The 56,570-nt window shown below is 28.1% G+C and carries 66 protein-coding genes and 1 tRNA gene (2 of these 67 running past the window's edge); 41 read left to right on the plus strand and 26 right to left on the minus strand.

What is annotated here, in order from left to right; translation table 11 throughout:
- Positions 1-731: the 5' portion of a branched-chain amino acid aminotransferase gene (locus ACTTA6_RS05095; RefSeq protein WP_075506379.1), read on the minus strand. Its footprint begins 151 nt before the window's first position; only the first 731 of its 882 coding nucleotides appear in the window; the start codon lies at positions 729-731; its stop codon lies off the left edge, out of view.
- Between the two features lie 72 nt (positions 732-803).
- Between ACTTA6_RS05095 and ACTTA6_RS05100 the strand changes: the two genes are divergently transcribed.
- From ACTTA6_RS05100 to ACTTA6_RS05110, 3 genes are read left to right on the plus strand one after another with little or no spacing between them, the layout of a single operon-like run.
- Positions 804-1,241 (plus strand): MarR family winged helix-turn-helix transcriptional regulator, encoded by a 438-nt coding sequence (locus ACTTA6_RS05100; protein WP_428080895.1) that lies wholly within the window; start codon positions 804-806, stop codon positions 1,239-1,241.
- Positions 1,234-1,911, plus strand: coding sequence for a response regulator (locus ACTTA6_RS05105; RefSeq protein WP_440613806.1), 678 nt, complete (start codon positions 1,234-1,236; stop codon positions 1,909-1,911). Before ACTTA6_RS05100 ends, ACTTA6_RS05105 begins: the two co-directional genes overlap by 8 nt.
- On the plus strand, positions 1,892-3,211 hold the full coding sequence (locus ACTTA6_RS05110; protein WP_440613805.1) for an ATP-binding protein: 1,320 nt from the start codon (positions 1,892-1,894) through the stop codon (positions 3,209-3,211). Before ACTTA6_RS05105 ends, ACTTA6_RS05110 begins: the two co-directional genes overlap by 20 nt.
- Here ACTTA6_RS05110 and ACTTA6_RS05115 read toward each other — a convergent pair.
- Positions 3,189-3,440 (minus strand): hypothetical protein, encoded by a 252-nt coding sequence (locus ACTTA6_RS05115; protein WP_262589755.1) that lies wholly within the window; start codon positions 3,438-3,440, stop codon positions 3,189-3,191. The two genes, ACTTA6_RS05110 and ACTTA6_RS05115, sit on opposite strands and share 23 nt — an antisense overlap.
- Before the next feature lie 32 nt (positions 3,441-3,472).
- Between ACTTA6_RS05115 and lgt the strand changes: the two genes are divergently transcribed.
- The 7 genes from lgt to ychF are packed head-to-tail and all read left to right on the plus strand — an operon-like array spanning position 3,473 to position 9,387.
- Positions 3,473-4,252, plus strand: a complete 780-nt coding sequence (gene lgt / locus ACTTA6_RS05120; RefSeq protein ID WP_440613804.1) for a prolipoprotein diacylglyceryl transferase — start codon at positions 3,473-3,475, stop codon at positions 4,250-4,252.
- A complete protein-coding gene (locus ACTTA6_RS05125; RefSeq protein ID WP_440613803.1) occupies positions 4,236-5,285 on the plus strand; it encodes an SAM-dependent methyltransferase in 1,050 nt (349 codons plus the stop codon). Before lgt ends, ACTTA6_RS05125 begins: the two co-directional genes overlap by 17 nt.
- On the plus strand, positions 5,278-6,036 hold the full coding sequence (pgeF, locus tag ACTTA6_RS05130) for a peptidoglycan editing factor PgeF (RefSeq protein ID WP_440613802.1): 759 nt from the start codon (positions 5,278-5,280) through the stop codon (positions 6,034-6,036). The genes ACTTA6_RS05125 and pgeF overlap by 8 nt, the downstream gene beginning before the upstream one ends.
- Before the next feature lie 9 nt (positions 6,037-6,045).
- Positions 6,046-6,978 carry a ribose-phosphate pyrophosphokinase gene (locus ACTTA6_RS05135; RefSeq protein WP_440613801.1) on the plus strand — a complete coding sequence of 311 codons (933 nt, stop codon included), beginning with the start codon at positions 6,046-6,048 and terminating at the stop codon, positions 6,976-6,978.
- Between the two features lie 45 nt (positions 6,979-7,023).
- Positions 7,024-7,713 (plus strand): 50S ribosomal protein L25/general stress protein Ctc, encoded by a 690-nt coding sequence (locus ACTTA6_RS05140; RefSeq protein WP_440613800.1) that lies wholly within the window; start codon positions 7,024-7,026, stop codon positions 7,711-7,713.
- 40 nt (positions 7,714-7,753) lie between these two features.
- Entirely contained in the window at positions 7,754-8,314 is a 561-nt protein-coding gene (pth, locus tag ACTTA6_RS05145; RefSeq protein WP_075506389.1) for an aminoacyl-tRNA hydrolase, read from the plus strand.
- Positions 8,314-9,387: a redox-regulated ATPase YchF gene (gene ychF, locus ACTTA6_RS05150; protein WP_440613799.1), complete on the plus strand. Its 1,074-nt coding sequence runs from the start codon at positions 8,314-8,316 to the stop codon at positions 9,385-9,387. Before pth ends, ychF begins: the two co-directional genes overlap by 1 nt.
- Here ychF and ACTTA6_RS05155 read toward each other — a convergent pair.
- The 3 genes from ACTTA6_RS05155 to petA are packed head-to-tail and all read right to left on the minus strand — an operon-like array spanning position 9,364 to position 11,929.
- Positions 9,364-10,122: a cytochrome c1 gene (locus ACTTA6_RS05155; protein WP_440613915.1), complete on the minus strand. Its 759-nt coding sequence runs from the start codon at positions 10,120-10,122 to the stop codon at positions 9,364-9,366. The two genes, ychF and ACTTA6_RS05155, sit on opposite strands and share 24 nt — an antisense overlap.
- Positions 10,123-10,143: 21 nt before the next feature.
- A complete protein-coding gene (locus tag ACTTA6_RS05160) occupies positions 10,144-11,406 on the minus strand; it encodes a cytochrome b (protein WP_440613798.1) in 1,263 nt (420 codons plus the stop codon).
- Positions 11,407-11,416: 10 nt separating this feature from the next.
- A complete protein-coding gene (gene petA / locus ACTTA6_RS05165; protein ID WP_075506393.1) occupies positions 11,417-11,929 on the minus strand; it encodes a ubiquinol-cytochrome c reductase iron-sulfur subunit in 513 nt (170 codons plus the stop codon).
- 91 nt (positions 11,930-12,020) lie between these two features.
- Between petA and ACTTA6_RS05170 the strand changes: the two genes are divergently transcribed.
- The 3 genes from ACTTA6_RS05170 to greA are packed head-to-tail and all read left to right on the plus strand — an operon-like array spanning position 12,021 to position 13,789.
- Positions 12,021-12,479 (plus strand): tRNA (cytidine(34)-2'-O)-methyltransferase, encoded by a 459-nt coding sequence (locus ACTTA6_RS05170; protein WP_075506394.1) that lies wholly within the window; start codon positions 12,021-12,023, stop codon positions 12,477-12,479.
- 1 nt (position 12,480) lies between these two features.
- Positions 12,481-13,308, plus strand: coding sequence for an oxygen-dependent coproporphyrinogen oxidase (hemF, locus tag ACTTA6_RS05175; protein ID WP_440613797.1), 828 nt, complete (start codon positions 12,481-12,483; stop codon positions 13,306-13,308).
- Between the two features lie 4 nt (positions 13,309-13,312).
- Positions 13,313-13,789 carry a transcription elongation factor GreA gene (gene greA / locus ACTTA6_RS05180; RefSeq protein ID WP_440613796.1) on the plus strand — a complete coding sequence of 159 codons (477 nt, stop codon included), beginning with the start codon at positions 13,313-13,315 and terminating at the stop codon, positions 13,787-13,789.
- Here greA and ACTTA6_RS05185 read toward each other — a convergent pair.
- From ACTTA6_RS05185 to ACTTA6_RS05200, 4 genes are all read right to left on the minus strand, one after another.
- Positions 13,786-15,060, minus strand: coding sequence for a CCA tRNA nucleotidyltransferase (locus ACTTA6_RS05185; protein WP_440613795.1), 1,275 nt, complete (start codon positions 15,058-15,060; stop codon positions 13,786-13,788). The two genes, greA and ACTTA6_RS05185, sit on opposite strands and share 4 nt — an antisense overlap.
- 5 nt (positions 15,061-15,065) lie before the next feature.
- Positions 15,066-15,139, minus strand: a tRNA-Gln gene (locus ACTTA6_RS05190).
- Between the two features lie 34 nt (positions 15,140-15,173).
- Positions 15,174-16,016: a 4-(cytidine 5'-diphospho)-2-C-methyl-D-erythritol kinase gene (locus ACTTA6_RS05195; protein ID WP_075506398.1), complete on the minus strand. Its 843-nt coding sequence runs from the start codon at positions 16,014-16,016 to the stop codon at positions 15,174-15,176.
- Positions 16,013-17,701 (minus strand): tetratricopeptide repeat protein, encoded by a 1,689-nt coding sequence (locus tag ACTTA6_RS05200; RefSeq protein WP_440677706.1) that lies wholly within the window; start codon positions 17,699-17,701, stop codon positions 16,013-16,015. The genes ACTTA6_RS05195 and ACTTA6_RS05200 overlap by 4 nt, the downstream gene beginning before the upstream one ends.
- A gap of 14 nt (positions 17,702-17,715) precedes the next feature.
- Between ACTTA6_RS05200 and ACTTA6_RS05205 the strand changes: the two genes are divergently transcribed.
- The 3 genes from ACTTA6_RS05205 to ACTTA6_RS05215 all read left to right on the plus strand — a co-directional run bounded on the left by ACTTA6_RS05205 (position 17,716) and on the right by ACTTA6_RS05215 (position 20,167).
- Positions 17,716-18,432: a uracil-DNA glycosylase gene (locus ACTTA6_RS05205; RefSeq protein WP_440613793.1), complete on the plus strand. Its 717-nt coding sequence runs from the start codon at positions 17,716-17,718 to the stop codon at positions 18,430-18,432.
- On the plus strand, positions 18,432-18,992 hold the full coding sequence (locus ACTTA6_RS05210; RefSeq protein ID WP_440613792.1) for a ribonuclease HII: 561 nt from the start codon (positions 18,432-18,434) through the stop codon (positions 18,990-18,992). Before ACTTA6_RS05205 ends, ACTTA6_RS05210 begins: the two co-directional genes overlap by 1 nt.
- A gap of 104 nt (positions 18,993-19,096) precedes the next feature.
- Positions 19,097-20,167: a site-specific DNA-methyltransferase gene (locus tag ACTTA6_RS05215; RefSeq protein WP_075506402.1), complete on the plus strand. Its 1,071-nt coding sequence runs from the start codon at positions 19,097-19,099 to the stop codon at positions 20,165-20,167.
- On the opposite strand, the gene ACTTA6_RS05220 is transcribed toward ACTTA6_RS05215, so the two are convergent.
- Together ACTTA6_RS05220 and ACTTA6_RS05225 are read right to left on the minus strand one after the other, a co-directional pair.
- On the minus strand, positions 20,164-21,309 hold the full coding sequence (locus ACTTA6_RS05220; protein WP_440613791.1) for a salicylate 1-monooxygenase: 1,146 nt from the start codon (positions 21,307-21,309) through the stop codon (positions 20,164-20,166). The two genes, ACTTA6_RS05215 and ACTTA6_RS05220, sit on opposite strands and share 4 nt — an antisense overlap.
- Positions 21,306-22,292 carry an A/G-specific adenine glycosylase gene (locus tag ACTTA6_RS05225; RefSeq protein WP_440613790.1) on the minus strand — a complete coding sequence of 329 codons (987 nt, stop codon included), beginning with the start codon at positions 22,290-22,292 and terminating at the stop codon, positions 21,306-21,308. The genes ACTTA6_RS05220 and ACTTA6_RS05225 overlap by 4 nt, the downstream gene beginning before the upstream one ends.
- Between ACTTA6_RS05225 and ACTTA6_RS05230 the strand changes: the two genes are divergently transcribed.
- Genes ACTTA6_RS05230 through rnhA form a run of 15 tightly spaced genes read left to right on the plus strand, consistent with a single transcriptional unit; the run spans position 22,293 to position 34,962 of the window.
- Positions 22,293-22,781: a DUF721 domain-containing protein gene (locus ACTTA6_RS05230; RefSeq protein ID WP_440613789.1), complete on the plus strand. Its 489-nt coding sequence runs from the start codon at positions 22,293-22,295 to the stop codon at positions 22,779-22,781.
- Positions 22,778-23,356 carry a DsbA family protein gene (locus tag ACTTA6_RS05235; RefSeq protein ID WP_262589778.1) on the plus strand — a complete coding sequence of 193 codons (579 nt, stop codon included), beginning with the start codon at positions 22,778-22,780 and terminating at the stop codon, positions 23,354-23,356. Before ACTTA6_RS05230 ends, ACTTA6_RS05235 begins: the two co-directional genes overlap by 4 nt.
- An 8-nt stretch (positions 23,357-23,364) precedes the next feature.
- A complete protein-coding gene (locus tag ACTTA6_RS05240; protein ID WP_440613788.1) occupies positions 23,365-25,938 on the plus strand; it encodes a chromosome segregation SMC family protein in 2,574 nt (857 codons plus the stop codon).
- Between the two features lie 9 nt (positions 25,939-25,947).
- Complete coding sequence (locus tag ACTTA6_RS05245) at positions 25,948-26,223, plus strand: AtpZ/AtpI family protein (RefSeq protein WP_075506407.1); 276 nt, start codon at positions 25,948-25,950, stop codon at positions 26,221-26,223.
- Positions 26,224-26,232: 9 nt separating this feature from the next.
- The gene (locus ACTTA6_RS05250) at positions 26,233-26,967 is read left to right on the plus strand and encodes a F0F1 ATP synthase subunit A (RefSeq protein ID WP_075506408.1); all 735 of its coding nucleotides are present in this window, start codon (positions 26,233-26,235) and stop codon (positions 26,965-26,967) included.
- A gap of 17 nt (positions 26,968-26,984) precedes the next feature.
- The gene (locus tag ACTTA6_RS05255) at positions 26,985-27,212 is read left to right on the plus strand and encodes a F0F1 ATP synthase subunit C (RefSeq protein ID WP_006997791.1); all 228 of its coding nucleotides are present in this window, start codon (positions 26,985-26,987) and stop codon (positions 27,210-27,212) included.
- A 4-nt stretch (positions 27,213-27,216) separates the two neighbouring features.
- Positions 27,217-27,807, plus strand: a complete 591-nt coding sequence (locus ACTTA6_RS05260; RefSeq protein WP_440613787.1) for a F0F1 ATP synthase subunit B family protein — start codon at positions 27,217-27,219, stop codon at positions 27,805-27,807.
- A complete protein-coding gene (locus ACTTA6_RS05265; protein WP_428080956.1) occupies positions 27,782-28,294 on the plus strand; it encodes a F0F1 ATP synthase subunit B family protein in 513 nt (170 codons plus the stop codon). Before ACTTA6_RS05260 ends, ACTTA6_RS05265 begins: the two co-directional genes overlap by 26 nt.
- 39 nt (positions 28,295-28,333) lie before the next feature.
- Positions 28,334-29,794 carry a phytoene desaturase family protein gene (gene crtI, locus ACTTA6_RS05270; RefSeq protein WP_440613786.1) on the plus strand — a complete coding sequence of 487 codons (1,461 nt, stop codon included), beginning with the start codon at positions 28,334-28,336 and terminating at the stop codon, positions 29,792-29,794.
- Between the two features lies 1 nt (position 29,795).
- Positions 29,796-30,647 carry a phytoene/squalene synthase family protein gene (locus ACTTA6_RS05275; RefSeq protein WP_440613785.1) on the plus strand — a complete coding sequence of 284 codons (852 nt, stop codon included), beginning with the start codon at positions 29,796-29,798 and terminating at the stop codon, positions 30,645-30,647.
- A complete protein-coding gene (locus tag ACTTA6_RS05280; protein ID WP_440613784.1) occupies positions 30,634-31,698 on the plus strand; it encodes a lycopene cyclase family protein in 1,065 nt (354 codons plus the stop codon). The genes ACTTA6_RS05275 and ACTTA6_RS05280 overlap by 14 nt, the downstream gene beginning before the upstream one ends.
- Positions 31,699-32,646 (plus strand): Brp/Blh family beta-carotene 15,15'-dioxygenase, encoded by a 948-nt coding sequence (locus ACTTA6_RS05285; RefSeq protein WP_440613783.1) that lies wholly within the window; start codon positions 31,699-31,701, stop codon positions 32,644-32,646.
- Complete coding sequence (gene ispH, locus ACTTA6_RS05290) at positions 32,627-33,571, plus strand: 4-hydroxy-3-methylbut-2-enyl diphosphate reductase (RefSeq protein WP_440613782.1); 945 nt, start codon at positions 32,627-32,629, stop codon at positions 33,569-33,571. The genes ACTTA6_RS05285 and ispH overlap by 20 nt, the downstream gene beginning before the upstream one ends.
- Positions 33,572-34,537, plus strand: a complete 966-nt coding sequence (locus ACTTA6_RS05295) for a homoserine kinase (protein WP_440613781.1) — start codon at positions 33,572-33,574, stop codon at positions 34,535-34,537. It begins immediately after the preceding gene.
- Positions 34,537-34,962, plus strand: coding sequence for a ribonuclease HI (gene rnhA, locus ACTTA6_RS05300; protein ID WP_075506416.1), 426 nt, complete (start codon positions 34,537-34,539; stop codon positions 34,960-34,962). The genes ACTTA6_RS05295 and rnhA overlap by 1 nt, the downstream gene beginning before the upstream one ends.
- Here the strand turns inward: rnhA and ACTTA6_RS05305 are convergent.
- From ACTTA6_RS05305 to ACTTA6_RS05345, 9 genes are all read right to left on the minus strand, one after another.
- On the minus strand, positions 34,954-35,439 hold the full coding sequence (locus ACTTA6_RS05305; RefSeq protein WP_440613780.1) for a peroxiredoxin: 486 nt from the start codon (positions 35,437-35,439) through the stop codon (positions 34,954-34,956). The two genes, rnhA and ACTTA6_RS05305, sit on opposite strands and share 9 nt — an antisense overlap.
- Positions 35,436-36,818, minus strand: a complete 1,383-nt coding sequence (gene thrC, locus ACTTA6_RS05310; RefSeq protein WP_440613779.1) for a threonine synthase — start codon at positions 36,816-36,818, stop codon at positions 35,436-35,438. The genes ACTTA6_RS05305 and thrC overlap by 4 nt, the downstream gene beginning before the upstream one ends.
- Complete coding sequence (locus ACTTA6_RS05315) at positions 36,818-37,471, minus strand: SURF1 family protein (protein ID WP_440613778.1); 654 nt, start codon at positions 37,469-37,471, stop codon at positions 36,818-36,820. Before ACTTA6_RS05315 ends, thrC begins: the two co-directional genes overlap by 1 nt.
- Before the next feature lie 10 nt (positions 37,472-37,481).
- Complete coding sequence (locus tag ACTTA6_RS05320; RefSeq protein WP_440613777.1) at positions 37,482-38,270, minus strand: cytochrome c oxidase subunit 3; 789 nt, start codon at positions 38,268-38,270, stop codon at positions 37,482-37,484.
- Positions 38,271-38,280: 10 nt separating this feature from the next.
- Positions 38,281-38,811 (minus strand): cytochrome c oxidase assembly protein, encoded by a 531-nt coding sequence (locus ACTTA6_RS05325; protein WP_440613914.1) that lies wholly within the window; start codon positions 38,809-38,811, stop codon positions 38,281-38,283.
- A gap of 121 nt (positions 38,812-38,932) precedes the next feature.
- The gene (gene cyoE, locus ACTTA6_RS05330; protein WP_440613776.1) at positions 38,933-39,844 is read right to left on the minus strand and encodes a heme o synthase; all 912 of its coding nucleotides are present in this window, start codon (positions 39,842-39,844) and stop codon (positions 38,933-38,935) included.
- Positions 39,845-39,874: 30 nt separating this feature from the next.
- Positions 39,875-41,509: a cytochrome c oxidase subunit I gene (gene ctaD, locus ACTTA6_RS05335; protein WP_440613775.1), complete on the minus strand. Its 1,635-nt coding sequence runs from the start codon at positions 41,507-41,509 to the stop codon at positions 39,875-39,877.
- Between the two features lies 1 nt (position 41,510).
- Positions 41,511-42,326 (minus strand): cytochrome c oxidase subunit II, encoded by an 816-nt coding sequence (gene coxB / locus ACTTA6_RS05340; protein WP_428080982.1) that lies wholly within the window; start codon positions 42,324-42,326, stop codon positions 41,511-41,513.
- A 60-nt stretch (positions 42,327-42,386) separates the two neighbouring features.
- A complete protein-coding gene (locus ACTTA6_RS05345; RefSeq protein ID WP_440613774.1) occupies positions 42,387-43,088 on the minus strand; it encodes an RsmE family RNA methyltransferase in 702 nt (233 codons plus the stop codon).
- Positions 43,089-43,104: 16 nt separating this feature from the next.
- Here ACTTA6_RS05345 and ACTTA6_RS05350 point away from each other — a divergent pair, with 16 nt between their 5' ends.
- From ACTTA6_RS05350 to ACTTA6_RS05360, 3 genes are read left to right on the plus strand one after another with little or no spacing between them, the layout of a single operon-like run.
- Entirely contained in the window at positions 43,105-43,770 is a 666-nt protein-coding gene (locus tag ACTTA6_RS05350) for a haloacid dehalogenase type II (protein ID WP_440613773.1), read from the plus strand.
- A gap of 18 nt (positions 43,771-43,788) precedes the next feature.
- Positions 43,789-44,625 (plus strand): pirin family protein, encoded by an 837-nt coding sequence (locus tag ACTTA6_RS05355; protein WP_440613772.1) that lies wholly within the window; start codon positions 43,789-43,791, stop codon positions 44,623-44,625.
- A 3-nt stretch (positions 44,626-44,628) separates the two neighbouring features.
- Positions 44,629-45,600, plus strand: coding sequence for a quinone oxidoreductase family protein (locus ACTTA6_RS05360; protein ID WP_440613771.1), 972 nt, complete (start codon positions 44,629-44,631; stop codon positions 45,598-45,600).
- Here ACTTA6_RS05360 and ACTTA6_RS05365 read toward each other — a convergent pair.
- On the minus strand, positions 45,597-46,001 hold the full coding sequence (locus tag ACTTA6_RS05365; RefSeq protein WP_075506429.1) for a DUF2721 domain-containing protein: 405 nt from the start codon (positions 45,999-46,001) through the stop codon (positions 45,597-45,599). The two genes, ACTTA6_RS05360 and ACTTA6_RS05365, sit on opposite strands and share 4 nt — an antisense overlap.
- Before the next feature lie 52 nt (positions 46,002-46,053).
- Between ACTTA6_RS05365 and ubiA the strand changes: the two genes are divergently transcribed.
- The 5 genes from ubiA to ACTTA6_RS05390 are packed head-to-tail and all read left to right on the plus strand — an operon-like array spanning position 46,054 to position 51,680.
- Positions 46,054-46,920 (plus strand): 4-hydroxybenzoate octaprenyltransferase, encoded by an 867-nt coding sequence (gene ubiA, locus ACTTA6_RS05370; protein WP_440613770.1) that lies wholly within the window; start codon positions 46,054-46,056, stop codon positions 46,918-46,920.
- Positions 46,920-48,656: an ABC transporter ATP-binding protein gene (locus tag ACTTA6_RS05375; RefSeq protein WP_440613769.1), complete on the plus strand. Its 1,737-nt coding sequence runs from the start codon at positions 46,920-46,922 to the stop codon at positions 48,654-48,656. The genes ubiA and ACTTA6_RS05375 overlap by 1 nt, the downstream gene beginning before the upstream one ends.
- Before the next feature lie 2 nt (positions 48,657-48,658).
- Positions 48,659-49,909, plus strand: coding sequence for a 3-deoxy-D-manno-octulosonic acid transferase (locus tag ACTTA6_RS05380; RefSeq protein WP_440613768.1), 1,251 nt, complete (start codon positions 48,659-48,661; stop codon positions 49,907-49,909).
- Positions 49,890-50,816 (plus strand): tetraacyldisaccharide 4'-kinase, encoded by a 927-nt coding sequence (gene lpxK / locus ACTTA6_RS05385; RefSeq protein ID WP_440613767.1) that lies wholly within the window; start codon positions 49,890-49,892, stop codon positions 50,814-50,816. Before ACTTA6_RS05380 ends, lpxK begins: the two co-directional genes overlap by 20 nt.
- A gap of 3 nt (positions 50,817-50,819) precedes the next feature.
- Positions 50,820-51,680: a lysophospholipid acyltransferase family protein gene (locus ACTTA6_RS05390; RefSeq protein WP_440613766.1), complete on the plus strand. Its 861-nt coding sequence runs from the start codon at positions 50,820-50,822 to the stop codon at positions 51,678-51,680.
- Positions 51,681-51,688: 8 nt separating this feature from the next.
- Here the strand turns inward: ACTTA6_RS05390 and ACTTA6_RS05395 are convergent, their stop codons facing one another.
- Entirely contained in the window at positions 51,689-51,880 is a 192-nt protein-coding gene (locus tag ACTTA6_RS05395) for a DUF2093 domain-containing protein (RefSeq protein WP_440613765.1), read from the minus strand.
- A gap of 21 nt (positions 51,881-51,901) precedes the next feature.
- Between ACTTA6_RS05395 and purD the strand changes: the two genes are divergently transcribed.
- Both purD and rsmD read left to right on the plus strand, forming a co-directional pair.
- Entirely contained in the window at positions 51,902-53,167 is a 1,266-nt protein-coding gene (purD, locus tag ACTTA6_RS05400; RefSeq protein ID WP_440613764.1) for a phosphoribosylamine--glycine ligase, read from the plus strand.
- Complete coding sequence (rsmD, locus tag ACTTA6_RS05405; protein WP_440613763.1) at positions 53,164-53,727, plus strand: 16S rRNA (guanine(966)-N(2))-methyltransferase RsmD; 564 nt, start codon at positions 53,164-53,166, stop codon at positions 53,725-53,727. The genes purD and rsmD overlap by 4 nt, the downstream gene beginning before the upstream one ends.
- On the opposite strand, the gene ACTTA6_RS05410 is transcribed toward rsmD, so the two are convergent.
- The 4 genes from ACTTA6_RS05410 to ileS form a co-directional block, all read right to left on the minus strand.
- On the minus strand, positions 53,719-54,756 hold the full coding sequence (locus tag ACTTA6_RS05410) for a glucose-6-phosphate isomerase (protein ID WP_440680391.1): 1,038 nt from the start codon (positions 54,754-54,756) through the stop codon (positions 53,719-53,721). The two genes, rsmD and ACTTA6_RS05410, sit on opposite strands and share 9 nt — an antisense overlap.
- A 110-nt stretch (positions 54,757-54,866) precedes the next feature.
- A complete protein-coding gene (locus ACTTA6_RS05415) occupies positions 54,867-55,136 on the minus strand; it encodes a DUF3035 domain-containing protein (protein ID WP_440680392.1) in 270 nt (89 codons plus the stop codon).
- 34 nt (positions 55,137-55,170) lie between these two features.
- Positions 55,171-55,668 (minus strand): signal peptidase II, encoded by a 498-nt coding sequence (gene lspA / locus ACTTA6_RS05420; protein WP_440613760.1) that lies wholly within the window; start codon positions 55,666-55,668, stop codon positions 55,171-55,173.
- A protein-coding gene (gene ileS, locus ACTTA6_RS05425; protein WP_440613759.1) for an isoleucine--tRNA ligase crosses the window boundary here: on the minus strand, positions 55,668-56,570 show its 3' portion. The gene runs 1,827 nt beyond the window's last position; 903 of the gene's 2,730 nt are visible here — the last part of the coding sequence; its start codon lies beyond the right edge, outside the window — the gene reads right to left on this strand; it ends in the stop codon at positions 55,668-55,670. Before ileS ends, lspA begins: the two co-directional genes overlap by 1 nt.

A 56,570-nucleotide genomic window follows, 5' to 3' on the forward strand; every position in this document is an offset into this window, starting at 1 on the left:
AGTTCTGTTGGACTAATTTTTCTTTCATGTACTTTTATATTTTTTGATTTTGCAATTCCAATCACAGTTCTTCTAGTAATTCCATCTAAGAATGAATCTGGAATTGGTGTGTGAATTTCTCCATTTTTATCTTTGAAAAATACATTGGCCCCTGTTGCTTCAGCAATATTTCCTTCATGATCTAACATTAAAGAATCGGTGTAACCTTGTTTTTCAGCTTCATGTTTTGATAATGTGCAAATCATATACAAACCTGATGCTTTAGTATCCCAAGGTATGGTATTAGGAGCTGGTCTTCTCCAGTTTGAAATATTTAATTTAATGCCTTCAACTTTTAGTTTTGGATCAAAGTAAGATCCCCACTCCCAAGTTGCAATCGCAACATGAATTTTTGTTTGTTGTGCTGATATAGCCATCATTTCAGTGCCTCTCCAAGCTACCGGTCTTACATATCCGTTTTCTACATTTTGAGTTGCAATAATTTTATTTGAAGCGGTATTTATTTGCTCTTCAGTATAAGGAATTTCAAAACCCATTCTTCTAGCAGAATGAAAAAATCTTGAGGTATGTTCCTCTAATTTAAAAATAGAACCATCATAAACTCTTTCACCTTCAAAAACACAACTCGCATAATGTAAACCATGACTTAACACATGGAGTTTTACATCTCCCCAATCAACAAGTTCATCGTTGTACCAAATTTTTCCAGATCTTTTATCGTACGGTATCATTAGTGAAAATATTTTAAAATATCAGTGAAAAATATCTTTGTATCTTTGATATGTCAATATAACTTACCCATTATGAAAGAACTTTTATATCTTAAAGACGATCAACTTAAGGGTTTAATTGAAAAATTATTTGTTAGTTACAGAGAGACATTTTCTGACTCTAAAAAAATTTTAGATAAATATTCAATTGGTGTGGCCCACCATAAGGTTATTCACCTAATTTCATCTTACGAAGGTATCTCTATCTCAGATCTTCTTAAAAAATTAAAAGTAACTAAGCAGAGCCTTAATAGAGTTTTAAAAGATTTAATAAAGTTAGACATCGTCATATTTAAGAAAAATGATCAGGATACAAGGGTTAAACATGTGTTTTTAAACGAAAAAGGAAAGAAAATATTTGAAGAAATTTTTAATTTACAAAAAAAAAGAATTTATTCAGCTCTTTTAAATTCAACTTCAGAAGAGGTTGTTAATTTTGACAATGTATTAAATAAAATAATTAATGGATAATTTTTTAGCACATATTTTAGTAGTTGATGACGACGATGGTATTAGATCATTGGTCAAAAAATTTTTAAACGAAAATAATTATTTAGTAACTACAGCTGACAGTGCTGAAGATGCCTCTGATAAAATAAAAATAATAAAGTTTGATCTAATTGTGCTCGATATAATGATGCCCGGAAAGAATGGATTGGAATTTGTAGAAGAAAATAAAAAAAATCTAGATACTCCAATTATACTTCTTACAGCAAAAGGAGAAGCCAAGGAAAGAATAGAAGGTCTTGAAGTAGGTGCGGATGATTATTTGCCCAAACCATTTGAACCTAAAGAATTAATTCTAAGAATAAAAAACATTTTAGATAAGACAAAAAAAACTGAACAAAAAAGAATTATTGAATTTGAAAATGTCAAAATCGACTTAAATAAACTTTTAATTATTAGAGATCAAAAAGAATTTAAAATTAATAATACCGAAAAGACAATTTTAGAAAAAATGATTAATAGTCCTGGAAAAACATTTTCAAGAGAAGATATAGGAAAATTGATTAATTTGGATAAAGAAAGATCCATTGATGTTATTATTACTAGATTGAGAAAAAAAATTGAAATAGACCAAAAAAGTCCTAAGTTTTTGCAAACAATTAGAGGTGCAGGATATGTTCTCTGGATTGAGTAATTTCTTAAAAAAAGTTTTACCAAAAAGATTATTTTATAGAGCACTCTTAATTGTTGCCATCCCTGTAATTACTATCCAATTAATAATCACAATTGTTTTTTTTGATAGTTTGTGGATTAAAACTAATAAAGGTATGACCAGAACTCTGGTTAATGAGATTAGTGCTTTTATAGAAGCTTATCAAAATGAGGAAAATGATAAGCAAGAAGTGAATAATCTTTTTTCATTGTTTCTAGATTTAAATATTGAATTGGTAGTTAATGAAAAACTAAGTGATCAAAATAAAGAAAGATGGTTTAGTCCAATTGATCGAACTTTAAGAAGAGAATTGAAGTCTAAATTTTCTCCTGAGATCTTCTGGTTTAATACTACAAACTATAAAGAACTAGTTGATTTAAGAATAAAATATGAAGATGGATATTTTAAATTTTTAGTTCCAAAAGATCGAGTCACTAGTACCTCTGCAAGAATATTTGCATTATGGATTACAGTTCCTGCAATTATAATGGTTATTATTTCACTAATATTTTTAAAGAACCAAACGAGGCCAATTACAAATTTAGCTCGCGCTGCTGAAAGATTTGGAAAAGGAGAAGACATAGAAGAATTTAAACCCTCTGGAGCACTCGAGATACGTCAAGCAGGTCATGAATTTGACAAAATGAGAAAGAGAATTGAAAGACATCTTAATCAGAGAACTGAAATGTTATCAGGTATTAGTCATGATTTAAGAACTCCTTTAACAAGAATGAAGCTACAATTAGCTTTTCTTAAAGATAAAGATGCAGTTGATAAGTTAACAGATGATATCAACGAAATGGAAAAAATGCTTAATGAGTATCTGCAATTTACAAGTTCATCATATGTTGAAAAAGATGAAATGTTCAATCTTTCCGAGCTAATAGAAGAGATAATAAAAAAATATAATAACAAAAACATTTCTCACAATTTAATTCCTAGAATTTACGTTAATGGCAGAAAGAATCTTATCAATAGATCTTTAAATAACTTGATAGATAACGGATTAAAATATGCAAACAAAGTTGAAATAAACCTAACTAAAAAAAATTCAAATCTATTTATAATTATTGATGATGACGGTCCTGGGATACCTAAAAAAGAATATGAAAACGTATTTAAACCTTTTTATAAGATGGACAAAGGAAGAAATGATTCAAAATCTAGTGTTGGATTAGGACTATCAATTGCTTCTGATATTATCAAATCCCATGGCGGAAACATTATGTTGGAAAAATCAAAATTTAATGGGCTAAGAGTTAAGATCTTTTTGCCAGTCTAGTTTTCTTCTTTTTTTTTGTTTCTAATTTTGAAATTTTATTTTCTAAATTTTCTACTCTCTTTGAAAGAATATCAAATTCATCCTTACTAGTAAGTTTCATTTTAAAAACAAATTCATCTCTCTTTGATTTAAATATATTTAAGATTTCAGATGATAAATCTTTTGAAGTTATTAATCCCTGTTCTAGTAGTTTTGCAAATTTATCAATTATAAATTTAGAATTTTTCATATTTGAGATATACAATATAGATATAATTTAAAATGTTCATCAATAATTTTGACCCAGTTGCAATAGAAATATTTTCTTTAGAAATTAGATGGTATTCGCTAGCTTATATTGCTGGTATTTTATTTGGATGGTTAATAGCAAAAAAACTATTCTTAAAGAATTCTGAAATAAATAAAAACTTTGATGACTATATAACTTACTTAATTATTGGAATTATTTTAGGAGGAAGAATTGGTTATGTATTATTTTATAATTTTGAATTCTATATCAATAATCTATTAGATATTTTAAAAGTATGGGAAGGTGGCATGTCTTTTCATGGAGGAGTAATTGGTATTGTTATCGCAACTTTATTGTTTGCAAAAAAAAATAATCAAGATGCGTTTTTATATTTAGACGTCGTCGCTGTAGTTGCGCCTATTGGAATATTTTTTGGAAGAATTGCAAATTTTATAAATTCTGAACTTTATGGAACTATAACTAATTTACCCTGGGCAGTTACATTCATACAAATAGATAATCAACCAAGACATCCCTCACAAATTTATGAGGCATTATTAGAAGGTTTAATTCTATTTTTAATTTTACTTTATTTTAGAAGTAGAGGAAATTTTGAAAAAGCTGGATTGATTTCTGGATTGTTTTTAATTTTCTATTCAATCTTTAGATTTATTGTTGAATTTTTTAGAGTTCCAGATGATCAATTGGGATACCTAATATTCAATTTAACTATGGGTCAGTTAATAAGTTTTATCTTTTTAATAATTGGATTAATTATTTTCTTTTTGAAAAAAAATGAACAAGTCGACTAATTTACCTCTAGATCAATTTATAAATCACGCTCTTTACGATAAAGAAAATGGTTATTATATGAAAAAAAATCCCTTTGGAAAAGAAGGTGATTTTATTACGTCTCCCAACATCACAAGACTATTTTCAGAAATAATTGCGATTTGGGTAATAACTTTTTGGAAAAGCATCGGTTCACCTAAAAATTTTAACTTAATTGAACTTGGCGCTGGTAATGGAGAAATGATGAAAGTTGTGTCTGAAACATTAAAGAATTTTCCAGATTGTTTTAACTCCTGTAATTTAATGATTCATGAAAAAAGCTCATATTTAATTGATGAACAAAAAAAAAATTTAAATTCTGAAAAAATAATCTGGGTAAATGAAGTTGAAATCGACAACACATTTCCTTGCATTTATCTTGCAAACGAATTTTTTGATGCACTTCCAATAAAGCAATTTTTTAAAAAGGAGAATAATTGGTTTGAAAGATATGTTAATTTAAAAACTTACAAAAGGGCTGAGTTCAATGATAAAGAAGTTGATATTAAAACAATAGAGCAAGAACTTAAATTTGAAATATCTAAGGACCAAGATATTATTGAATACTCTCCAGAAGCGTTTAAATATCTAGAGAAAATTTGTAAAATTATTGAGAAAAGAAATGGCGGACTTTTAATAATTGATTATGGATATTTAGATCTGAAAATAAAAAATACTATTCAAGCAATAAAGGATCATAAATTTTCAAACATATTAGAAGATATTGGCGACTCTGATATCACATACAATTTAAATTTTAATTTATATGCTAATTATATTAATCAATTTGAAAAACTAGATCATCTAATTACTAATCAAAAAAAATTCTTAACAAGTATGGGAATTTTGCAGAGAGCAGAGATTGTAAGTAATAATATAGCCTTCTCACAAAAAACAGATCTATTTTATAGAATTAGACGTTTAATTGATGAGAAACAAATGGGAGAGTTGTTTAAGGTAATGTTGATTAAAATTAAAAATAATAAATTTAAAACAGGTTTTCAAATTGATTAAATCTAAAAAGCTTTCAAAAAATAAAGCTATTAAACATGGTTTTTTTAATAGCATCGGTGGTGTATCAAAAAATATTTATAAAAGTTTAAATTGTGGTCCAGGTTCAAATGACAATAGTGCAAATGTAAAAAAAAATTTAAATATTGTTAAAAACAAAATTTCCAAGAAATCAAAAAATATTTTTTTACTTAATCAAATTCATAGTAATAAATTCGTATTTATTGACAAAAAGCATAAATCAAAAATAAAACCTAAGGCTGATGCAATTATTACTGATCAAGTAAATTTACCTATTGCAGTTTTGACTGCAGATTGTGTACCAATACTTGTTTTTGACAATCAGAGAAAAATGATAGCTGCAATTCATTCAGGATGGAAAGGCGCCTATAAGGGAATTATATCAAAAGTGATTAAATTTATGGTTAAGAGAGGGTCTAAATCAAAAAATATTACGGCAGTTATAGGTCCATCAATATCAGTTAAAAATTATGAAGTTCAAAAAGATTTTTATAAAAAATTTATAAGAAAAGACAAAACTAATCATAAATTTTTTAAATTCGGTAAAGAAAAGTTATATTTTAACTTATCTAGTTATGTTAAATCATTAATTCTTAAGTCTGGTGTGAAAAAAATAGAAAAAATTGACGTTGATACATTCGATGCTAAAAATAAATTTTTTAGTGCTAGAAGATCAAAAAGTTTAAATCATGCTGATTATGGTAGAAATATTTCAATAATTATGCTTAATTAGGTTTTTTTCATGAAATTATTATCAGCAAATAGCAATAAACCTCTTAGTAAGAATATTGCTAAATATTTAAAATCTAAATTAGTCAATTCAAGTATTAGAAATTTTTCTGATGGTGAAATTTATGTTGAGATTAATGAAAACATAAGAGGAAATAGTATTTTTATTATTCAATCTGTTTCTTCACCAGCTAACGATAACTTAATGGAGCTTTTATTATGCATAGATGCTTTAAAAAGATCATCTGCCAAAAATATAACTGCTGTAATTCCATATTTTGGTTATGCAAGACAAGATAGAAAAGTTGTCCCAAGAACTTCCATTTCAGCAAAACTAGTATCTAACCTGATTACAAAAGCAGGAGCAGATCGTGTTGTAACAGTGGATTTGCACGCAGGACAAATTCAAGGATTTTTTGATATTCCAGTAGATAACTTGTTTGCTACTCCTATTTTTGCAAGACACGTTAAGAAAAAAATTAAAAGTAAAAATATGATTTGTGTTGCTCCAGATGTGGGTGGTACTGAGCGAGCAAGATCTCTTGGAAAACTTTTAAATGTTGGTCTAGCTATAGTAGATAAAAGAAGACCTAAGCCAGGACAATCTCAGGTTATGAATGTGATTGGGGATGTAAAAGGTAAGACATGTATAATTGTAGACGATATCATCGACTCGGGTGGAACAATTGTAAATGCAGCTAAAGCTCTAAAAGATAGAGGTGCAAAAGAAGTTTACGTTTATATTACTCACGGTGTACTTAGTGGTGAAGCGGTCAAAAAAATTAAAAATTCTGTTATCAAAAATTTAGTAATTACAGACACAATTGATAATAGTGACAAAATAAAAGGTACAAAAAACATTGAAGTTTTATCTATTTCAGGGCTAATGGGTGAAGCAATTAAAAGAATATCAAATTCTACTTCTGTATCTGATTTATTTAAATAATTACCTTGTGTTATTAAGGATCTTGAGCTAAAAACCCTTGTTTTTATGAATACTATAGAAGCTAACATCAGAGATACTAAAACAAAAGGCGAGCTTAACTCACTTAGAGATAATGGAGAAGTTCCGGCTATAATTTACGGCGGTGAAGCTCAAAACGAAAAAGTTTCTATATCTAAGAAACTGCTAAAGTCGATGTTAGAAGACTCAAATTTTTTATCTACAATTCTTACATTAAATGTGAACGGTAAACCACAAAATGTACTTCCAAGAGAAGTAAAATATCACATCTTGTCAGACGAACCTATACATGTAGATTTTTTAAGAGTTGTGCCTGGTCTAAAAATTAGAATTGAGGTTCCAGTTAAATTTATTAATCATGAAAAATCACCTGGATTAAAAAAAGGTGGGGTATTAAATATTGTAAGAAGAAAAGTTGAATTAAAATGTCCAAGTGAAAAAATACCTGACAATCTTTTAATTGATTTAGATGGTATTGATATTGGAGTAAGTTTTAAAATTTCGTCAATTAATCTAGATCCTGAAGTTGTACCAACTATTCAAGGTAGGGATTTCGTTATTGCAACACTTGCGGCTCCAACTGTAATGAAAGAGCCAGAAAAACCAGCTGAAGCTGAAGCTGCAGAGGTTGAAGCGGGTGCCGAGGCTGCTGCACCAGCTGAAGGCGATAAACCAGCTGCTGAAGGCGAAGAGAAGCCTGCTGAAGAAAAAAAATAAATTATTAAGACTGAAGTTTGTTTTCCATTAAAAAATTTTTATGCTTTTATTTGTAGGACTAGGTAACCCAACGCCCGATAGTGAAAATAATAGACATAATGTAGGTTTTAAAATTATAGACTCGATAAATAAAAAATTTGGCCTATCAAAACAGAAACCAAAATTTAAAGGTTTGCTTACAACAGGAAATGTTGGAGACAAAAAAATATATGCAATTAAACCTTTAACTTTCATGAATAATTCAGGAATATGTATAAGAGAATTAATAGAATATTTTAAAATTGATGCCGAGGATGTCATAGTTTTTCATGATGATTTGGATGTGGAATTTGGAAAAATAAAAGCTAAGTTTGGTGGATCTAGTGCAGGTCATAATGGTATAGCTTCAATAGATAAATTTATTGGTAAAGATTATTCTAGAGTAAGAATTGGTATTGGAAAACCAAAAGACAATATGGAAGTAAGTGATTTTGTACTTCAAAACTTTGATGAAGATGAAATGGCTGGATTAGAAAAAATTACAAATAATATTACTGAGTCAATTTCAATATTAATTGAAAAAAAATTAGATCTATTTTCAAGTACAGTTAATAATAAATAATGAGTTTTAAATGTGGAATTGTTGGTTTACCAAATGTTGGTAAGTCTACACTTTTTAATGCACTAACAAATTCTAGTAAAGCACAAGCAGCTAACTTTCCATTTTGTACAATTGATCCAAATGTTGGTGTAGTTCCCGTACCAGATGAAAGATTGTCTAAATTATCAAAAGTCTCTAACTCTAAAAAGGTAATTAATACCACAATTTCATTCGTTGATATTGCTGGTCTTGTAAAAGGAGCTTCAAAAGGAGAAGGATTAGGAAATAAATTTCTTTCTCATATCAGAGAAGTTGATGCTGTAATTCATATGATTAGATGTTTTGATTCAGATGATATCCAAAATGTTAATCCTGATGTAAACCCAGTGAGAGATTTGGAAATTATTGAAACTGAAATGATGCTTGCAGATCTTGAAAGTATTCAGAAAAGATTGGAAAAAAATAACAAGAAAAATGTAGATGATGAACAACTTAAAATTTTAGAAATTGCTCTAGATTGCATAAATAATGATAAAGATATTTCAGTTCTAAAAACACAATTTGATACGAAGCAATTAAATCAAAGCGGTTTATTATCAATTAAGCCAAAAATATATGTTTGTAATGTCGATGAACAAAGCGTTCAGAATGGTAATAAATATACAACTGATTTCATAGAAAAATTTGGTAATGAAAATACACTAATTGTATCTGCTGATATTGAAAATCAAATTAATGAGCTACCTGCTGAAGAGAAAAAAAATTATATGGAGATGATAGGTTTAAAAGAAACTGGATTAAATATGTTAATTCAAAAAGGTTACAATATACTAGAGCTAGATACTTATTTTACATCAGGTCCTGAAGAAACAAGAGCATGGACAATTAAAAAAAATTGTACAGCTCCCAAGGCAGCAGGTGAAATACATACTGATTTTGAAAAAGGGTTTATTCGAGCTGAAACTATTTCTTATGATGATTTTATAGCAAATGATGGATGGGTAAATTCTAAAGCAAATGGGAAAATGAGATTAGAAGGAAAAGATTATATTGTTAAAGATGGAGATGTATTAAACTTCAGATTCAACACGTGACCAAATTTTCTTCATACTAAAGTAAACTAAAATAGTTAAAATAATCAAATATACTATAGCTTTAAATCCCATTTGGTGTCTTGCTTCTAAGTGAGGCTCCGCAGCCCACATTAAAAATGTTGTTACATCTTTTGACATCTGTTCTACTGATGCACTAGTGCCATCCCCGTACTCTACTATTCCATCAGATAATGGTGCTGCCATTCTAATCTTATTACCATACATATATTTGTTGTAATAAACTCCATCATCCAAAGTTACTCCACTTGGTGGATCTTCATAACCTTGAAGAAGAGAATAAATATAATCAACTCCACCACCTCTAGCTTTAACTAAAACAGACATGTCTGGTGGATACGCTCCTCCATTAGCTGCTTGTGCGGCTTTTACATTATCATATGGCATCACAAATTTATCTGAAAGTTTTCCAGGTCTAGTAAACATTTCGCCATCAGCGTTAGGTCCATCTGTAACCTCAAAAGAAGCAGCAATTGCTTTTGCAGCTGCCTCTGAAAACTCTGGTCCACCCTCTTCTGATAAATTTCTATAGCTCAAATATTTCATTGAATGGCAAGAAGCACAAACTTCCGTATAAACTTGATATCCTCTTTGAAGAGCTGCTCTATCAAATTTTCCAAAAAGCCCTTTAAAACTCCAATCTGTTTTAAGATAATCTACCTTTTCTGCAGCAAGTGTTTGAACACTATTTAGAGAAAAAAATGAAAGTATTAAAATTAATTTAAATAACTTTTTCACTTATTTTATTTTACTTTCTCTGTGTTTTGCAGCTGCTAAGTTCGGTGATCCACCTAAAATCGGTTCCGTTATACTTAGTGGGACAGGTAATGTTCTTTCTTTAAATCCAAGCACAGGGAGAATAACCAAGAAATGTAAGAAATAATAGGCAGTGGCTACTCTTGCAATTAATAAATAAAGACCTTCTGCAGGCATTGCTCCCATGTAACCAAGAATTAAAACGTCTGCTACTAAAATCCAGTAAAACTGTTTATACAAAGGTCTAAATACTGCTGATCTAATTTTTGAAGTATCTAACCAAGGTAAAGCTGCAAGTATTAAAATAGCAGATAGCATTGCAATCACTCCAAGTAGTTTATCCGGTACCGATCTTAGTATTGCGTAAAAAGGTAACAAATACCATTCTGGAACTATATGAGCTGGAGTTACCATAGGATTTGCCTCTATGTAATTATCTGCGTGACCCAAAATATTAGGCGTATAAAAAACAAAAAATGCAAAAACAATCATAAACATTAATAATGCAAAACCATCTTTAATAACAATGTATGGATGGAATGGGACAGTATCCTTAGATGGTTTTTTGATATCAATACCAACTGGATTATTATTTCCAGGTACATGCAGAGCCCATATATGTAAAATTACAAGTCCTGCTATTAAGAATGGGATTAAATAATGTAGAGTAAAAAATCTTGTTAAAGTTGGATTATCAACTGAGTATCCACCCCATAACCATGTTACAATTCCCTCACCTACTAACGGGATTGCACTAAATAAATTTGTAATAACAGTTGCTCCCCAGAAACTCATTTGTCCCCAAGGTAAGACATAGCCCATGAATGCAGCTGCCATCATTAACAAGTAAATTACTATACCAATAATCCAAATTATTTCTCTTGGTGCTTTGTAAGAACCATAAAATAATGATCTAAAGATATGAATATACACAGCAAGAAAAAACATCGATGCACCATTTGCATGTATGTATCTAATTAACCATCCGTAGTTAACATCTCTCATTATATGCTCAACACTTTCGAATGCCATGTCAGCATGAGCAATGTAATGCATTGCCAAAGTTAATCCTGTTATAATTTGTGTGATTAAGCAAAAAGTTAAAATTCCTCCAAATGTCCACCAGTAATTTAAATTTTTTGGAGTAGGATAATCTGTTAAATGATTTGCAAGAGTTAGTAACGGTAATCTATCATTAAACCATTGACCAACTTTTGATTTAGGTTGATAATCGTGATCACTCATAACAACTGTACTATCCTATTTTAATTGTGTTTGCGTTTACGAATTCATATTTTGGAACTTCCATATTCCAAGGAGCTGGTCCTTTTCTAATTCTTCCAGACGTATCATAGTGAGAACCGTGACAAGGACAAAACCATCCATTATAATCACCTTTGTCATTCAAAGGCACACATCCTAAATGAGTACAAACTCCAAGCATGACTAACCATTCAGGATTTTTTGCTCTATCCTCATCTTTTTCTGGATGAATTAATTCTTCCATTTTAACAGATCTTGCTTCGTCGATCTCTTCTTGTGTTCTTCTTCTGATGAAAACCGGTTTTCCTCTCCATAGAACTGTAATTGTGTTTCCAGGTTTGACTGAACTTACATCTACCTCGGTACTTGCTAATGCTTTAACTGAAGCATCTGGGTTCATTTGATCTACCATGGGCCACACTACTGCTGCAGCTCCAACTGCACCTACAGCTGTGGTCGCTGTAAATAAAAAATCTCTTCTTTTTTTTGGCTTTTTATCTGACATTTTAAATAGTTTTTTGTTAAAAAATTAATTTAATATACGATTTCTTATAAGATAACAGTAATTTTTCTACTGAAAGAATGACACATTACGGATGAAACCTAGACCTAAAATTTCACTATACGAGCCAGATATTCCACAGAATACAGCTGCAATTATACGAACGTGTGCCTGTTTAGGGGCGGAATTAGAAATTATTGAGCCTTGTGGATTTTTATTATCTGACAAAAGGTTTAAAAGAGTTGTCATGGACTACATGGACTATAGTAAAATTAAATTCTACCAAAGTGCAGAACATTTTTTTGAAGAAAAAAAGAATCAAAGAATTGTTTTAATGACAACAAAGGGTTCTATAAATTATACTAAATTTAATTTTAAAGCTGATGATACAATATTATTTGGAAGAGAGAGCGCTGGTGTTCCAGAGAAGGTTCATAAGCTGATTGGTGATCGTCTAAAAATTCCAATGAATGAAAATGCGAGATCTCTAAATATAGCATCCTCAGTTGCAATAGTTTTGGCTGAAAGTTTAAGGCAAAATAATTTAATGTAATATGGACAATTCAATTAAAAAAGACCTAGCTAGCAATTGGTTCAAATTATTACAAAATGCAATTTGTAATGACATACTTGAATTAGAAAATAACAAAATAAAATTTGTATCAACTTCTTGGAAAAGAAACTCTAAAAAAGATGAAGGAGGTGGTGAATATAGAATTTTAAAAAATGGGAAAATTTTTGAAAAAGTAGGAGTAAATTTCTCAAAGGTATATGGAAAATTTCCTAAAAAATTTCAAAAAAATATACCAGGAGCTGAGAAAGATCCTAGATTTTGGGCTTCAGGAATTTCAATAGTTATGCATATGCAAAATCCACACATTCCAGCTATGCATTTTAATACAAGATATATCAGCACTCAAAAAAATTGGTTTGGAGGGGGAATGGATGTAACCCCGGCCATCAAAGATGATAATGAAAAAAATAAATTTCATAAAACTTTAAAGTCAATGTGTGATCAACATAATAAAAATTATTATAAAAAATATAAAAAATGGTGTGATGAATATTTTTATTTACCCCACAGAAAAGAAGCTAGAGGAATTGGGGGAATTTTTTTTGATTATAAAGATGATAATTTCGAAAAAGATTTTAAATTTGTAAGAGATGTTGGTATTACTTTTCAAATGATCTTTAATGAAATTATTAGAAAAAAAATTAAAAAAAAATGGTCTTTAAAAGAAAAAGAGAAGCAGTATATTAAAAGAGGTCGTTACACAGAATTTAATTTACTGTATGACAGAGGAACTAAATTTGGATTACAAACTGGTGGTAATGTAGAAGGAATTTTAATGTCGTTACCTCCTTTAGCTAAGTGGAAATAAAAAAATGGAAAAAGAACCTATTACCTTAAATGGTTTAAAAAAATTAGAGGAAGAACTTATTTTTTTAAAAGAAAAGAAAAGACCTGAGATCGTTGCCGCAATTGCTGAAGCAAGATCGCATGGAGATCTAAAAGAAAATGCCGAATATCATGCTGCAAAGGAAGAACAATCTCATAATGAAGGTAGGATTACTCAAATAAACGACATAATAGCCAGAGCTAACATAATTGATGTAACTAAATTAAATAATGAGGGTAAAGTAATTTTTGGATCAACTGTATATCTAGAAGACTTAGATAGTGGAGAAAAAATAAATTATAAAATTGTTGGAAAAGATGAAGCTGACTTAAAACAAAAATTAATTTTCTTTCAGTCCCCAATTGGAAAAGGATTAATAGGTAAAAATAAAAGTGATCTTGTAGAAATAAGTACCCCTTCTGGGATAAAGAATTTTGAAATTAAAGACGTTAAATATATTTAACTCTTTGCAATTTTTTCAACCTGTTTATCTGAAATTTGAAATCCATTTTGAACCCAGGTTTCTTCTATAAGTTTTAACTTATTACCTAAAATTTTACCCTCAGGAATTTTATACTTAGACATTAAAATATTTGCTCCAATTTTTAATTCAGGCAATGTTTTATTTTCGTAAATTTTAAGTAGTTTTAATAATTTATTCTCCACCTTACTTGAATAGAACAATTTAAAATTAATTATATCAATTACAGTTTGTCTACCATTATAGTAAAATATTTTATTAAAGTTTTTTTCTGTAAAACTTTTAATACTCACCTTTTCTTTGAAAAAATAATGAATTAATTTAAGCCTCTTTTGATGTTTTTTTGAGATTTTAAATTTATAAATAAAATAGTCAGTATTGTCTGTTTCATCGATAATCAGCAATGCAATTACAAAAATAAAGTCAAAGTTGCTAATAACTTTGGAACTAAATGAATTCAGCTTCTTAAAATGATTAATATTTTTAAATTGTGGAAATACTATTTCTAATATTTCTAAACTTTGTTGATCTTCAAATAATTTGAGAAAATTTTTTGATTTAACTGTCTTTTTAAATTCATCTAATAATCTTTCAGCAGATAAGTTCGAAATACCTTTGATATTTTTTTTAAATATTTTAATTATCTCTGTTTTATGATTTTCAGTTGAGTAATTAATATGAAAACGGAAATATCTTAATATTCTTAAATAATCCTCTTGAATTCTTTTTTCTGGATCTCCAATAAATTTTAAAACACCTTTGTTTAAATCTAGCTTACCATTTTGTGGATCAAATAAATTTCCTGAACTATCAGAGTAAATAGCATTAATTGTAAAATCTCTTCTTTTTGAATCTTCTTTCCAATCAGAAGTAAATTCAACTTTTGCATGTCTTCCGTCTGTAGCAACGTCTTTTCTAAGTGAAGTAATTTCATAGTTTTTTTCATTTATTACTGCAGTTATCGTGCCGTGTTCTTTACCTGTCTCAAAAAATTTAATTTGATGTTTATTTAGTGCATCACAAACTTCATCTGGTGTAATGTTAGTTGCTAAATCAATGTCATCTACTTCTTCTCGATTTATAATTTTTCTAATACACCCTCCAACAAATCTTAATTCACTATTTTCAGAATAATTGTTAATTGCTTCAAAAATTTTTTTTGCAGGAGTGTTCTGGGATATGTTTTTTATATTTTTACTTATATAATTAAGATTTTTGGACCTAAAAAAAATTTTATCTAAAAATTTATCCATATATATGGCTGGGGCGCTAGGATTCGAACCTAGGATGCAGGTACCAAAAACCCGTGCCTTACCGCTTGGCTACGCCCCAATATTATAGATCCTATAACACAAAAAAAATAAATTTATATAGTTTTTGATACATACAACCAACAATTTTTAAATTTCCTCTTAAATTGAACTTTTGCTGAATTACAGTCTTTGACTGATTTATAGTATGCAATAACTGTAGATCCAGACCCAGTCATTCTTACAAACTCAGGATTATTAGTCTTTTCTAAAAATAACTTAATCTTTTTTATTTGTGGGTATTTTGAAATTGCAACATCTTCTAAAGTATTACTTTGATTTTTTAAAAATTTATAACCAAACATAATTTTTTTTGGATTATTAAATTTTGGTTTTGTAAAATTTTTAACGTTAGAATAAATTTTTTTTGTCGCACAACCAAAATTAGGCTTTATTAAAAGCATATTTAGAGTCGGACAATTAAAAAATTTTTTAATTTTATTGTTTGAAAGTAAAACTGAGCTAGACGGGTTTATACCTAAAATAACATCAGACCCTATTTCAGAGCAAACCTCCAAAATTTTCTTTTCACTAATTTTAATTACCTTTTTTTTATTTAAAAAATTTAAAATACTTGCAGCATTTATAGAACCGCCACCAAGTCCTGCTTTTTGAGGAATATTCTTTGTTATGGAAACTCTAAATTTTTGATTTAGTAATAACTTTTCTCGACCTAATATTTTAAAGAGTTTTTGAACAGTATTTTTTTTTCCAATACCTTTCGCAAATTTCCCTTGAAAAGAAATATTATGTTTTTCATCTCTTATTTTTTTTATTGAAATAACATCATACAAATCAATGAAACTAATGATGCTTTCAATTTTGTGTAATGATTTATTTTTTCCTGTTACATTGAGAGCTAAATTGATTTTAGCATGAGACTTTAAATTTAATTTCATTGAATAGATTTTAAGCCAGTAATCAATTTTTTGTTTATATTTTCTCTCATATCATCTTCTGTATCATCAAAGCTCAACACACTATTCCAAAAATATCTTGCCTGAATTTTTTGATCTAGCTTCCACAATATATCTCCATAATGATCATTTACTATTGGGTCATCAGGCATTAATTCTACAGCTCTTTTTAAATATTTTTCTGCCTCCTCATATTCATCTATCAAGAAATATGCCCAACCAATTGAGTCAATAATATAGGGATCATTACTTTTTAAATCATATGCTATTTTTAACATTTCCATCGCTTCATCTATTTTGTAATCACGTTCTAACCAAGAATAAGCAAGATAATTTAGGACGTATGCATCATTAGGTCTTATTCTTAATGCATGAAGTAAATCTTCATCTGACTTCTCATAATTACCTAATCTTTCGTAACTCCCACCTCTTCTATATAAAATATCCGATTTAATTACAGAAGTATCCTCTAGTGAGAAGATTAATCTTGAATAATAATCGATTGCAAGTTCATAATTTTTAGAGTTTTTATAAAAATTCGCTAAATCAAAAATCATCTTTGGATTAGGTTTTTCAATATTTTTAAATTTAGACTCGATATGGCTTGTGCCTTTTTCATAATTTTGTTCTTTCACTATTATTTGCGCTTCTTTTTTAACTCTAAACCAATAATAAAACTCATCAGTCTCTTTAAATTTTCTTACTATTTTTTTTACCTTGTTGTATTCACCATCTGCAAAGAAATTTTCTGCAACGAGTGATAAATTAAATTCAAATTTAGGATTTAAGTATATTGATAAATTTAAATAAAAGTTTGATTTTTCAAAATTATCTTGTGATGAATAAAGATTTGATATCAAGAATAAAAATTCACTAATTATATCATTATGGTTTCCACATGAGAAAATTTTTTCAAAACTTTTAAACTTATTATTATCTATCCAGCTTTTGGTTTGAGTTAACAAAAGTGTTGAGCCAATATAATCAATTTGATCAATTACTGACTTTGCCTGATCAAACTCCTTATTCTGAATTAGATAATTTATATAAAAAAATATATATCTTGAATAATCACCTTGTTGATTATTAATTAAATTTAAAAAGAAAGAGCTGGTTCTTTGATCATTATAATGACATCTTTGAAACGCCTCAGCTATTAATGATAAGTTTCCAAAATTTTTCTTATTAGGTAAAAGTTTTTTATTTTTAAAAGTGTAAATGTACTGCTTTAAAGTCTCAAAAATTACTAGATTAATTCTATTTTCTTCCTGAAATCTCAAACTTTGATCTAAGTAAATATCAGCTTTATCAAAATCATTTTTTTTCAAACTATCAATTATTAATAAAACATATGCATCAAAAAAATCAGAGTTACTTTTTTTTGAGTTATTTTTTATAACATTAATTGCTTGAGCTACTTTGTTTTCCAATACAAGAGAATTAACGTATCTTTTTAAATAATTGTCATGGCTATTTAGTAAAACTTTACTTAAATTGAAATATTTTAAAGCTTCTGAATTATCTCTATTTTCATAAGCTACAATACCAGAAAAATAATTAGATAAATCTCTTGAGTTGAAATCATTAAAACTTGTACTTTTAGAATAAACGGGTGTCTGATAGGATAACACTAATAATAATATGATTTTAAATATTTTAGATATCATTTAATCTTTGTAAGGTGAAAAAATTGATAAATCAAAACGACAAAATAAACGAAGAATTAATAAATACAATAGAAGCCAATTTTGTATTTGATAAAAAACCTATTAATAGGTTTTCTGAGGTCAAAAAAGAAAGTGATATCAATCAAAGAAATAAACAAGATTTATTAGAAAATCTAAAGAAACAATTAAATTCAATTGAAAATTGCAAACTAAGAAATAATTCCAAAAATATTGTTCTTGGAGAAGGAAATATTGATAGTCCTATAATGTTAATAGGAGAAGCTCCAGGTGAAATTGAAGACAAAGTTGGAAACCCTTTTAAAGGAGAGAGTGGAGAGCTTTTAGACAAAATGTTAATAGCAATAAATATTAAAAGAGAAAATATTTATACAAGTTATGCAATAAATTTTAGACCACCAGAGGATAGAAAACCAACTTCACAAGAAATTAAACGTTACTCAAACTTTTTAAAAGAACATATATCTATTATTGATCCCAAAATTATAATTTTAATGGGTAGTACAGCTATGGAAGCTGTTACTGGGATTAATGAAAAAATATCTTCAGAAAGAGGTAAATGGAAGGAAATAATTTTAAATAAAAATACTTATCCTTTAATGATAACTTTTAACCCTTCTTATTTAATTAGATATCCGGATAACAAAAAATATTCATGGGAAGATTTAAAAAAAATAAGAGAAAAAGTTAAAGAGTTAAAATTAACAATCTAATGAAATTAATAGCTGGTGTTGATGAGGTAGGCAGAGGTAGTTTAATAGGTCCTGTTTATGCTGCTGCTGTCATTCTAAAAAAATCTGTGGATCCAAAAATTTTAAAAGACTCAAAAGTGTTGAGTAAAAAAAAGAGAGAATACCTTTTTAATTATATTAAAAAAAATTCAATTTGGTCATTAGGCAAAGCTTCTGTTAGTGAAATTGAAAAACTCAATATACTAAATGCAAGTTTACTAGCTATGAAAAGAGCTATATTAAAATTAACAAAAAAACCAACTCTTATTCTAATAGATGGAAACAAAATTCCAAAATTAAAAAATTATAAATTAAAATCGATCATAAAGGGTGATAAAAAAATTCCCTCAATTTCAGCAGCCTCTATAATAGCAAAGGTATCAAGAGATAGATTAGTTTCTACTCTATCAAAAAAAAACAAAGGTTATCATTGGGATAAAAATTTTGGATATGGAACCAAACAACACTTACAAGCATTAAAGAAACTAGGCATAACCAAACATCATAGAAAAACTTTCTCTCCTATATCTAGATTAACTTAATACTACATCTAGTTATCATTAAAATTCGATACACAAATCGAATCCGATTTTTTCAATCACAGGTTGACCGAGGAATCCATTTGGAGTCTAATTAATTTTTACAAATGAAATCTGATTTTAAAAATAAAATAATTAACGGAGACAGTCTCGAAGAATTAAAAAAAATTCCACGTGAAACTTTTGATTTAATTTTTGCTGACCCTCCATATAATTTACAATTGAAAGGTGAATTGACTAGACCAGATAGATCTAAAGTCAGCGCTGTAAACGACAAGTGGGATCAATTTGAAAATTTTAAAAAATACGATGAGTTCACATATGAATGGCTTAATGAATGCAAAAGGATTTTGAAAAAAGATGGAGCTATTTGGGTTATAGGTAGTTACCATAATATTTTTAGAGTAGGAACCGCAATACAAAATTTAGGTTTCTGGATACTAAATGATGTCATCTGGAATAAAAATAATCCAATGCCTAACTTTAGAGGCACAAGATTTACAAATGCTCATGAGACTTTAATTTGGGCTTCGAAGAGTGAAAAATCAAAATACACATTCAATTATCAGTCTTTGAAATGTTTAAATGATGATCTCCAGATGAGATCTAATTGGAGTCTTCCTATTTGTAGTGGTTCTGAACGACTTAAAAAAAATGGAAAAAAAATTCACTCTACTCAAAAACCAGAATCACTTTTACATAGAATTTTACTAGCTACATCAAATAAAAATGATCTAGTTCTTGATCCTTTTTTAGGTTCTGGAACTTCTGCTGCAGTTGCAAAAAAACTAGGGAGAAATTATTTTGGTATAGAAAAAGAAAAGAATTATTTTAAAGCTGCTGAGGAACGTTTAAAGGCTACCAAACCAATTGAAGATGATTTATTAGATACACTTAAAAATAACAGATCAAAACCAAGAATTCCATTTGGATCGTTGGTAGAGCTTGGAATAATTAAGCCTGGAACAAATATTTTTGATAACAAGAAAAAAATAACAGCAAGAATAATGGCTGATGGTAGCATCAAACACAACCAAGCGGAAGGTTCTATTCATAAAGTTGCAGCTACTATTTTGGGAGCTGAAAGCTGTAATGGTTGGACATTTTGGCATTGTGATATTAATGGACGAACCTACCCAATCGATTACTTGAGACAAAGATTAATTTCTAAAAATTAATCTTTATAAATTTTACCTAAATAACTTTGCAGAAATTTTTTATTTTTTGTCAAAAGCTTTAAAAAAATATTTCTAAAAAAGATCATAATCGGATTTGATAAATGAAAAGCAAATTGATTAAAATCAGATCTTCTATTAATCATTTTTACTCTCTCTAATCTAGAATTATAAAAATCATTTTTTTGGTTAATTATAACTTCATGTAATTGATTAGCTCCTTCTATTGATTGTGAGGCTCCCTGAGCAAAAGAAGGAGAGAATGCAAAAAAAGCATCTCCAACTAAATAAATATTTTTTGGAGGAATAAATGGATTTTTACTTACAAACACTGGAAACAATTTTATATCTTCAAGGCTCTGAAATACTTTTGATGAAATTTTTTCGGATAATTTTTCTTTAATGCTCTCAATAAATGTACTTTCATTACAAAGATTGTGGTTTTTTTGCTGATCAGAATTTAACTTATTCTTCAATATCCCAATAAAATTAAAATTTTTATCATTATTAAGTGGATATAATACATAATGAAAATCTGATCCTAAAAATAAAGAAACATTCTCCTCGTTTATATTATCAAGACTTTCTTTGGATATACTTGCTCTAACAGCTATAGTGTTATTGTAAATTGGTTCTGAATTGTTATTTGAAATTAATGACTTTCCTTTTGAAAATACACCATCTGAAATAACTAAATGATCACAAGTTATTTTTTCTTTATCAAAAGTTAAATTTATTAAATCATTACTGTATTCTATGTTGTCTAAACTGCAGTTAAACTGGATTGTATTTTTATCCAGTCGATTTATCAGGAACTGAAGTAATTTTGATCTTTTCAATGTTGTATACTTACAATCATCAGAATTAAATTCTGAAATATTTAAATCACAAATTTTCTTTGAATTTTTAATTTGATAAAAGTCAATTTTTTTTGGATTAAATTTCTCTTTGTCTGACAAGGAAGAGAAGCCTAATTTGTTTAATAACTTTACGCTATTAACAGATAATTGAATGCCATAACCTTCCCCTATTTCTAATGAGGTTTTTTTTTCATAAATTGTGACTTGATAATCTTTATTTCCTTTAAATAAGTTAGCTATAAACAGACCGGAAATACCTGCGCCAATAATTGCTATTTTTTTCATTTTTGACTTTCTAAAAATTTTATTATCTTTTTGGTAAATGTTGGAAGTACATAATTTTCAAGCTTTGCAGGATTTATCCAATTAATATTTTTGTCAAAGTTATGCTTCTTTTTATATTCAATTTTAATATTCATATTCATATTAGATATTTTAAAATTTAAATCTTTATCAAAATTTTTAGGATTATTTAATTGATCCATTGGAAAAATATTTAAATTTTTTAAAAAATTAAATTTATTATTTTTGATTAATAAATATTGATTATTTTTTTTATAAACATTCAATTTATAATATGTTTCCTTGTTAATTTTCTTTAATTTCACTAAATCAAAATTTTTATTTTTAAATGCTTTGCAATTATTAGATAGTGGACATTTATTACAATTAGGGTTTGTAGGTTTACAAATTAATGCACCCAGTTCCATCAAAGCTTGCGCATAATCACTTGATCTTTTTGTCGATGTCCCAAAAATTTTTTTTTGATCTTGTAAGAATTCTTTTTTAATTTGACTTTGTTTCGTTAAATACAGATATCTTTTTAATACTCTTTCAATGTTTCCATCCAAAGGAATTATTGGTTTGTTAAATGCGATTGCTGAAATTGCACTCGCTGTATAATCGCCAATACCTGGTAATGATTTTAATTCATAAAAATCTCTAGGTATTTTTTTATTGAATTTTTTAACAATTATTTGAGCAGTTTTTTTTAAATTTCTTACTCTTGAATAATATCCAAGACCTTCCCAAAGTTTGGTTAATTTTCTATCATTATATTTTGATAACTTTTCAATATTAGGAATATTTTTAATAAATCTATTAAAATAAGGTATCACAGTAGCAACCTGAGTTTGTTGCAACATAAACTCGCTAACCAATGTAAAGTATTGTTTCTTTTCTTGTGAAACCTTATTTCTCCAAGGTAAAGATCTCTTATTTATATCGTACCAATTGAGAATTTTATTTGTTATTATTAGATCTTTCATATGCAATTTAAAAATAATACTAAGCAGAGAAATACTAGCATTCAAGGATTAAGATCTTTCAAAGACACTTTGCCAAAAAATCTAAAAAAAATTATTAATAAAAAAGGTCATATATATTCAGAAACACTCAGTAATTGGAAATATTTAGTCGGGAATGAATTGTTTAAAGTCTGTTTCCCAAAAACATTCAAAAACTCAAATCGATTTGGTGTGAGTACTTTAGTTGTAATGGTTAAAAGGGGCCATGAAGTAGATTTAGAATATTCAAAAAAAAACATTTTAGATAAAATGAATAATTTTTTTGGCTACGATGTTGTTGAAAAGCTCAAATTTATTAGCTTTGATGACGAACAAAAAACTAGCAGTTTGAATGAAATTAAATCTAATAATGTGGCAATTAGTAAATATCGAGATAAAATCAAAGATGTTAAAAACGAAAAGATTAAAAAATCATTAACAGAATTAACAAAAGTTTATAAAGAAAAATGAAAAAAATTATATTACTTGCCATAATTGTTTTAGGAAGCTTTTCAAATTTAAACGCTGAAGAAATAAAAAGAATTATTGTTGGAAATAAAGACGCAAAAATAACTATAATTGCGTTTGAGTCACTAACTTGCAGCCATTGTGCTAATTTTCATAAAAACGTTTATCCAGAACTTAAAAAAGAATATCTGGACACAGGTCTTGCTAAAATAGAATTTAGACATTTTCCTTTAGATATTGCCGCCTTCAACGCTTCAAAAGTTGCTCAATGTAAAAATGATGGTAATGCTGATATTTTGGAAAGTTTATACGCCAACCAACAAAAATGGGTAAAGGGAAGCTCTATTGAAGAAGCAAATAAAAATCTTCAAATATTTTTAAAAAATGAAGGTTTCTCCATCGATTTTGAATCTTGTGTGAATAACAAAAATATTGAAGATTTTGTGTTAAATGACCGAATAGATGGTTCTAAAAACTTCAAGGTAAACTCAACTCCTACGATAATAATAAATAACAAAAAATTCGAAAAAAAACTTAATTATAAAAATTTAAAAAAAGCACTAGAAAAAATGATATAAGTTAGTGCATGGAGTTTAAAAAAATCCAATTAAATGGATTTAAATCATTTGCTGAAAAAACAAATTTCTTGATAGAAGAAGGTCTTACTGGAATTGTTGGTCCTAACGGCTGTGGAAAATCAAACATAGTAGAATCTTTAAGATGGGTAATGGGAGAGACCTCTGCAAAAAGTATGAGAGGTTCAGGAATGGAAGATGTAATTTTTTCTGGTACATCAAATAAAGCATCAAAAAATATCGCAGAAGTTTCTATAGAAGTAGAGAACAAAGAAAAAGAAGGTCCCATCCAATATCGTGAATTAGAAAACATTCAAGTTAGACGAAAAATTGAAAAAGATAAGGGTTCTAAATTTTATATTAATGACAAAGAGGTAAGAGCAAGAGATGCTCAAATGTTTTTTGCAGATCTTTCAACGGGCGCACATTCCCCTTCTATGATTAGCCAAGGAAGAATTGGAGCTTTAGTGACAGCAAAACCTACAGACAGAAGAGCAATACTTGAGGAGGCAGCTGGAATTTCTGGTTTACATGTAAGAAGACATGAAGCTGAACTTAGACTTGGCGCGGCTGAAAATAATTTAAAAAGAGCTGATGAATTACGAAGACAACAAGAAAAACAATTGGCAAATCTTCAAAAACAAGCGGAAGAAGCTACAAAATACAAATTAATTTCAGAGGAAATAAAAAAAATAGAGGCTGGTCTATATTATCTAAGATTGTTGGATATCGATAAGGAAATAAGAATAGAAAATGAAATTAATACAGAGGCAGGAGGAGAAGTTGAAAGTTTCAACAATCAGATATCTGAACTTGAAAACTTAATAAAAACTTCAACTGATAAAGTTGCTCCACTTAGAGAAAAAAATATTGAGAATTTGTCAAGAATACAGAGACTTAATTTGGAACTACAGAACCTAGATGAGGAAAATACTAGAATTCAAGATGAAATTGAAACAATTAAGAAATCAATAAATACTCTAGAAGAAGACATAACTAGAGAAAATGGAATTATTATTGATGCTAATTCTAATGAAAAAAGATTAAAGGAAGAAAAGTCAGACTTAATTGAAGTAGATTCAAAATATTTTGAAACAGAAAAGTTATCAAACGAAGATCTAGAAAATGCAAAAAATGAACTTGAAAGAGAGCAAAAAGAAGTTGACGAAGTAGTTAATAATTTAGCTGACGATACAATTAAAATAAGCATTGGTCCTATAAAGAATGTAAAAAATTCAATTACTAGAGCAAAAGAATTAATTGATAGTAATGAGATAAATCAAGCAGTTACATTACTCGATAGATGTAATATGGAATTAGACAATTTTATTAATGATTTAAAAAATGAAAAATCAAGAACAGAGCTATTAAGTGTAAATGAGAAATCTCAAAATATAAAAATACTTCAAGAAAAATATGCTGATGCTTATAGTAAAAATCAGTCAATAAAGAATGAATCAGTAAAAAGAAATGAAAGAATAAAAACAATAGAGACTGAAATAGAAAGCTGGAAAAATCTTTTATCTAATTCAGAAAAGATGGTAAATGAATTAACTGAAAGAAAAAATAAATTATCTAAACAATTAAATGATTTAGAAAATCAGCCAAGAGTACAAGCAGAAAGAAAAGGTCAAATTACAGAAAATTTAAGAATTTCTGATGAAGAAAAAATAGAGAATGAAAAAATTATAGAAGAAACTGATAAAAAAATTGAAACTTTAAGAGCTCAACTAAATGAAATACAAGAGCAATCAATTCAAATTAGAGAGCGAAAAGCTAGCTCAGGTGCAACTATAGAAGGTTTACAAAAAAGAAAAAATGATTTGCTTGATAGGGTTAATACAGAATTAAATTTAACAGAAGAAAATATTTTAGAAAATTCAAATTTATTTGGAGTTGAAGAACTTCCAAATCATGTTGATCAAGAAGATGCATTAGATAAAAAAAAACAACAAAGAGATCAATTGGGTTCTGTAAATTTAAAGGCGGATGAGGAAACTAGTAAGTATGAGGAAGAAATAAAAAAAATGGAACAAGATCGTAGCGACCTAGTTACCGCAATTGTTAAACTAAAAGACAGTATTGATGAGCTAAATCAAAAAGGAAGGGAAAGACTTGTGGAGGCATTTGAAAAAGTTAACAGAAAATTTAATGAGGTTTATACAAAACTTTTTAATGGAGGAAATGCCAAGCTTGAATTAGTAGACTCTGATGATCCATTAGAAGCTGGTTTAGAAATGTTGGTCAGTCCACCAGGAAAAAGGCTTCAATCTATAACTTTATTATCTGGTGGTGAACAAGCACTTACTGCCCTATCTTTGATATTTGCAGTATTTTTAACTAACCCTTCTCCAATTTGTGTTTTAGATGAGGTGGATGCTCCCCTTGATGATGCTAACGTTACAAGATTTTGTAGCTTGCTAGAGGAGTTAATTAAAATTACTAACACTAAATTTATAATTGTTACTCACCACGCCTTAACAATGTCTAAAATGAACAGGCTATATGGGGTAACTATGCCTCAAAAAGGGATAAGCCAACTGGTAGCTGTAGACCTTCAAAAAGCAGAAAGTATGGTTGCTTAACCAAAATAAATGGCAAAAGACCCTTTTAAAACTCGCTTAGAGATTGCAAAAAGCAAGATTTCTAAGAAAAATCTTTATAACAAGAAGGATAATCCCTCGCCTATTGGAACTGCATTCAAATTGAGCACAGAACTTGTTTCTGCAGTGGCCGTCGGGACAATTATTGGGTTTATTTTTGACAAGACCTTTGGTACTAAACCCTGGTTTATATTAATATTTTTTTTTGTTGGGGTGATCGCTGGAATAACAAACGTGATTAGATCAGCAAAAAAGATGCAAAAATAAGTTAGTACTATGGCAGCAAACCCGATGTCCCAATTCGATGTTTATAGAATTGGACCTGAAATAAAAGTTGGAGCATTTGATATATCTTTTACAAACGCAAGTTTGTTTATGATTATAAGTACAGTTTCTATTTTATTAATTTTTAATTTAGGATCTAAGAAAAATTCAATCTTACCAAATAAAATTCAATTATTAGCGGAACTTAGCTACACCTTTGTTGCTAAAATGATTAGTGATACAGCTGGTTCTAAAGCAAAACCATATTTTGCATTTATTTTTTCATTGTTCATGTTTGTTTTATTTTGCAACATGTTTGGAATGATACCATACACATTCACTGTAACTAGTCATATTATCGTTACATTTGTTCTTGCTGCATTCATCTTTATTGGCGTAACAGTAATTGGATTTATTAAACATGGTTTTGGATATTTAAAATTGTTTGTACCAAGTGGAGTACCAGCGGTATTACTTCCTTTAATAGTAGTTATTGAAATTATTTCTTATTTAAGTAGACCAATAAGTCTATCAGTTAGATTATTTGCAAATATGATGGCTGGTCATACAATGATGAAAGTTTTCGGAGGCTTTGTAATTAGTCTTGGAATAGTTGGTGGATGGCTTCCACTAAGTTTTTCGGTTGCATTAACTGGTTTGGAGATATTAGTTGCTTTTCTTCAAGCATATGTTTTTGCAATTTTAACCTGCATCTATTTAAATGATGCATTAAATTTACACCATTAATAACAGAGGAGGATATAATGGAATTAGAAGCAGCAAAAATGATCGGAGCAGGTTTAGCAGCAATAGCTTTAGCTGGTGCCGGTGTTGGTATTGGAATAATTTTTGGAAATTATTTATCAGGTGCTATGAGAAACCCATCAGCAGCTCAGAAACAATTTCCTAACCTACTTTTAGGTTTTGCACTTGCTGAAGCAACAGGATTATTTGGATTAGTTGTTGCATTGATTATTTTATTTGCGTTTTAAGTTAATGGTCAAAAAAATATATCTTCATCTAATATTTTTAAGCTTCTTTTTTATTAAAGAAGCTTTTGCCGCTGAAAGTGGAGGTATGCCTCAATTAAATCCAGAGTTTTGGGTTTCTCAGATTTTCTGGTTGGTGCTTACTTTTGGGATAATGTATTTGGTTTTATCTAAATTAATTCTTCCAAAAATTAGTAACAACTTAGAGTCTAGAAAATCTCAAATTCTAGAAAATATTGAGGCAGCTGAAAAACAAAGGGAAGATAGTGAGGCCAAGCTTAAAGAATATGATCAAATAATTTTAAAAAGCAAAACTGAAGCTAATGCTATGTTTAATCAAGCTAGAGAAAAAGCAGTCAAAGATATAAACGCTAAAAGAGACGTTCTTGATAAACAAATAGATGACGAAATAGCTAAAGCGGAAAAAGAAATCCAAGCTTTAAGAGATAATGCGCCTGACAAAATAAATAAAATTGCTATAGAAACGTCATCTGAGTTACTTCAGAAACTTATTGGTGCTGAAGTAAATAATAGCAGTATTTCAGCAATTGTTGACGATCTATCTAGAAGAAATGGAGATAAATACTATGGCAATTGATGCAACTTTCTGGGTAGCTATTTCATTTGTAATCTTCATCGGGGTTTTAGTTTACTTTAAAATTCCACAAAAAGTTTCTCAAATGCTTGATGGTATGATTTCTGATATCAAAAATGAGATAGATGAAAGTGAAAAATTGAGAACAGAAGCAAAAACTTTACTCGATAATGCTCAAAAAAAATTAGATACCGCTACTTCAGTAAGTAATGAAATTTTGGAAAATGCAAAAAAAGAGTCGGATAAATTAATAATAGATTTAAACGATAAATTTCATAAATCATCAGAAATTAAAAAAAGTTTGGCTGAAAATAAAATTAGCCAAATGAAAGAGGCTGCATTGAAAGAAATAAAAGATGCTTCAATCAAAATAGCGGTAGACTCAGTAAAAAAAATCATAACCACATCAGTTGATAAATCTAAACTGGATGCTGTATTTCAAAAAAATTTAGAAGAAACCAAAGAACAACTAAAAAAAATAAACTCATAATACGGTTACAATTTCCTGAAAAAACTATAAATTACAGCAATGAATTGTATAGTTATTGGTTCTGGATTTGGTGGTATTGCTGCAGCAATAAGACTAAGAGCCAAAGGACATAAAGTAAAATTAATAGAAAAACATTCAGATCTAGGTGGAAGAGCTAGAGTTTTCAAAAAAGATGGTTTTACCTTTGATGCTGGGCCAACAGTAATAACAGCTCCATATTTAATTAACGAACTATTCAGTTTGTTTGATAAAAATCCTGAGGACTACATAAAACTAACCCCACTTAAAATTTGGTATCAATTTGTTTTTGAGGACCAAACTAAATTTAATTACTCAGGTGATGAAATAGAAATGAAAAAACAAATCGAAAATTTAAATCAAGAAGATGTTAAGGGGTATGAAGATTTAGTAAATTTTACCAAAAAAATTTTTGAGAAAGGATTTTTAGAACTTGCAGATGTTCCATTTGATAGACCCTTTTTTATGATGAAACAGCTGCCAGCATTATTAAAACTTAAGAGTTATAAATCAGTTTATTCATTAGTATCGTCTTATGTAAAAAATGAAAAATTAAGAAGGATGCTTAGTATGCATCCACTTTTGGTTGGTGGTAATCCGTTCACAACTACCTCAATTTATGGGCTAATTCTTTATTTAGAAAAAAAATGGGGCATTCATTATTCAATGGGTGGTACGGGAAATATAATTAAAGGATTTGAAAAGTTAATGGAGGAAATAGAAATCGAAATAGTAAAAAATACTGAGGTAAAAGAAATTATTACGAAAAATAATAAAATTACTGGTGTTGTAGTTGACAATGAAGAGATTATCGAAGCTGATAATGTTATTTGTAATGCCGACCCTCCTGCTTTTTATGAAAAGATGACTAGTAAAAACTTAAAAAATTCAATGCTGTTTGATTGGAAACAAAAGAGGATGGATTACTCAATGGGTTTATTTGTTTATTATTTCGGAACCAAAAAAGTCTATGAAAACGTTGAGCATCATACAATTAAATTTGGAAACAAATATAAAGAGCATCTGGATGATATTTTTGATTATAAAAAATTAAATAACGATATTAGCTATTATCTACATAGACCTTCTGCAACAGATAAGAGCATGGCTCCTGATGGTAGTGATTGTTTTTATGTATTGGTGCCAGTTCCAAATAATCAATCAAATATAAATTGGCAAATAGAAGGTGAAAAAATGAAAAATCTTGTGATTGATAAAATGGAAAATGATTTAATGCCAAATCTTAGAGATAATATCGTATCAGACTTTTATCTTACACCTGATTATTTTGAGAAAGAACTAAATACAAAATATGGATCAGGTTTTTCAATTCAGCCTAAATTCACTCAATCAGCTTATTTTAGATTTCATAATAAATCAGAGATTTATGATGGTTTATATTTTGTTGGTGCTGGAACTCACCCAGGTGCGGGAGTACCAGGAGTACTTTCATCAGCAAAAGTATTAGATAAATTGATCTAGAATGTTAACTAAAAATTATTTAGCAACATATGCAAAATCATTTAATTGGGCTGGTTTTTTTTTACCAAAAAAAACTTATGATAAATGTTCTGCGCTTTATGATTTTTGTAGAGAAGCAGATAATATTGCAGATGATCCAGGAAAATTAGAAGACAAAATAATTAAATTTGAAAAATTTAAGAAAGATTTTTTAAATAAAAACTTTCAAAACATTGTTATTAAAAATATTTGGGAACTTATAGATGAATTCAATATTTCAACAAAAGTAATTAATGATTTATTTGATGGGATTAATTCAGATATTAAAGAAAGAGTGGAATTAAAATCAAAAAAAGAGTTATTAATTTACTCTTATAGAGTAGCAGGTACAGTTGGTTTAATGATGGCAAAAATTTTAAAAGTTAATAAGACAGATTCCTTGAAATCAGCTATCGATCTTGGAATAGCAATGCAGCTTACCAATATTTCAAGAGACGTAATTGAAGATAAAAATAATAAAAGAATTTATATCAATGAAAATTTCAACGATATCAAATCTACCATTTCTTTATCTGAAAGATTTTATGAAAAATCTTTTTACTCAATTAAAGAAATACCTTTAAGTTTCAGATTCTCTATTTTAGTTGCAAGGCGAGTCTACAGGAAAATTGGACACAAAATAATTAATAAAAATAATTTAGAAAATTATAAAAATTCTGGAAAAATTTATGTAACAAAAATTGAAAAAATTATTGAAACTTTTTTATCAATATTTGATTTAATAATTTTAACATTTACAAATAAAAATGATAATAACATTGAACATGATCATTCATTAATTAATGAAGAGATAAATTTAAATGAAAGATTTTGATTATATAATTATCGGTGGTGGTTGTGCAGGTTTGTCTTTGGCTTATGAACTTGAAATTTCTGATAAATTAAAAAATAAATCTTTGGCTATAATTGAGCCTAGGGACGAATATAAAAGAGACAAAACTTGGTCATTTTGGAAAGTATTTCCACATAATTTTGATGATTGTGTAAAAAAAAGTTGGAATAATTTTTCTATAAACATTCCTAATGATACAAAGTTTATTGATTGCAAGCTAACACCTTATCAATCTATAGATACTGGAAAATTTTATGACAAAATTCTCTCAAAACTTAAATTAAATGAAAATATAAAATTTTTTAAGAATATTAATGATGTTGAATTATCAAATTCAATAATTTTTAACAGCGTTCCAAGTTTTGAAAATAATACAAATAATTTGTGGCAACATTTTTGTGGTGTAGAAATTGAAACAGAAAAAGATTTTTTTGATGACCAAATATTTAACTTAATGGATTTTGCGTGTGATCAAAAAAATGAGGTTCATTTTTTTTACACTTTACCTTTTTCAAAAAAAAGTGCTCTTGTGGAAACTACCTGGATATCAAATTTAAGTAATGAAAATATAAAAGATTATGATAATCAAATAGATCAATACTTAAAAAACCATTTAAATATCAGAAATTATAAAATCAATTTTAAAGAGGAAGGCTCTATACCTTTATTTAGAAATAAAAATCTAAAAAAATTAAATGAAATATATATTGGATCAGCCGGTGATATGACAAGATTAAGCACGGGTTATACTTTTTTAAATATTCAGGAACACAGCAAATATATAACAGAAAACATTGAAAATATTTCTAAAGCTAAATTGTTTAAAATTAAGAAAAAATATGATTTTTTGGACAATATTTTTTTGAAAGTTTTAAGAAATAACTCTTCAGATATGGGGGAAATTTTTTTTAAAATGTTCAATAGTTCACCTAAGACTGCTATTAATTTCTTATCTAATAAAAGTAATTTTTTTGAAGATTTAGAAATAATTTTAAAAATGCCTAAATGGAAATTTTTAAAAGAATTATTTTAAATGACTAATCAATTAATTAAAAAAATTAACCTTAATCATTCATTTATATTTTTTTTACTAATTAATCTATTTTCTGTTGTGATGTTTAAATTAAATTATTTAGATATTTCATCATCAATATGCTTATTTTTAATTTTAACTATTGGAGTTTCACACGGTGCATTAGATAATATTAAAGGTAAAAAACTTCTTAAATTGTTTAATTTTGAAAGAATATATATTTTCTATATCTTTTATATTTTTATAGCGGTTTGTGTCATTATTATTTGGTCACTCTTACCTGCAACAACACTGTTAGTTTTTCTTATAGTGGCAGCATTTCATTTTGGTAAAGAAGATACACAATTTTTAATAAACAAAAAATCGTACTTAATTCAATTATTATACCTTTTAAAAGGATCGCTCATAATTCTTGCCCCGCTTTTTTTTCATTTTGATGATACTGTGAAAATATTCAAATCATTACTTGTTGTTAATGAAAATTTTTATTTATTCTTAGAATTTTTAGAAGAAAAAAAGATAATCGAGATATCAATTATTTTGAGTTCATTATCAAGTGTATTTTTATTTATTGATAAGTTTGAATTAAAAAAATTCACTATTTTTTTTGATTATTTCTCAATTATAATTTTAAATTACTACTTTACTCCTTTAACAGCATTTACAATTTATTTTTGTTTTTTACATTCTGTGAGGCACTCTATTTCGCTTGCGATCGACCTTGATGAAAACAATCTCCAGAATGGACTAAAATTATTTATTTTAAAGACTTTACCACTTACTCTTTTAACAATCTTTATTTCAATAATTGTATTATTTTTGTTAAATGACGTTAATTATTTAGATGATGCAATCTTAAAACTAATTTTTATTGGTTTGGCGTCTTTAACCTTTCCACATATATTGCTGGAATATTTTTTAGAGAAAAATGAAAAACAAACAAATTAAAATTTTACTTTCTGCTCCAAGAGGTTTTTGTGCTGGTGTTGAGAGAGCTATAGAGATTGTAGAAAAATCTATTCAAAAATATGGATCGCCAGTTTACGTTAGACACGAAATCGTTCATAACAAGCATGTTGTTGATAATTTAAAAAATAAAGGTGCTATCTTTGTTGAAGAATTAGAGGAAATTAATGACAAATCTAGACCTGTTATTTTTTCTGCGCACGGTGTTCCAAAAAAAATACCAGAAGATGCTGAAAATTATAAAATGACTTATGTAGATGCTACTTGTCCACTAGTTTCTAAAGTTCATAGAGAAGCGGAAAACTTAAATAAAGTTGGTTATCATATTATTTTGATTGGACATGAGAACCATCCAGAAGTAATAGGCACTATGGGCCAATTACCTAAAGGATCTATTGATTTGGTTCAAAATGAAGCTGAAGCAATGGAGTATACAACCAATCATAAAGAAAAATTGGCTTATATAACTCAAACAACACTATCTGTTGATGACACTAAAGAAATAATAAAGATTTTGAAAGATAGATTTACAAACATTAAAGAGCCAGCAAAAGAGGATATTTGTTATGCAACAACTAATAGACAAATGGCAGTAAAAAATATTGCAAAAAAGTGTGATATGTTTTTTGTAATAGGTAGTAGAAACTCCTCAAATTCAGTTAGACTTGTTGAAGTAGCAAAAAAATCAGGTTGTCAAAATTCACACCTTTTTCATTCTGAAAGTGAAATTCCTTTTGATCAAATACAGAATTCAAATACTATTGGTATATCATCAGGAGCATCAGCACCCGAAATTCTTGTAGAAGATTTTATTAATGAATTAAAAAAAAAATTTTCTATAAATGTTGAGGAAGTAGAAATTATAAAAGAAAATGTGATCTTTAAAGTTCCTAACAAATTAAAGTAAATGGCTGTATATACAAAAATAAATCAGAGTGATATCGATATAATAAATAACAAGTTTAATATTGAAAAAATTTTAAGTTTCCAAGGAATTACTAAAGGAATTGAAAATACAAATTACATTTTAAAATCCAAAAATAAAAAGTTTATTCTCACAATTTTTGAGAAGAGAGTTCTTCCAAAAGAGATACCTTTTTTTATGAAATTAATGGATTATTTAAATGATTCAAAAATTAATTGCCCAAGACCACTTAAAACTAAAGACAAAAATTATTTAATTAAACTAAAAAATAAAACAGCCTGTATTGTGACTTTCTTAAGTGGAAAAGATAAAAAGAAAGTTAACGAAAGTGACTGCTATGTTATTGGAAAAGCAGTAGCTAAAATGCATATGGTTACTAAGAAGATAAAATTTACTAGAAAAAATTCAATGGGTGTAAAATATTTAAAACCTTTACTCCAGAGTATTAAATTTAAATCAAATAAGGGATCAAATTTGAAAAAATTTTTATTTAATAATTTTAATGATATTAAAAAAAATTGGCCAAAAAAACTTCCTTCTGGAATTATACATGGTGATTTATTCGTAGATAATATTTTTTTTGATAAAAATAAGCTGTCGGGAATTATAGACTTTTACTTTGCTGCTAACGATTACTATATGTATGAAATAGCAATCTGTATTAATGCACTATGTTTTGATGAAAAAAATAAAAAATTTTTAATTAATAAGAAGAAAGTTGATAAATTAATCAAGGGATACAACAGTGTTAAGAAAATTAATTTAAATGAAAAAAACAATTTAAATATTTTGTGCAGAGGTGCTGCTCTAAGATATCTGTTAACTAGACTATTTGATTATACAAATACTCCAAAAACAGCATTAATCAAAATTAAAGATCCAAACGAATATTATCAAAAACTTATTATCCATAACAATTTGAATAGTTTTAAAGATTATTTGATTTAATGATTAAAATTTATACTGATGGCTCATGTTTAAAAAATCCAGGAAATGGTGGATGGGCAGCAATAATATGCACTGATAATGAAGTGAAAAAAATAAGTGGAAGTGAAAAAGATACAACAAATAATAGAATGGAATTAATGGCGACAATCAATGCATTAAAAGAAGTAAATTCTGAAGATTTGATAGAAATCTACACGGATTCTAAATATGTTAAAAATGGAATTACTGATTGGATCCACAATTGGATTAAAAATAATTGGAAAACATCTAATAAAGAAGATGTTAAAAATAAAGATTTATGGGTTCAATTGCATGATTTGAATAATAATTTTAAGATTAAGTGGAACTGGGTTAAAGCTCATGCTGGAAATCCACTGAATGAAGAAGTTGATTTATTAGCTAAAAAAGCTGCAAGTCTAGATTAATTTAAAGAAATTTTCTGCTGCTGAGATTTCACAAGATCCTGTATCTGCTTCTTCCTGAATTTTAATAACCTTCATGTTATCAACAAACATCGTGTATCTATTAGATCTAATTCCTAAACCTCTGCCACTTTTATCAATATCTGCACCAATTTCTTTTGTGAAATTAAGAAATGGGTCACCCATCATAACAATTTTTTCACCAACATCATTTTGTTTACCCCAAGCATTCATCACAAAGGGATCATTTACTGAAACACAAATTATATGATCAATACCTTTTTCTTTATATTGATCATGCATCTTAATATATCCTGGCAAATGTTTAGCAGAACATACAGAAGTATATGCCCCAGGTAGTCCAAATATTATAACTTTTTTGTCTTTAAAAAAATCTTCTATATTTTTTTTTACAGGCTCTCCATCTTGAAGAACAAAAATTTCTGAATTTGGTAGGCTATCGTTTTCTTTTATTTTCATTTGGATCTATCTTTAATATGTTCTTTTACTTTTTCAATATCATTTTCAAGAATATCATAATTTTCTTTCTCATTTAATATAAATTGAAGTTCATTTGGTAACTCAGCTTTAATATTTATAGCACTTTGAATTGCATCAGGAAACTTACATGGATGTGCTGTTGCTAGCACAATATTATTACCATTGAGATTGTGTTTATCAAAAGCTCCATAACCAATTGCAGTATGAGGGTCTAAAACAATATTAAATTCTTGATAAATAGCCTTAATAATATCAAGTGTTTCGGTCTCGCTCATTCTTGCTGATAAGAAATCTTGATTAATTAAATTTAACTTTTCTTTATCAATTGAATATTTTCCTTCTTCTTTAATTTTCATCATGTCTTTTGATGTTTGTTCTGAATTCTTATCATTCAAATCAAAAATAAGTCTCTCAAAGTTACTTGCAATCTGTATATCCATACTAGGAGAAATAGTTTCGGAAACAGTTTCAGCCTCGTAATTACCGTTTGAAATAGCTCTGTGGAGAATGTCATTTTGATTTGTTGCAACAATCAATTTATTAATGGGCAAACCCATTTTTTTGGCTAAATAACCTGCGTAAACATCTCCAAAATTCCCTGTGGGAACAGAAAAATTAGTGGGTTTAGTGTGATCTTCAATGAGATAATAGCTGTAAAAGTAATAAACACATTGAGCAATAATTCTTGCCCAGTTGATTGAATTTACACCTGACATATTAATATCTTGAGAAAATTTTGTGTCTGAAAACATTGATTTAACTAAGTTTTGGCAGTCATCAAAATTTCCTTTAATAGCGATATTAAATACATTTTCATGTTTTCCAGTAGTCATGATTTTTCGCTGAACAGAAGAAACTCGATTATCAGGATGTAGTACAAAAATATTTAAATTTTCTTTTCCTTTTATTGCATCTATAGCTGCTGCCCCTGTATCTCCAGATGTGGCAACTACAATATTAATTTTTTCTTTTTGCTTGCTTAAATAAAATTCATAAAAATTTCCAAGAAGTTGCATAGCAACATCCTTAAAGGCTAGTGTTGGGCCATGAAACAACTCTAAGACTGATCGATCTCCTATTTTTATGAAATCAATTACATTTTCTCTCCTAAAAACAGAATAAGATTTATCAATTATTTTAGACAATTCATCTTTATCCATAAAATTTCCTATAAAAGGAAAAATAATTTTTTTTGCTAAATCTGAATAATTTAGTGACCTCAATTCTTGAATTTCTCTTTCACTATAGTTTGGAAGTGAGCTAGGAATAAACAATCCCCCATCATCAGCAAGACCTTTGATAAAAACATCCTTAAATTCATATGTTTTTGAAGTATTTCTAGTGCTGACGTATCTCATTAATAATTATTTTTTCTAAAGTATAAATATATTAAAAGAATTGAAATCGCCATCGAAAACCAAGTAATTGCATACTTTTTATGGTTATTTGAAATTTTAGCAGTGATCACTTTTGGTTTTGGGTTTTCGTAGTTACCGTTTAAATAAATAATGTATTTTGAAAAGTTTTTTCCTGTAAATTTCAAAATATCTTCCCGATCTAGTGTGAACCAATAATTTTTATCTACTTCATTCTTGGGTTTGAATAAGCTTGATTTTGATTGAAGCATTAAAGTACCAATAATATTTTTTTGATCAACAGCATTAATTTCTGGTTTGTTTTTTTGGTCAAAAGATATCCAGCCTCTATTAATTAAATAATCTTCATTTCCAACTTTAATTGGGTTAATAACTTCAAATCCAGGTTTACCAGTTTCGTTAAGATTATAGAGATAAATTTGTTTTTCAAAATCAATTTGTCCTGATGTTTTTATTCTTAAATAATTTTTTTTTTTTACATTTTGAAGTTCAACAGGATCAATCTTTAAAGAATTTTCAATTTGATTGATTAGATCTAATTTCCAACTCAATCTATACAATTGCCAAAAGCCTAATGACAACAAAACTAAAATTATAAAATAAACGAAAACTGAAAATAGAAGCTTATTCTTCAAGGATTAAATATTAACTTCCCCAAACGTAGATAGCTGCAAACAAGAATAACCAAACAACATCAACAAAGTGCCAGTACCAAGCAGCTGCCTCAAAACCAAAGTGGTGTTCTTTCGTAAAGTGACCCAATCTTCCTCTCCATAAACAAACAGCAAGAAAAATTGTTCCAACAATTACGTGGAAACCGTGAAAACCTGTTGCCATATAAAATACTGCACCATAAATATGTCCTGAATAATCAAATGTAGCGTGATAATATTCGTAAGCCTGTAACAAAGTAAAAAAGAAGCCTAGTGCAACAGTTGCTGTTAATCCTTGAATAAAACCCTTTCTATCGTCTTCTAATAAAGAGTGGTGAGCCCAAGTTACTGTAGTACCAGATAATAGTAAAACTAGTGTATTGATTAATGGAATGTCCCATGGATCAAAAGTTTCTATGTCTTGTGGAGGCCAAACATTTCCAACAAACTCATTTGGGAACAAACTTATATCAAAATATGCCCAAAACCATGCAACGAAAAACATAACTTCAGAAGCAATAAATAACGTCATTCCATATCTATGATGGATTTGAACAACTGGAGTATGGTGACCTTGATGTTCAGCTTCAATCACAACATCTCTGAACCACATATAAGCTGCATAAATCACAAGGGCTAATCCTAAATACATTCCCCAAGATACATCATTGTGCATATAAAAAATTGCTCCAATAGCTAGTACCAAGCATGCAAAAGATGTAAATATAGGCCAAGGACTTGGGTCTACTAAGTGATAATCATGTTTTTTTTCAGCTGACATATTTTTTTAATTATGATTGTTTATAATAATCTGTCGAGAAAAAAGTATACGACATAGTTACATCCTGTAAGTTTTTAACTGTTGGATCATTTACCAGTTCTGGGTCCAAATAAAAAGTCATAATATAAGTTGCCTTCTCACCTGCCTTAAGTTCCTGTTTTTCGAAGCAAAAACAGCCTAATTTACTATAATATTTACCAAAACTTGCAGGCGAAACATTGAAACTAGCAACTCCATAGGTTGTTTCGTCTCCATAGTTCTCAACCTCAAACTCAATTCTATTTACCTGACCAACCTTAACATCAATGACATTTGATTTTGCCTTAAAATTCCAAGTGAGATTGTTTACATTCGTATCAAATCTTACACTTACAACTTTATCTAAAACTATTTTCGGGGCTTCTTTAGATACTTGGGTTGTTCCTCCAAAGCCAGTTACACGACAAAAAAGATCATATAAGGGTACTGCCGCAAAAGATAAACCTAACATTAAACAAAAAATACCTGCTAGAAGTAATGGAGTTAATGTTTTGCTCTTAATCATATCTGCCTATCAAATACGCCAACGTTATATAATGTAAAAACAAACAAAAAAACCATAAAAGCTAAAATTGCTAAAGCGGTAATAATATTTTTTTTCTTAGTTTTTTTATCGGGTGTTATCATAAAATTTTATCTATTAAGAAAAATACAAAAACTAAAAACAAATATAATATCGAGTATCCAAAAATTGTTTTTGCTTTTTTTGCATCAAACTTGTTCTTCTTAAATTTGTAAAGTTCAAAACATAAGTAATTATAATAAATTGTCAAAATTAATGATGGAATTAAAAACACTAGACCAACAAAACTAATTGCATATGGAAAAACAATAACTGGAAGCATTATTAATGAATAAATAAATATATTTAATTTTGTACTTTCAACACCATTGGTCAATGGAAGCATTGGAATATTTGCTTTTTTATAATCGTCAGATTTATACAAGCTTAGCGCCCAAAAATGTGATGGCGTCCAAAAAAAGATAATTAAAAAGAAAGTTAATGGCTCTAATGAAAGTGAATTAGTTGCTATAGTCCAACCGATTACAGGGGGTAATGCTCCTGCAGCACCTCCAATTACTATATTTTGAGGCGTTTTTCTTTTAAGCCAAACAGTATAAACCAGCACATAAAACAAAATTGTAAACAACAACAAAGCTGCTGAAATTGTATTTGCAAAATAATCCAAAGCAACAACAGAAAATATTGATAAAGTGATACCAAAAATCAAAGCCTGATTTTTATTAACTTTTCCAGTAGGTATAGGTCTTAAACAAGTCCTTGTCATTAATGCATCTAGATCAGACTCATACCACATATTCAACGCTCCAGCAGCACCTGCTCCAATAGAAACTAAAATTATACCAATGATAGCATCTTTAGTTGGAATGATATTAGGTGCCATTAACAAACCAACAGCACAAGTAAAAATTACAAGAGACATTACTCTTGGCTTCATAAGTTTAAACAGCTCAGAGAAATTGAATACGTCCTCTTGACTGAGATTTCTATTTTTTAACTTAGACTTAATCATTTATTTTTAGACAAAAAATCTAAATACTTATTAAGTAGTAGATTTTTCTGCACCCTCTTCATCTTCAAACTTTGGTAATTCTTCAAAAGTATGAAAATTAGGAGGAGACGGTACTGTCCATTCTAAAGTTGTTGCACCTTCACCCCAAGGATTTTGCGCAGCAGCTTTTTTCTTATAAAATGCGTAAATTAAATTCGCAAAGAATACTACCAAGCCTATTACTGAAATATAAGATCCGATTGAAGATATGTAATTCCAACCAGCAAATGCATCTGGATAATCAGCGTATCTTCTTGGCATTCCAGCGAGGCCTAAAAAATGTTGTGGGAAGAAAACTAAGTTTACACCTATAAATGTTAACCAGAAGTGAAGTTGGCCCATCCACTCTGAGTATTCATAACCAGTCATTTTTCCAAACCAGTAATAAAAGCCAGCAAAAATTGCAAACACTGCTCCTAAAGATAATACATAGTGGAAGTGAGCTACCACATAGTAAGTATCATGCATTGCTGTATCTACACCTGCGTTTGCAAGAACTACACCTGTAACTCCACCAACTGTAAATAAAAATATAAACCCTAAAGCCCAAACCATAGGTGTCTTAAATGATATTGAACCACCCCACATAGTTGCTATCCAAGAAAATATTTTAATTCCCGTAGGAACGGCAATGATCATCGTCGCTGCCAAGAAATAAGCTTTAGTGTCTGTACTTAAACCAACTGTATACATGTGGTGAGCCCATACAACGAAACCAACTATTCCAATTGCTACCATTGCATATGCCATTCCTAAATATCCGAATACTGGTTTTCTAGAGAATGTTGAAACAATATGACTGATCATTCCAAAACCTGGTAAAATTAAAATGTAAACTTCAGGATGGCCAAAGAACCAGAATAAGTGTTGAAATAATACTGGGTCTCCACCTGTTTGAGCATCAAAGAACGCAGTTCCAAAATTTCTATCCGTTAATAGCATCGTAATTGCACCTGCTAATACTGGAAGTGATAAAAGTAATAAGAATGCTGTAACTAAAATTGACCAAGCAAATAAAGGCATTTTATGCAATGTCATACCTGGGGTTCTCATGTTTAAAATTGTAGTAATAAAGTTTACTGCTCCTAAAATTGAAGACGCTCCTGCTAAGTGTAAACTTAAAATAGCAAAGTCCATTGCTGGACCAGGCTGTCCTGCTGTAGATGATAAAGGAGGATAGATTGTCCATCCACCACCAACTCCAGTTTGACCTGGAGGGCCATCCATAAATATAGACATGATTAATAAAATGAATGAAGTTGGTAGTAACCAAAATGAAATATTATTCATTCTTGGGAATGCCATGTCAGGCGCACCAATCATAATTGGTACAAACCAATTTCCAAAACCACCAATCATTGCTGGCATCACCATAAAGAAGATCATGATTAAACCATGACCTGTAACTAAAACGTTATATAAATGATAATTTCCACCTAAAATTCCATCACCTGGATGCATTAATTCCATTCTCATTAAAACTGAGAATGCAGTTCCGATCACACCAGCAACAATTGCAAATATAAGGTACATTGTACCAATATCTTTGTGATTAGTTGAATATGCCCAACGTTTCCAACCAGTTGGCGTATGATGATCGTCGTGTGATGCAGTTTGTGTATACATATTATTTACTCGCTAGTTTTTTAAATTGATCTTCTTCATTAATTTCTTTTGCAAATTTTATTTTAGCACCAGTAAGCCATTCTTGATACTCCTCCTCAGAAACTACTCTTACTGTAATCGGCATAAAAGCATGTTTAATTCCACAAAGCTCAGAACACTGTCCATAATAAGTTCCAACTTCTTCTGCTTTAAACCATGTTTCATTTATTCTTCCAGGAACTGCATCTCTTTTAACTCCAAAAGATGGTAAAGCCCAAGCGTGTAAAACATCATTTGCAGTAATTAAAACTTTAACTACTTTATTTACAGGAACAACTAGTTCATTATCTACAGCTAATAATCTAGGCTGATTTTCTTTTAAATCTTTATCTTCAATCATGTAAGAGTCGAAAATAATGTTTTCGTCTGGATACTCATATCCCCAGTACCACTGATAACCAATTGCCTTAACTGTTACATCTGCTTTCGGTATTGAATCTTGTTTATATAAAATTTTAAACGATGGAACTGCCATTACGATTAAAATTAAACATGGAATTAATGTCCATAAAACTTCTACAGCAACATTGTGAGTTCTTTTTGAAGGAACTGGATTTGCTGATGCTCTAAATCTGATACATGCATAGACCATCAAAAATAAAACGAAGACACTTATTGCAATTATGATTGGTAACAACAATTTGTCATGGAAATTAACAATATCTCTCATAGACTCTGATGCAGCTTTTTGAAAACCTAATTGCCAATCTTTTGGCTGGTTAGCAAACGCAACTGCAGGAGTTAAAATTGAAAGAATTGTTATTAAAATTTTTTTCATTTTTTTACCCTATATAGAACGTCTTCAAAAAAATTACACTTTAGTTTTCGCGACAAAATATCAATTTATGGCGTATTTTATGATCGATATAGCTGAAATTACAGCTGTTTCAGATCTCAATATATTATCATTAATTTTCAATGGTTGAACTCCGCTAAATTTTAGAATCTTAGCCCTTTCCTCTTCAGAAAAATCTCCTTCTGGACCTATAATTACACATGTAGGTCTATCTGTAACCTTCTTTAAATCTATTTTGGTATTTTCAGAATTTAGATCAGTAAAAATTAAATCAATTTCATTACTATTTAAAAAACTATCCAATGATTTTGGGTCCTCAATATCTGGAACATTAATTCTATTTGATTGTTCGGACGCCTCAATAATTACTTTCTCTAATCGCTCTTTATTTATTCTACGAACAATCGTTCTATCAAATATTATTGGAATAAATTTTGTAACTCCTAACTCAGTTGCTTTTTGAATCATAAAATTAAAGTAATTTGATTTAATTGGAGAAAATGCCAACCACAATTCTTTAGAATTTTCTTTTTGTCTTAATTGTTTTGTAACATTAAATTCAACAATACCTTTTGAGATGTTTAAAATTTTTGCTTGCCATTCACCACTACTATTAAATAAAGAAAAAATTTCATTTTCTTTAACTCTCATTACTTTGTTTAAGTAATGTGATTGAGATTTATCAAGTGTATCAGTTAAATTATTAGATAAACTTTTAGAAAAATATAATCTAATGTTACTCATATTATTAAATTAGTTTATGAAAAATATTAAAGCAATAATTTTTGACGCTTACGGCACTTTATTCGATGTAAATTCAGCAGCAGAAAAATGCAAAGATAAAATTGGTGATAAGTGGGAAGCTTTTGCAAATTATTGGAGAACTACACAATTAGAATATACCTGGCTTAGAAGCTTAATGAAAAGACATAAAGATTTTTGGCAAATCACTGAAGACAGTTTGGATAAATCAATGAGTATATTTAAAATAGATAATTCAATGAGGGAAGAATTATTAAATCTATATAAAATTCTCTCTCCTTTTGATGAAGTTCCAGAAGTATTAAAATCTTTAAAAGAAAAAAATTTTAAACTAGCAATACTTTCTAATGGTACACCTTCTCTGTTAAATAAATTAGTACAAAGTAATAAATTAGACAATTTATTTGACGATATTTTTTCAATCGAGGAAGTTGGTGTTTTTAAGCCTGACTCTAAAGTTTATGATATGCCAATAAAAAAATATAAAATTAAAAAAAATGAAGTTGCTTTTTTAAGTGCAAATACTTGGGATGTGTCTGGTGGAGGAAACTATGGATACAATTCTATTTGGGTAAATAGAAATAATAATATCTTTGATAAACTTGATTATTCACCACAAAATGAAATTAAAAACTTAAATGGTCTACTTGATATAACTAAGTAGATAATTATATCAACATCCATGAAATCAATTGAAGTATCAAAAATTATAGATCCTATTCCAGCGTCGGATGGTGCAGGAGTAAAGTTAAAAAGAAGTATTGGTGTTGAACCAAATTACTTTGATCCTTTCTTAATGCTAGATGAATTCGGATCTGAAAATAGTGAAGATTATATTGCAGGTTTTCCCCCTCATCCACATCGAGGAATTGAAACCGTTACTTATATGCTTGCTGGAGATTTTGAACATAAAGATAGCACTGGTGGAGAAGGAAGAATGACTGCAGGTGATGTTCAGTGGATGAAAACAGGAAGTGGAATTATTCATTCAGAAATGCCAGCAATGAAAGAAGGAAGACTTCATGGCTTTCAATTATGGATTAACATGCCTGCTAAATTAAAAATGAGTAAGCCAGAATACATTTATATAGATGCTGATAAGATGAGTGTTCATAAAGATGATGAAAAACAAGTTAAAGTTATAGCAGGTAAATTTGAAAATGCTGAAGGACCTGTGAGAGGTCATAATGTAGAGCCAGTTTACTTTGATGTGGAGTTAAATAAAGACAAACAATTTAATTTTAATATTCCATCAACTCACAATACATTTATTTATCTAATAAATGGCGAAATAGAAATTGGCAGTGAGAAACATGATAATGTTAAAGATAGTACTTTAATATTATTAACAAAAGGTGAGGAGCTTAAAGTGAAAGCAAAAACAGATGCTAAATTTCTTGTGATATCTGGAAAACCAATAAATGAGGAAATTGCAAGAGGTGGGCCTTTTGTAATGAATACTAAAGCAGAAATCTTGCAAGCAGTTCAAGATTATCATAATGGTACATTTGTAAAATAAATTATGAATTCGGTAATAATATCAAAAGCAGGTGGGCCAGAAGTTTTAGAATATAAAGAACTTAAGCTTGAAGATCCAAAAGCTGATGAAGTAACGATTAAAAACTACGCTATTGGTTTAAATTATATTGATACTTATCATCGATCAGGACTTTACCCGTTAACTCTTCCCTCTCCAATTGGTCTAGAGGGAGCTGGAGAAATAACTAAAGTTGGCTCAGATGTAAAAGATTTTAAAGTTGGAGATAAAGTTGCATACTGTGCAGCTCCTCTTGGTGCTTATTCAACTCATAGGAATTACCCAACTAAAAACTTGGTAAAAGTTCCTGATAGTGTTGATTTAGAAACAGCAGCAACTTTGATGACAAAAGGAATAACTACATTTTATCTTTTACACAAAACTTATCCTGTAAAATCAGGTGAAGATATTTTATTCCATGCAGCTGCTGGTGGTGTTGGTCAAATTTTTGGTCAGTGGGCTAAAAGTTTAGGATGCAATATAATTGGTACTGTTGGTTCAGATGAAAAAATAGAAAATGCAAAACAAAATGGTTACGACCATGTAATTAATTACAATAAAGATAATTTTGCTGAAAAAGTAAAAGAGATCACAGATGGAAAAGGATTGTCTGTTGTTTATGATGGGGTTGGAAAAAATACTTTTGATGGCTCTATTGAATGTTTGAAATTGAGAGGAATGTTGGTTTCTTTCGGAAATGCATCGGGTCCTTTAGATCCAGTTAACGTTGCAAAATCAATTCAACCAAAAGGACTTTATTTAACAAGACCAAGTATTATGCAGTACACTACAACAAGAGAAGAGTTAGACGAGGCTGCTAATAAAGTATTCGAAATGGCATCAAGCGGAAAAGTAAAAGTAAAAATTTCAAAAAAATATTCTCTTAAAGATATTGCACAAGCACACAAAGATTTAGAGTCTAGAGTTCTTACGGGTCCGGCGGTTATACTTCCCTAGTTTACATCCACGTCCATATCAGACATATGGAGTTTAAGTGCATTCGTTGAAATTTGAATTTCTCTTATAAAAAAAATAATTGATATAATCATGGATAGACAACATGAGCCAAAAATTACTCTCGCTGCAAATACTTCATCTAAATAAAGTGCAAAAACAGTAAGCATATTAAATAGGAAGCCAAATGAAGCAAATAAAATTGTCCATCTAAGAAGTGTTATCCTGCCACTTAAATTAATAAACTGCTTTTTCCATTCAGGTGGAATATGCTTTTCATAAACATGCTCGTCATGGAGTTGGCGAATTAAAATACTTAGGGAATGAAATCTGTTGCTATAAACACTCATAAGTAACGGAATAGCTGGAAACATTAGAGCAGTAACTGTGTAATCTATGTTCATACGAATCAATTTGATTATGAAACTACCCTTTGTTATTTACAAGTAAAATATTATGAACCAAATTAAACTTTTCATTGAACTTACAAGATTAAAAAAACCAATTGGTTACATGCTTTTATTTTGGCCATGTGCGTGGGGTCTAACTTTAGCTTATGATTTTTCATCAAGTTGGAATGACTATTATTTTTATTTAATATTATTTTTTCTTGGTTCAGTTCTAATGCGTTCAGCTGGCTGTATAGTGAATGATATCTTAGATAGAAAATTTGATGCTAAAGTTTTTAGGACTAAAGATCGACCCATAGCCTCAGGAAAAATTTCTGTAAACCTGGCAATTGTTTACTCAATTATTCTTTGCTTATTAGCTTTTATAGTTTTAATTAATTTTAACCTATTTACTATAATTCTTGCTTTAGGTTCAATGCCACTTGCATTTACATATCCTTTAATGAAGAGATTTACTTATTGGCCTCAATTATTTTTAGGTATTACTTTCAATTATGGCTTGATACTTGGATGGACAGCAATAAATGCTGAAATTAATATAATCCCTATCTTGTTTTATTTTGGAGCCATATTTTGGACATTAGGCTATGACACGATGTATGGATTCCAGGATATTAAGGATGACGAAATTATAGGGCTAAAATCAACATCTATAAAGTTTAAAGGAAGTGCAAAAAAATTTCTTTTTTTATGTTATTCCATTTTAATAGTTCTATTTTTTGTAGGAGGTATTTTTATGGAATTTCATTATGTTTATTATTTTTTACTTTTAATACCTATTATCCATTTATTTTTTTACCAAATGAAAATTTTTAATCTTAAAGATCCCATAAGTTGTTTGAAAGCTTTTAAGAGCAACAATTTGTTTGGTCTAATAATTTTAATCAATATTTTAATTGTTCAAAACTTTTAATGAAGAAATCTGAAATTTATAAAAGATTGTATGAGGATTACTCAAAGAGTTATTTAAATAAAATCTTTTTGTCAGCATTTTTATCTATATTGGTTGCAGGAAGTACATCATCCATCGCATGGCTTCTAGATCCTGCTATTAAAAAACTTTTCATTGATAAAGAGCAATCATTACTAATTTTGATACCGTTGATGATTGTATTTGCTTTTACGACTAAAGGTTTGTCTTTGTATTTTGCAAAAGCAACAATGATAGTTGTAGGAGAGTCAATTAAAAAAAAACTTCAATACGACATGGTAAATAATTTAGTTGGGACTGATACACAAATAATTGACAAGAAACACTCAGGTAAATTTATTTCAAATCTTACTTATGATGTAACTCATATTACTAACTTGCTAAGTAATGCAATATTAACTTTGTTTAAAGATTCTTTAACCCTTATTGGTTTGTTGATTGTAATGTTTATGCAAAATTGGAAATTGGCTTTAATTTCAATAATTATGATACCTTTGGCCAGTGTATCTGCTAAAATTTTAGGTAAAAGAATCAGTAAAGTTACTACTGAAGCACAACAAAAATCAGGATTTCTCACAACTTATTTAGTTGAATTATTTAAAAACCATAAACTGATAAAAATTTTCCAAAAAGAAGAATATGAAAAAAATAGAGCAGATAAATTTTTAACTGAACTAAAAGAAAAAAATCAAAAAATTCAAACTGTTTTTGTGCGAATGTCTCCAATAATGGAGACCTTGACTGGAATTATGATTGCAATTTTAATATTTTATTCAGGTTTATTGATGTCTAAGGGTCAACTGGAAATTAATAACTTTTTCTCTTTTTTAGCTGCGATGATGCTAGCTTATCAACCTGTAAGAGCTCTATCCACACTTAACTTAGTAGCAAATCAAGGTTTATCTGCAGCCTCCAGGATTCTTCCAATAATTGATCAAGAAAACAAAATAAAAGATAAAATTAATTCAGAAGCTCTTAAAATAAAAAATTCAAAAATTAAATTTTCTAATGTTAATTTTGCCTATGAGGAGCAAGGAGAACAAACTTTAAATTCAATAAGTTTAGAATTTGAAGGAGGTAAAATGACATCATTAGTTGGGCATAGTGGTTCAGGTAAATCTACAATTATGAATTTAATTCCTAGATTTTACGATAGAGTTTCTGGAGATATTACAATAGACGATCAATCAATATATGATGTAAGCATTAAGACTCTAAGAAATGAAATTTCTCTTGTAAGTCAAGAAACTACACTTTTTGATGATACTATTATGAATAATATTAAGTATGCTAAACAGCAAGCTACTGATGAAGAGATTTATAAAGTTTCAAAATTATCTTTTTGTGAAGAATTTATAAATAATTTACCCAACAAATATGAGACTATGATTGGTGAAAATGGAGTTAGATTATCTGGAGGAGAAAAACAGAGGCTTTCAATTGCTAGAGCTATGATGAAAGATAGTTCAATCATTCTTCTTGACGAAGCAACTTCATCCTTAGACTCAGAAACGGAAACAAAAATTCAAGAAGCTTTAAAAATTTTAACTAAAAATAAAACAACAGTTGTTATAGCTCATAGACTTTCAACCATTTTAAATTCTAATAATATTTACTTGATTGATAAAGGAAAAATTATTGATAATGGAAAACACGAAGATTTGCTTAAAAATTCTAATCTTTATAAAAGTTTTTATGAAAAACAAATACAAAAGTAAAAATGCTATTTCTTTATCAAATAATTATTTTAATTATTTTAATATTATCTCCTTTAATAATTATTTTTAGGATAGTAAAAAAAAAAGAACATAACCAAAGATTCATAGAAAAATTTAGTTTTCCGTCAAAAAAAAGAATTAATGGTAAGCTCATTTGGTTTCATGGAGCAAGTGTGGGTGAAATTATGAGTGTTGTTCCTTTAATTAAACATTATGAAAAAAATAAATCTATTAAACAAATATTGATTACATCCAGCACATTAAGTTCCTCAAAAGTTATAAAAAAATTTAAGTTTAAAAAAACCATACATCAATTTTACCCTATAGATTTCTATCTATTTACAAATAGATTTTTGAATTTTTGGAAACCAGATATTTCAATATTTATAGACTCAGAAATTTGGCCTTGCATGTTTCAAAATATTAAAAAGAGAAAAATTCCTCTCATTTTGATAAACGCAAGGTTAACAAAAAAGACTTATAATAATTGGATTAAAATCAAGAATTTTGGGAAATCAGTATTTGATAATTTAACAATTGCCTATCCACAAAATAGAGAAACAAATACTTATTTAAAAAAACTTACAAGTAGTAAAATTGATCATCTAGGAAATTTAAAATTTGCAGAGATTGGAAATTATCATTTTGATAAATTTAAATCCAATTTAAAGTCTGAATTTAAAAAAAAAAAAATTTGGGTTGCTTCAAGTACACATAATCCAGAAGAAATATTTTGCGGTAAAACACATATTCATCTTAAAAAAAAATACAAAAATCTTTTAACAATAATTATTCCAAGACACATACATAGAGCAAATAAAATTAGTTCTGAATTAAATAATCTTGGACTAAAAGTTACTTTACATAGTTCTAAAAATCAAAATCTTAAAAATACAGATATCTATTTAGTTGATAGCTTTGGTGAAACAAAAAAATTTCACAAGATCAGTTCATCAGTTTTTTTGGGTGGCTCCATAATAAATAGAGGTGGACAAAACCCATTAGAAGCAGCAAGATTTGGTGCTAATATTTTACATGGTCCGGATACAAGCAATTTTACTGATATCTATTATCTCCTTAAATCTTTAAACGTCTCAAAAACTATTTATTCTCCAAAACAATTAGCGTCGTCAATTAGATTCAAAAAAAATAATAATACTGGGATCAAAATAAAAAATATTGGAGATAAAATTTTAAAAAAAACTATAAAAGAACTTGATAAATATATCCTAAATGAATTTAAAAAAACCTAGATTTTGGGAAAATGAAAAACCTAATTTGTTGGCGTACCTATTGCTTCCTCTTGCTAAATTAATTCAATTATTAAGTTTTTTAAAAAGTAAGAAAAAAAAAAATAAATTTAAAATAAAAACTATCTGTATTGGAAATATTTATTTGGGAGGAACTGGCAAAACATCATTAAGTATAGAACTTAAAAATATTTTAGAAAAAAAAAATATCAAAACTTGTTTTGTTAAAAAATTTTATAACAATCAGCAGGATGAACAAATTCTCTTAAAAAATCATGGTCAACTTTTTTTATCAAATAAAAGATATAATGCCATCAGAGATGCAGAAGATAATGGTTTTGAGATTGCTATCTTAGATGACGGTCTCCAAGATCAAAGTATTGAATATGATACAAAAATAGTTTGCTTTAATAATTTAAATTGGATTGGAAATGGTCTTACTATACCTGCGGGTCCATTAAGAGAGGAGATAAGCAACTTAAAAAATTATAAGCAAGTATTTATAAACGGTAACTTAGAAAATTTAGAATATTTGAAGAAAAAAATTTTAAATATAAACCCAGAAATAGACATATATATAGGAAAATATATTCCAGAAAATTTGAATGAGTTTAATATTGAAGATAATTACTTAGTATTTTCAGGTATTGGTAATCACAGAACATTTGTTTCAATGATGAAAGAATATAGTTTTAAAATTTTAAAAGATTTCGAATTTCCAGATCACTATCAGTACAAAGATAATGATATGAAAAAAATATATAATTTAGCAAAAGAATTGGGTTGCAAAATAGTGACAACTGAAAAAGATTTTTTAAGATTGAAAAATATGAATTTTGAAAATTTAAAGTTTATAAAATCTAAATTGAAAATCTTGGAAGAAGAAAAATTTATTAAATCAATTATTTAAAAAATGAAGATTATAAAATATTTTTTTCAATTTTTACTTGCTCTTTTTTGTTTTATATTATTTAAAATATTGGGGGCTAAATTGTCTTCAAAACTAAGTGGAAAAATATTTGAAAATATTGGGCCATTTTTTAGGTCTAAAAAAACTATCGATGAAAATATTAAAAGAGCAATTCCTAATATAAGCGAAGAAAATCTAAATAAAATCAAAACATCAATGTGGAATAATTACGGTAGAGTATTTGCTGAATATATTTTTATTAAAGATTTTAGAAATGGAAAATTAAAAGAAAATATAGAAATTGAAGGTAAAGATATTTTAGACGAAATAAAAAGAAAAAATTCACAAGTAGTTTTTATATCAGGGCATTTTAGTAATTTTGAATTAATGGCAATGAGTTTAGAAAAAAATGAAATCAAACTTGCAACAATTTATCGTCCACTAAATAACATGTTCTTAAATCTGGTAATGGAAACAATTAGAAAAAAGTATATTTGTAAAAATCAAATTAAAAAAGGCATTGGAGGCTTAAAAAATTTAATTAAATATAAAAAAAAAAATTATTCAACAGCATTAATGATAGATCAAAGAGTATCGGAAGGAGTATTGAGTAACTTGTTTAATAAACAAGCCTTAACAACAACAATCCCTGCTCAGTTAGTAAAGAAATACGATATACCTATAGTGCCTGTTTTCATAGAAAGGATTGGTAATATAAAATATAAAGTGATTATTAAAAAACCAGTTGTGTTCTCTAAAGAACATTCAATAATTGAAATTACTGAAAAACTAAACGAAATACTTGAAAAAATGATTATTAAGAATCCTGAGCAGTGGATTTGGTCTCATAATCGTTGGAAATAAATTTTAATTTAATTTTGTTGCTCTCTTTTTTGGTTTGCCTCTATGTAAGAAAAATAAGCTTCTTGCAATTCTACATTCCAATAAGTTAAATTTTCTAAAGCTATTTTTTTTCCAGAAACAGCACAGATGACATGATCACCATTTTCTAATATTTGAAAATTATTAGGTAAATATTTTATTTTTGCTAATTTTTTCATCATTTTTAGTTTATACAGTTTTATATGAAAGTTGGAATAATAGGAAGTGGTGGTAGAGAGCATGCGTTATGCCATTCAATTAAAAAATCTGATAAAATTGATAAAATATTTTGTTTTCCAGGAAATGCTGGTACTGAAAATTTAGCTGAAAATATAAATTTAGATCTAAAAAACTTTGAAAATTTAAAAAATTTCATCATTGAAAAAAATATTGATTTGATTGTTATTGGGCCTGAACAACCACTTGTAGAAGGTATTGTAGATTATCTAGAAAAATTTAATATAAAAGTATTTGGTCCAAATAAAATTGCTTCACAGCTCGAAGGTTCAAAAATTTTTACGAAACAAATTTGTGAAAAATTTAATATTCCAACAGCAAAATTTGGAATTTTTCCTAATAGAGACGAAGCTAAGAGCTATTTAAATAAAAGCAAATATCCGATTGTAATTAAAGCTGATAATTTAGCAGCAGGTAAAGGAGTTTATATAGCTAAAAGCTACAGTGAAGCAGAAGATGCAATTGATGAAATTTTTAATGGTAAATTTGGTAAAGCTGAAAAAGTACTGATTGAGGAGTTTTTAGCAGGTGAAGAAATGAGTTACTTCACAATACATGATGGAAAAATATTTAAAAATTTTGGAACAGCGCAAGATCACAAAAGAGTTTTGGAAGGTGATAAGGGAAAAAATACCGGAGGAATGGGATCATATTCTCCATCAAGACTAATAAACGATGAATTAGAAAAAAAAATAATTAACAAAATTATTAAACCTACACTTAAAGGTCTGGCTGAGATTGGAACTGAATACAAAGGTTTTTTATATGCAGGTTTAATGATTGTAGATGATGAACCATACCTAATAGAATATAACGTAAGAATGGGTGACCCTGAGTGTCAAACAATCTTGCCAAAACTTAAAACTGATATCATTGATATTTTTATATCTTGTTGTGATAGAAAACTAAATGAAACAAAAATTGATTGGCATAATAAAAATAGTCTTTGTTTTGTAATATGCTCCAAAGGTTATCCAGACGAATATAAAAAAAATATAGAGATAGAAAATATTAATAAAATTATACAGAATAATGATGAGTATATGTTTCATGCGGGAACTATACAAAAGAATAATAAAATTTATGCAGTTGGTGGTAGGGTCTTAAACTTTGTAACTTTATCAGAAGAATTTAAAGACGCTCAAATAAAAATTTTCAAAAATATTGAACTCTTAAATTGGGATAGTGGATTTTTTAGAAAAGATATAGGCTACAAAGTAATTAAAGAATGAGAATAATATCAGGTTTTTACAAAGGTAAAAAAATCTTAGAACCAAATGACATTAAAACAAGACCTTTAAAGGATTTAACTAAGGAATCTATTTTTAACATAATTGCACACTCTAATAAGATAAAAATTTCATTACAAGAATCAAAAGTATTAGACTTATTTTCAGGTGTTGGATCATTTGGGGTTGAATGCTTGTCTAGGGGAGTTCAAGAAGTAACTTTTGTCGAAAAATATAGTGGAGTTTTGCCTGTTTTAAAAAAAAACTTATTAAATTTAAATAAAGTCAATAATTATAAAATAATAGAAAAAGATATTTATGAAGATAGTTTTTTTGAAAGTTTCATTGATAAATTTGACATTATTTTTCTGGATCCACCTTACAAAGATGATTTAAATATAATTTTAGAAAAAATAAATAATATACATTTATTAAATACAGACGGAATTATCATTCTTCACAGACATAAAAATCAAAAAGATATCTTTCCTAAAAATTTTGAAGTTATTGAAAATAAAAAATACGGAATTTCAAAAGTAATGTTTATAAATTTACTATCTTAGTAACTTGTGCGTTTCGGTTTTAATTAATTCTACTGACGGTTGATCGTAAGGATTTAAGTTCATACACTTTCCTAATAATATTGTTTCCATAATAAAAAAACAAAATAATTCTCCAAGAGTTTTTTCATCTCTCTTGGTTATTTCGAAGCTTCTGAATGGTATATTTTTTTTCTTAAAAACATTTTCAGTTGCTATTTTTTGAGCATAAATAACTTTTGATAATGTTTTTCCCTTTAAAAAATTCTTAGAGGGCAATATTAAATTGTTATTTATCTTTGGAGAATTTTTTTCATGCACATAAAAAAAAGTAAAAAAATTATTTCTAAATCCGTCTAAATAGAGTTGCATAACACTATGATTATCCTTGGGCATAGAGGACACGATTGGGAGAATTCCTTTTTTTTTCTTCCCAAGACTTTCGGCAACTAATTGTTGATACCATTTAAATAAATTGTCAGAACGCTCATCGTAATTAATGATTACAGAGTTAAACTTTTTATTTTTTATCAGTTTAAGTATTATGCTGACATTTTTAATTAAATTGTTTAAAAAATTTTTGTTCTTAATTAATGTATTGAATTGTCTGAATTTATTAGGATTTAAATCCATTAATTCAGCTGGTAACATTCCTACTTCCGATAACACAGAATATCTTCCACCAATATAATTACTGTGATGAATTATGTCAGATTTCAATTTTTGTGCTAGATTTATAAGATAATTATTTTTGTTTTCAGTTATAAAAATATTTTTTTCATTTTTTTTTATAAAAATATTTGCATTTACGATTGTCTCAATAGTATTTCCTGATTTTGAAACTATTAAATTTAAATATTTTTCATTTTTGTTTTTAACAATTTGAAGATTATCTAAAAATTCAAAATTTTTATTTATTTTAGATTTTAAAAAATCATATATCGCTCTAGTTCCAAGAGAAGATCCTCCCATTCCTATAATTCTAAAACTTTTATATTTTTTATATTTTTGAATTAGCGTTTTTGTATAACTATCTTTGTAATTACGTCCCATTGAAAGAAAAACATAATTTTTTTTTTTCAATAATTGATAAAGTTTTTTTTTTGTGTTTGAAAAATTGCTTTTAAATTTAAAATTTTTAAACTTAATACTTTTAGTTAACATTAATTATTTTTGATTTTTTTTAGCAATGTCTCTTCAAGATTTAAATTTTCACTTGAAATATCATTCTCATTGACTTCATCTTCTACGATGAGTTCCTTTATACTATTAGTGGGCTTTTCTTCTTCAATGTTTTGTTTTGGTTTTGGTAATTCATTGTAATCTGGAGGCATGGTTAGTGGCGCTTTCTTTTCTACTAAAAACTCATCACTACTGTTTTTCTTTTGATTTGTAAAAGCCTTCTTAACAGTTCCACATGAAGAGATTGTCACAAAAAAAACTAACAATAAAAAAGTTCTAAAAATTTTATTCATTTTCTTTTTTATTATTACCAGTAAATTCTAAAAATATCATAAAAATCACTCCTAAAGTTATAAATATATCTGCTACATTAAATATGAACCAATGAAAATTTTGAAAATGAAAATCAATAAAATCTGGAACAGATTTGTAATATAATCTATCAAATAAGTTACCTAAAGCACCTGCAAAAATCATAAGTAATGAATATTTTTTTATCCCATTATGCTTAAATGCATAAAAAAATAAAAAAATTATAATTAATAAAATAATTGATGACAGTACATTATAAAAAAAACTACTTCCAAAAGAAAACAATCCAAATGCTATTCCTTCGTTCCATATAAAATGGATATTTAAATATTTTGAAAAATATATCTCTGAAATTCCTGTTTTTTCATAAAAACTAATTACATATAATTTAGATACTCTATCTATTGTAAAAATGAAAATAATTGTAATTAATTCGTATAAATATCTTTTAAAAAAATTTCTTAAAATCATTAATTGTTTTTAGGACAATTATCTCTATCACACTTCTCTTCTTTTATTTTCCAACACATCACACACTTAATTCCTTTAGCTTTCAATGTTTTAACAACTGTATCTATATCTTTTTTATATGTCACGGATGCTTTAGAAGTTATGCAGAGCTCAGAAAAATCTATATTTTCACATACACTTTCTAGCTTATTATTTAATTGAATATTTATTTCAGCTTCAAGGCTTGAGCCAATTTCTTTACTAGCTCTTTTTTCCTCAATACTAACATTGCAAATATTTCTAATTTTAATTAATTCATTCCACTTTTCATTAAGTGAATTATTTTCAAAACTACTTGGCAATTCCACAAATTTCTCTAAGTGAATGCTTTTTTTATTTTTAAATAACATTCTATAAATTTCTTCTGTTGTGAATGACAAAATTGGAGCAAACCATCTTAATAGTTTGTCTAAAATAATATTTAGTACCAAAATTGTTGATTTTCTCTTTTCAGAGCTTTTGGCATCACAATAAAGAGTATCTTTTCTTATATCAAAATAAAAGGCAGATAAATCTACTGTACAGAAATTTAATAATTCTTTGTATAAATTATGAAAATCATAATTTTGAAAATATTTTTTAAAGCTATTATTTAAATTAAATAATTTGTGCAAGATATACTGTTCTAATTCTGGAAGATTTTTTACATCAATCTCATCAAAATTAATTTCTTTAAAATCATCATTAAGATTTCCTAATAAATATCTAAATGTATTTCGAATTTTTCTATAAGAGTCTGCATGCTGGTCCAAAATCGAATAATCAATTCTTAAATCTTCTGAGTAGTTTGAAGATGCCACCCAAATTCTAAGTATATCTGCACCATATTTTTTCAATATATCTTCTGGTGCAATAACATTTCC

Source organism: Candidatus Pelagibacter sp. HIMB1636, assembly GCF_052047675.1.
Classification (GTDB): domain Bacteria; phylum Pseudomonadota; class Alphaproteobacteria; order Pelagibacterales; family Pelagibacteraceae; genus Pelagibacter.

Excerpts from the sequence above, each read along its gene's own strand:
- ACTTA6_RS05255 (WP_006997791.1), top strand. The coding sequence starts at position 26,985 with ATGGAATTAGAAGCAGCAAAAATGATCGGAGCAGGTTTAGCAGCAATA.
- ACTTA6_RS05305 (WP_440613780.1), bottom strand. The coding sequence starts at position 35,439 with ATGAAAATAAAAGAAAACGATAGCCTACCAAATTCAGAAATTTTTGTT.
- ACTTA6_RS05275 (WP_440613785.1), top strand. The coding sequence starts at position 29,796 with ATGTTAACTAAAAATTATTTAGCAACATATGCAAAATCATTTAATTGG.
- lgt (WP_440613804.1), top strand. The coding sequence starts at position 3,473 with ATGTTCATCAATAATTTTGACCCAGTTGCAATAGAAATATTTTCTTTA.
- ACTTA6_RS05225 (WP_440613790.1), bottom strand. The coding sequence starts at position 22,292 with ATGAAAGATCTAATAATAACAAATAAAATTCTCAATTGGTACGATATA.
- ACTTA6_RS05115 (WP_262589755.1), bottom strand. The coding sequence starts at position 3,440 with ATGAAAAATTCTAAATTTATAATTGATAAATTTGCAAAACTACTAGAA.
- ACTTA6_RS05215 (WP_075506402.1), top strand. The coding sequence starts at position 19,097 with ATGAAATCTGATTTTAAAAATAAAATAATTAACGGAGACAGTCTCGAA.
- crtI (WP_440613786.1), top strand. The coding sequence starts at position 28,334 with ATGAATTGTATAGTTATTGGTTCTGGATTTGGTGGTATTGCTGCAGCA.
- ispH (WP_440613782.1), top strand. The coding sequence starts at position 32,627 with ATGAAAAACAAACAAATTAAAATTTTACTTTCTGCTCCAAGAGGTTTT.
- ACTTA6_RS05135 (WP_440613801.1), top strand. The coding sequence starts at position 6,046 with ATGAAATTATTATCAGCAAATAGCAATAAACCTCTTAGTAAGAATATT.
- ACTTA6_RS05345 (WP_440613774.1), bottom strand. The coding sequence starts at position 43,088 with ATGAGTAACATTAGATTATATTTTTCTAAAAGTTTATCTAATAATTTA.
- ACTTA6_RS05390 (WP_440613766.1), top strand. The coding sequence starts at position 50,820 with ATGAAGATTATAAAATATTTTTTTCAATTTTTACTTGCTCTTTTTTGT.
- ACTTA6_RS05280 (WP_440613784.1), top strand. The coding sequence starts at position 30,634 with ATGAAAGATTTTGATTATATAATTATCGGTGGTGGTTGTGCAGGTTTG.
- petA (WP_075506393.1), bottom strand. The coding sequence starts at position 11,929 with ATGTCAGATAAAAAGCCAAAAAAAAGAAGAGATTTTTTATTTACAGCG.
- ACTTA6_RS05140 (WP_440613800.1), top strand. The coding sequence starts at position 7,024 with ATGAATACTATAGAAGCTAACATCAGAGATACTAAAACAAAAGGCGAG.
- ACTTA6_RS05230 (WP_440613789.1), top strand. The coding sequence starts at position 22,293 with ATGCAATTTAAAAATAATACTAAGCAGAGAAATACTAGCATTCAAGGA.
- ACTTA6_RS05395 (WP_440613765.1), bottom strand. The coding sequence starts at position 51,880 with ATGATGAAAAAATTAGCAAAAATAAAATATTTACCTAATAATTTTCAA.
- ACTTA6_RS05375 (WP_440613769.1), top strand. The coding sequence starts at position 46,920 with ATGAAGAAATCTGAAATTTATAAAAGATTGTATGAGGATTACTCAAAG.
- ACTTA6_RS05125 (WP_440613803.1), top strand. The coding sequence starts at position 4,236 with ATGAACAAGTCGACTAATTTACCTCTAGATCAATTTATAAATCACGCT.
- ACTTA6_RS05105 (WP_440613806.1), top strand. The coding sequence starts at position 1,234 with ATGGATAATTTTTTAGCACATATTTTAGTAGTTGATGACGACGATGGT.
- lpxK (WP_440613767.1), top strand. The coding sequence starts at position 49,890 with ATGAATTTAAAAAAACCTAGATTTTGGGAAAATGAAAAACCTAATTTG.
- ctaD (WP_440613775.1), bottom strand. The coding sequence starts at position 41,509 with ATGTATACACAAACTGCATCACACGACGATCATCATACGCCAACTGGT.
- ACTTA6_RS05350 (WP_440613773.1), top strand. The coding sequence starts at position 43,105 with ATGAAAAATATTAAAGCAATAATTTTTGACGCTTACGGCACTTTATTC.
- ACTTA6_RS05110 (WP_440613805.1), top strand. The coding sequence starts at position 1,892 with ATGTTCTCTGGATTGAGTAATTTCTTAAAAAAAGTTTTACCAAAAAGA.
- rnhA (WP_075506416.1), top strand. The coding sequence starts at position 34,537 with ATGATTAAAATTTATACTGATGGCTCATGTTTAAAAAATCCAGGAAAT.
- ACTTA6_RS05160 (WP_440613798.1), bottom strand. The coding sequence starts at position 11,406 with ATGAGTGATCACGATTATCAACCTAAATCAAAAGTTGGTCAATGGTTT.
- coxB (WP_428080982.1), bottom strand. The coding sequence starts at position 42,326 with ATGAAAAAAATTTTAATAACAATTCTTTCAATTTTAACTCCTGCAGTT.
- ACTTA6_RS05195 (WP_075506398.1), bottom strand. The coding sequence starts at position 16,016 with ATGAAATTAAATTTAAAGTCTCATGCTAAAATCAATTTAGCTCTCAAT.
- ubiA (WP_440613770.1), top strand. The coding sequence starts at position 46,054 with ATGAACCAAATTAAACTTTTCATTGAACTTACAAGATTAAAAAAACCA.
- ACTTA6_RS05410 (WP_440680391.1), bottom strand. The coding sequence starts at position 54,756 with ATGGGACGTAATTACAAAGATAGTTATACAAAAACGCTAATTCAAAAA.
- ACTTA6_RS05295 (WP_440613781.1), top strand. The coding sequence starts at position 33,572 with ATGGCTGTATATACAAAAATAAATCAGAGTGATATCGATATAATAAAT.
- lspA (WP_440613760.1), bottom strand. The coding sequence starts at position 55,668 with ATGATTTTAAGAAATTTTTTTAAAAGATATTTATACGAATTAATTACA.
- ACTTA6_RS05365 (WP_075506429.1), bottom strand. The coding sequence starts at position 46,001 with ATGAACATAGATTACACAGTTACTGCTCTAATGTTTCCAGCTATTCCG.
- greA (WP_440613796.1), top strand. The coding sequence starts at position 13,313 with ATGGAAAAAGAACCTATTACCTTAAATGGTTTAAAAAAATTAGAGGAA.
- ACTTA6_RS05320 (WP_440613777.1), bottom strand. The coding sequence starts at position 38,270 with ATGTCAGCTGAAAAAAAACATGATTATCACTTAGTAGACCCAAGTCCT.
- ACTTA6_RS05220 (WP_440613791.1), bottom strand. The coding sequence starts at position 21,309 with ATGAAAAAAATAGCAATTATTGGCGCAGGTATTTCCGGTCTGTTTATA.
- ACTTA6_RS05200 (WP_440677706.1), bottom strand. The coding sequence starts at position 17,701 with ATGATATCTAAAATATTTAAAATCATATTATTATTAGTGTTATCCTAT.
- ACTTA6_RS05380 (WP_440613768.1), top strand. The coding sequence starts at position 48,659 with ATGCTATTTCTTTATCAAATAATTATTTTAATTATTTTAATATTATCT.
- ACTTA6_RS05260 (WP_440613787.1), top strand. The coding sequence starts at position 27,217 with ATGGTCAAAAAAATATATCTTCATCTAATATTTTTAAGCTTCTTTTTT.
- ACTTA6_RS05360 (WP_440613771.1), top strand. The coding sequence starts at position 44,629 with ATGAATTCGGTAATAATATCAAAAGCAGGTGGGCCAGAAGTTTTAGAA.
- ACTTA6_RS05170 (WP_075506394.1), top strand. The coding sequence starts at position 12,021 with ATGAAACCTAGACCTAAAATTTCACTATACGAGCCAGATATTCCACAG.
- ACTTA6_RS05250 (WP_075506408.1), top strand. The coding sequence starts at position 26,233 with ATGGCAGCAAACCCGATGTCCCAATTCGATGTTTATAGAATTGGACCT.
- ACTTA6_RS05100 (WP_428080895.1), top strand. The coding sequence starts at position 804 with ATGAAAGAACTTTTATATCTTAAAGACGATCAACTTAAGGGTTTAATT.
- ACTTA6_RS05185 (WP_440613795.1), bottom strand. The coding sequence starts at position 15,060 with ATGGATAAATTTTTAGATAAAATTTTTTTTAGGTCCAAAAATCTTAAT.
- thrC (WP_440613779.1), bottom strand. The coding sequence starts at position 36,818 with ATGAGATACGTCAGCACTAGAAATACTTCAAAAACATATGAATTTAAG.
- hemF (WP_440613797.1), top strand. The coding sequence starts at position 12,481 with ATGGACAATTCAATTAAAAAAGACCTAGCTAGCAATTGGTTCAAATTA.
- ACTTA6_RS05285 (WP_440613783.1), top strand. The coding sequence starts at position 31,699 with ATGACTAATCAATTAATTAAAAAAATTAACCTTAATCATTCATTTATA.
- ACTTA6_RS05265 (WP_428080956.1), top strand. The coding sequence starts at position 27,782 with ATGGAGATAAATACTATGGCAATTGATGCAACTTTCTGGGTAGCTATT.
- ACTTA6_RS05240 (WP_440613788.1), top strand. The coding sequence starts at position 23,365 with ATGGAGTTTAAAAAAATCCAATTAAATGGATTTAAATCATTTGCTGAA.
- purD (WP_440613764.1), top strand. The coding sequence starts at position 51,902 with ATGAAAGTTGGAATAATAGGAAGTGGTGGTAGAGAGCATGCGTTATGC.
- ACTTA6_RS05235 (WP_262589778.1), top strand. The coding sequence starts at position 22,778 with ATGAAAAAAATTATATTACTTGCCATAATTGTTTTAGGAAGCTTTTCA.
- ACTTA6_RS05245 (WP_075506407.1), top strand. The coding sequence starts at position 25,948 with ATGGCAAAAGACCCTTTTAAAACTCGCTTAGAGATTGCAAAAAGCAAG.
- ychF (WP_440613799.1), top strand. The coding sequence starts at position 8,314 with ATGAGTTTTAAATGTGGAATTGTTGGTTTACCAAATGTTGGTAAGTCT.
- pth (WP_075506389.1), top strand. The coding sequence starts at position 7,754 with ATGCTTTTATTTGTAGGACTAGGTAACCCAACGCCCGATAGTGAAAAT.
- cyoE (WP_440613776.1), bottom strand. The coding sequence starts at position 39,844 with ATGATTAAGTCTAAGTTAAAAAATAGAAATCTCAGTCAAGAGGACGTA.
- rsmD (WP_440613763.1), top strand. The coding sequence starts at position 53,164 with ATGAGAATAATATCAGGTTTTTACAAAGGTAAAAAAATCTTAGAACCA.
- ACTTA6_RS05355 (WP_440613772.1), top strand. The coding sequence starts at position 43,789 with ATGAAATCAATTGAAGTATCAAAAATTATAGATCCTATTCCAGCGTCG.
- ACTTA6_RS05210 (WP_440613792.1), top strand. The coding sequence starts at position 18,432 with ATGAAATTAATAGCTGGTGTTGATGAGGTAGGCAGAGGTAGTTTAATA.